The sequence below is a fragment of the Pseudomonas sp. JAI120 genome, assembly GCF_014207255.1.
In the GTDB taxonomy this organism is placed as follows: domain Bacteria; phylum Pseudomonadota; class Gammaproteobacteria; order Pseudomonadales; family Pseudomonadaceae; genus Aquipseudomonas.
Genome location: NZ_JACHCZ010000002.1, coordinates 57,672 through 112,833, shown reverse-complemented (window position 1 = coordinate 112,833; position 55,162 = coordinate 57,672). Strand labels below are relative to the sequence as shown.

The window sequence follows — 55,162 nt, the reverse complement described above, 5'->3', positions numbered from 1 at the left end:
GATCGGGCAGCGGCGGAAGTCCACATCGAAGCGTTCCCGGAAGCGTGCCTTGAAGCGCGTGACTGCGTCCTTTTGCAGCGGGAATTCCCGCGCCGGCAACAGTTTGATCGACTCGACCTTGTCGATGGACCGCTGGTTTTCCGGATCGAAGGTGCGCAGGGTCTCGATTTCGTCATCGAACAGGTCGATGCGGTACGGCAACTTGCTGCCCATCGGGAACAGGTCGATCAATGCACCACGCACGGCGAATTCACCGTGCTCATACACCGTGTCGACGCAGCGGTAGCCGCTGGCTTCCAGGCGCGTGCGCATCTGTTCCACGTCGAGCTTCTGGCCGATATCCAGCACCAGGCTGCTGCCCAGCAGGAACTTGGTCGGCGCCAGGCGGTGCAGGGCGGTGGTGATCGGCACCACCAACACGCCGTGGGCCAGTTCCGGCAGGCGGTACAGGCTGGCGATACGCTGGGAGATGATGTCCTGGTGCGGCGAGAACAGGTCGTAGGGCAGGGTTTCCCAGTCGGGAAAATGCAGCACCGGCAAATCGGGGGCGAAGAAGCTCAGCTCCTGCTCCAACCGTTCGGCGCTTTGGCTGTCGGCGGTGAGCAGCAGGGTAAAGCGCTTGGCTGCGCTGGCAGCCTCGGCAATGGCCAGGCTCAGGGCTGCACCGGGCAGGTTGCCCCAGTGCTGTTTACCTGCCGCGGCAGGGAGAAGCGGTAGACGCAGAACGGGCACGGAAGGTTGAGCTCCAAGCGTTGCGACAAAGTCGGTAATTGTAACGGCCCGAGGTGCCGCCTGTCAGTTGCTGACTGAGCCTATTACGGTTTGTAGGAAATGTAGTGGCTAAGACAAACAAAGGGGGCTTTTGACTCATTATGTAGTGCCGTTTTGCACGGATGTTTCGGAGAGTTACGGACAAGTTGGCGGCGCTGTGCCATTGGTGGCCTTCTGAAACCCGCGTGTTTCCTGGCCTCTAGCGGGGTGGTATTTTTTTGCAAGGGCTTTTTGTTGGGGTTGGCGCATTGCTCAACGGGCGGTCGGACGACATAATGTAGCCCCTTTTTTCAGCCCCTACATGTGGAAGGTTCCCGTGACTCAGAAGCCCGACCAGTGTCTTGGTGAATGGATCGACCGTGAAGCACTCGCAGAAGCGATGATCCCGCTTATCGGTCAGCTGTACCGCAATAACAATGTGGTGAGCTCGATCTATGGCCGCAGCCTGATCAACCAATCAGTCATCGCGATTCTCAAGGCGCATCGCTTTGCTCGCCATCGTTCTGCCGACGACAGCGAACTCTCCGTCCACGAAACATTCCCCCTGCTCAAGGCCATGAGCGAGCTCAAGCTCGGCGCGGCTTCGGTAGACCTGGGCAAGCTGGCCTACAAATTCCGCAAGGAAGGTGCCGGCCGTACCGCCGAGCAGTTCGTGCGTGAAGAAATGGCCGATGTGGTTGGCCAGCAAAACGCCGCTGCCCGCAAAGGCACCGACGTTGTCCTGTACGGCTTCGGTCGTATCGGCCGCCTGCTGGCGCGCATCCTGATCGAAAAAACCGGTGGCGGCGACGGCCTGCGCCTGCGTGCCATCGTGGTGCGCAAAGGCGCCGAGAACGACCTGACCAAACGCGCCAGCCTGCTGCGCCGCGATTCGGTACACGGTTCGTTCAACGGCACCATCACCATCGACGAAGAAAACAACACCATCACCGCCAACGGTAACCTGATCCAGGTGATCTACGCGAAGAACCCGACCGAGGTGGATTACACCCAGTACGGCATCAAGGACGCCCTGCTGGTGGACAACACCGGTGTATGGCGTGATGCCGAAGGCCTGGGCCAGCACCTGACGTGCCCGGGTATCGATCGCGTCGTGCTGACCGCGCCTGGCAAAGGCAAGCTCAAGAACATCGTGCACGGCATCAACCACGGCGAAATTACCGCTGACGACAAGATCGTGTCCGCCGCTTCCTGCACCACCAACGCCATCGTGCCGGTGCTCAAGGCTGTGAATGACAAGTTCGGCATCGTTAACGGCCACGTTGAAACCGTTCACTCGTACACCAACGACCAGAACCTGATCGACAACTTCCACAAGGGCGATCGCCGTGGCCGCAGCGCCGCGCTGAACATGGTCATCACCGAGACCGGTGCTGCCACCGCCGCTGCCAAGGCCCTGCCTGAGCTGGCCGGCAAGCTGACCGGTAACGCGATCCGTGTGCCGACGCCGAACGTGTCGATGGCCATTCTCAACCTGAACCTTGAGAAAGCCGCTACCCGTGAAGAGATGAACGAGTACCTGCGCTACATGGCGCTGCACTCCGATCTGCATAAGCAAATCGACTTCGTCAATTCCCAGGAAGTGGTGTCCACCGACTTCGTTGGCTCGCGCCACGCCGGTGTGGTGGACGCGGAAGCGACCATTACCCAGGACAACCGCGTTGTACTGTACGTCTGGTACGACAACGAGTTCGGCTATAGCTGCCAGGTGGTTCGCGTGATGGAAGACATGGCTGGGGTTAACCCGCCAGCGTTTCCGCGCTAAGCATCTGCGTTGAATGAAAAAGCCCCGACTGGTTCGGGGCTTTTTTATGGCTGCAGGTTTTGTGTTGTCGATCAGGGCCTCATCGGGAGCAAGCTCCCTCCCACATTTGAATGTATTCACACGTCGAAAGGTGGGAGGGGCCTGTCCCCGATAGCGGTCGTTCAGTGGATGCATGCCTCACTGGTGGGCCATTTTCATTTCAGCAGTTTGCCGCGCAACTCATCAGACAAACCCTTGGGCGCCAGCCAGATGCCCAGGTAGGCCCTTGCCAGCGCGTCATTGCTGCTGCTGAACACCACCTGCCCATTGATCTCCAAATTCAGGCCACGACCTGGCCGAAAATCCAGGGCATAACGATCCCCGTTACGGATATTGCGAAAGCGCGCATGCAGCTGATCCAGCTCGGGCTTCAATCGAGCACTGGTTTGCTGGCGCTCCAACGTCGCCGTGGCAGCCTTGATCACATCCTTGCGGTCGATGTTGCGAAAGTAATACAGCACCAGGCGCAGATCCTTTTGTTGTGCCCAGGCCTGTCTGGCGCTCACATCCGCAGAGGCATACAGTCCGGCGGCGTAAACATCCGCCCAGAGATAGTTGAACACCGCCTGGTTTTTCAGCGTCAGTCCCTCAACCTGCGCCGGGAAGCCCGCTTGCTTGAGTCGCTCCGCTTCATTGGCGTGCGCTGTGATCGACACCATCAGCATCAAACAAAAAAATAGTTGTCGCATAATGGCTCATCCTGAAATCGGCGCTGATTTGCGTCATGTAGTATGGCAAAACTGGCCTACGACGCGACCAAGGGTTAATGTGCGCGGCGTTGAGCCTTATATAGACTGTGCCCCGGCTCACACACTTGAGCCAAATTGTCCTTCATGACCGCTGGCCGCGGCATGATTTAGCCAGGCGCCCAACCGTGCGCCTGGCCTGTTCTGAGGAGTACGCATGGCTGTCTACAACTACGACGTGGTGGTACTGGGTTCCGGCCCGGCTGGAGAAGGTGCGGCGATGAACGCCGCGAAGGCAGGGCGCAAGGTGGCGATGGTCGATAGCCGTCGCCAGGTCGGCGGTAACTGCACCCACCTGGGTACCATCCCGTCCAAGGCTTTGCGTCACTCGGTGCGCCAGATCATGCAGTTCAACACCAACCCGATGTTCCGGGCGATTGGTGAGCCGCGCTGGTTCTCGTTCCCGGACGTGCTGAAAAGCGCCGAGAAGGTCATCTCCAAGCAAGTCGCTTCGCGTACCGGGTACTACGCCCGTAACCGTGTCGACCTGTTCTTCGGCACCGGCAGCTTCGCCGACGAGCAAACCGTCGAAGTGGTGTGCGCCAACGGCGTGGTCGAGACGCTGGTGGCCAAGCACATCATCATCGCCACCGGTTCGCGCCCATATCGCCCGGCGGATATCGATTTCCACCACCCGCGTATCTACGATAGCGACACCATCCTCAGCCTGGGTCATACCCCGCGCAAACTGATCATCTACGGCGCCGGTGTGATCGGCTGTGAATACGCCTCGATCTTCAGCGGCCTGGGTGTACTGGTGGAACTGGTGGACAACCGCGACCAGTTGCTGAGCTTCCTCGACTCGGAAATTTCCCAGGCGTTGAGTTACCACTTCAGCAACAACAACATCACCGTGCGTCACAACGAAGAGTACGAGCGGGTTGAAGGCCTGGACAACGGCGTGATCCTGCACCTCAAGTCCGGCAAGAAGATCAAGGCTGACGCCTTGTTGTGGTGCAACGGCCGTACCGGCAACACCGACAAGCTGGGCATGGAAAACATCGGGGTCAAGGTCAACAACCGTGGCCAGATCGAAGTCGACGAGAACTACCGCACCTGCGTGACCAACATCTACGGTGCCGGTGACGTGATCGGCTGGCCAAGCCTGGCCAGTGCGGCGCATGACCAGGGCCGTTCGGCGGCCGGCAGCATCGTCGACAACGGCAGCTGGCGTTATGTGAACGACGTGCCCACCGGGATCTACACGATTCCCGAGATCAGCTCGATCGGCAAGAACGAGCACGAACTGACCAAGGCCAAGGTGCCTTACGAAGTGGGTAAGGCGTTCTTCAAGAGCATGGCGCGTGCGCAGATCGCCGGTGAGCCGCAAGGCATGCTCAAGATCCTGTTCCACCGCGAAACCCTGGAAGTCCTCGGCGTGCATTGCTTCGGCTACCAGGCCTCTGAGATCGTGCACATCGGCCAGGCGATCATGAACCAGCCGGGTGAGCAAAATACCCTCAAGTATTTTGTGAACACCACGTTCAACTACCCGACCATGGCGGAAGCCTATCGGGTAGCGGCCTACGACGGCCTCAACCGGCTTTTTTGAGCGGCTCCGGCCGGTGGCCTGAGCCGGCCGGGGAGACCGATTTCAGTAATTCTCGAGGGTGGCAGTGGCCAAACCGGGAAAGTCTGTAATCAGGCTATCTACGCCGAAGTCGGCGAGCCTGCGCATCAGCGCAGGTTCGTTGACCGTCCACACGGACACGTGCAGGCCCTGGCGCTGGGCTTTTTCCAGACGCTCGGGGGTGCACAACGTCCAGTTCAATGCCAGAAACTCACAGCCGTAGTTTTGCGCGACCTTCAACGGGTCGAGCCAGGCATATTCGGCGACCAGTCCGCGTGACAGGTCGGGGGTGAGTTCAACCGCTGCTTTCAACACTTCCCGCGAGCTTGAGGTCACGGTGACCTTGTCCATCAGGCCGAAACGCACGGCCATCTCACGGATGGCCAGCACGGTGGTCGCGGCGCGGGTGCGCGAGGCGCTTTTGACTTCCAGTTGCCAGTGATCGAAGTCGCACTGTTCGAACAGCTCTTCCAGGCGCGGAATCGGGCAAGGCTTGACCCAGCCTGGGCCGCCTTTGCGCGCGTCCATCTTGACCAGGTCTGCTGCCGAATACTCGACGACTTTGCCGCGTCGGTCGGCGGTGCGCTTGAGGGTCGGGTCGTGGATGACCATCAGCTCGCCGTCCATGGACAGGTGCAAATCCAGTTCGCAGCGGCGTACACCGTGCTTGAGGCACTCCTGAAAGCTGGTCAGAGTGTTTTCCGGTGCTTCGCCTTTGGCACCGCGGTGGCCGTAGATCAGGGTCACAGTTGCTCCTTTACGCCAGGTTGTCTGGCGGGGTAAATACGAATTCAGGTGTCCTGGGCGTCGCTCTGTTCCCGCGCCAGGCGCCGTTCCTGCGCCTGTTTCTGCAGGATGTAGCGTGCCAGCAGCTGGCGTTGGGCATCGGTCATGGCTGCGAATTCCGTGCCGATGTCAAAGCCTGTGCCCTTGGGATCGCAATGGGTGACCCGCGCGCGCAGCAGCAGGCCGAGCGCCTGGGGCATCAGCACCAGCTTGACCGCCAGGTTCGCACCCACCGTCAGGGGGGAGGGGTGTTGGAAATCGATGCCGCCCTCGGAAATGATCACTGGCTGCGGGGCGCCGACCTCATCCAGCAGGCCGCGGGCCATGATTTGGCTGAGCAAATCCAAGCGTTTGTTCTGCACGCGGAGAAAGGCGACGAGGGTGCGATCCTTCTCGCTGAGCTGGCGCAGCAGGTGCTGGGCTTCAAATTCGCTCAGGTGCAGTTCACTGAGCAGATTGAACAGCGGTGAATCATCCAGCAACACTTCCTTGCTCGCCGCTTCGGGGGCAGACAGGCTTTTGATTTGGAGTGCGATCATGTCGTCGATACGGTAGTATTCGCGGCGCTCTTCTTCATCTAATGTCGACATGGCGAACCCCAGGTAACGGTAATGGTCTGAGTGTAAAGCTGCTTACCAGACCCCGCCACCGGGACGTCTTCTTTTCCTCCGAACAAGCCCCGACATGTTCAGACCTCTCTTCGTATTTATTGGCACGCGTTATACCCGTGCAAAGCGTCGCAATCATTTTGTGTCGTTCATTTCCTTGACCTCGATGATCGGTCTCGCCCTTGGCGTGGTCGTGATGATCGTAGTGCTGTCGGTGATGAACGGCTTCGATCATGAGATGCGCACCCGCGTGCTGGGCATGGTGCCCCACGCGACCATCGAGGGCGATGCGCCCATCAGCGACTGGCAAAGCCTGGCCGCCAAGGTCAAGCAGAACCCCAAGGTAGTGGCCGTCGCGCCGTTTACCCAGATGCAGGGGCTGCTGACCAATGACGGCAAGGTGCAGAAAATCCTGCTCAATGCCATCGACCCGGCCCAGGAACGCAACGTCTCGATCATCGATAAGTTCATGTTGCAGGGCAAACTCGACGATCTGGCCCCCGGCAGTTTTGGCATTGTCATCGGTGACAAGGCAGCGGCCAAACTCGGCGTGGGCATCGGCGACAAGCTGACCTTCGTCGCCCCGGAAGTCACCGTGACGCCGGCCGGCATGTTCCCGCGCATGAAGCGCTTTACCGTGGTCGGTACCTTTCACGTTGGCGCCGGCGAGATCGACGGCTACCTCGGCCTGACCAACCTCACCGACCTGGCCCGCCTGCATCGCTGGCAGCCGGACCAGGTGCAGGGCCTGCGCCTGAAGTTCAACGACCTGTTCGATGCCCCGCGCGGCGCCTGGGAAATCGCCCAGCACCTGGGTGAAAGCCAGTACTACGCCCGCGACTGGACCCGCACCCACGGCAACCTGTACCAAGCCATCCGCATGGAAAAAGCCATGATCGGCCTGCTGTTGCTGCTGATCGTCGCCGTTGCCGCCTTCAACATCATCTCCACGCTGGTGATGGTGGTGAATGACAAGAAGGGCGACATTGCCATCCTGCGCACCCTGGGCGCCACGCCGGGGCAGATCATGGCGATCTTCATGGTGCAGGGCACCGTGATTGGCGTGGTCGGCACCTTGATCGGTACCGCGGTAGGCATTTTGGCCGCGCTGAACGTCAGTGCCGCCATCGCCTTGCTTGAAAAGGTGATCGGCCACAAGTTCCTCAACGCCGACGTCTACTTCATCGATTACCTGCCGTCCCAGGTGCAAGCCCAGGACGTGCTGATGGTGGGCGGCGCCGCGTTGGTCCTGAGTTTCCTTGCCACCCTGTATCCAGCCTGGCGCGCGGCACGTACCCAGCCAGCACAGGCCTTACGTTATGAGTGAATCGGGCATGAGTGAAAAAGCAATCCTGAGCTGCCGCAACCTGGGCAAATCCTACGAGGAAGGCCCGGAGTCGGTTGTGGTGCTGTCCAACCTGCAACTGGAACTTCATCCCGGCGAGCGCGTGGCGATCGTCGGCAGTTCCGGTTCCGGCAAAAGTACCTTGCTCAACCTGTTGGGCGGCCTTGATACGCCGTCCCAGGGCAGTGTATGGCTGGCCGGTGAAGAACTGTCGGCCTTGAATGAAAAGGCCCGTGGCCAGTTGCGCAACCGCTCGTTGGGCTTTGTGTACCAGTTCCACCACCTGTTGCCGGAATTCACCGCCCTGGAAAACGTGTGCATGCCGCTGTTGATCGGCAAGACCGCGATCCCGGAAGCGCGTCAGCGTGCCAAGGCGTTGCTCGAGCGCGTCGGCCTCGGCCATCGCCTGGAGCACAAACCGGCCGAACTGTCCGGCGGTGAGCGCCAGCGTGTGGCGATTGCCCGTGCCCTGGTGAACAACCCGGGGCTGGTGATGCTCGACGAGCCCACCGGCAACCTCGACTCTCACACCGCCCAGGGCATCAAGGACTTGATGCTGGAACTGAGCACCCAGATGCGCACCGCGTTCCTGGTGGTGACCCATGACATGAGCATGGCCCGCCAGATGGACCGCGTACTGCATCTGCAGGAAGGTCATCTGGTCGCCATCTGACCTGTTTCAAGCCCGGTGCCTGACGCCGGGTTTTCTATTTTTCCAACGGTGCCCGCGAATGTTCAGACCGTTATCGATTTTCATCGGCACGCGCTATACCCGCGCCAAGCGCCGCAACCGTTTTGTTTCGTTTATCTCGATGACCTCGATGATCGGCCTCGCCCTGGGCGTGCTGGCGATGATCGTGGTGCTGTCGGTGATGAACGGCTTCCAGCGCGAAATGAGCTCGCGCATCCTTGGCATGGTGCCCCACGCCACCATCGTCGGGGTGAACCCGATCGATGATTGGCAGCCGGTGGCCGCTGCGGCGATGAAGAATCCGCAAGTGACTGCCGCCGTACCGTTCACGCAGATGGACGGCATGTTTTCCTACAAGGGCGCGATGCAGCCGATCGAGATCAGCGGCGTCGACCCGGCCCAGGAAGGCAAGGTGTCGATCGTGGCCCAGCATATCGTGCAGGGCAAACTGGAAGACCTGAAGCCTGGCGAGTTCGGCGTGGTGGTCGGCGAAATCACTGCCCGGCGTTTTCGCCTGAATGTGGGTGACAAACTGACCCTGATCGTCCCGGAAATCAGCAGCGCGCCGGGGGGGATCACCCCGCGCATGCAGCGTCTGAACGTAGTGGGTATCTTCAAGGTCGGCGCCGAGCTGGATGGCTCCATGGCCCTGATCCACATGGCTGACGCCGCCGAGATACAGCATTGGCAGCCGAACCAGGTGCAGAGCGTGCGCCTGGCGTTGAAAGACCTGTACGCAGCGCCCAAGGTCTCGGCAGATATCGCCGCCAGCCTGGGCAGCGGCTACAAGCCCGATGACTGGACTCACACCCAGGGCAGCCTGTTCAGCGCGATGAAGATGGAAAAGACCATGATCGGCCTGTTGTTGCTGATGATCGTCGCCGTCGCGGCGTTCAACATCATCGCCACGCTGATCATGGTGGTGAACGACAAGGGCGCGGACATCGCGATCCTGCGTACCATCGGCGCCACGCCACGGCAGATCATGGCGATCTTCATGGTCCAGGGCACGGTGATCGGCATTGTCGGCACCCTGATCGGCGGCGTGCTGGGCGTGATTGCCGCGCTGAACGTGAGTGAACTGGTGGGCTGGCTGGAGCGGGTGAGCGGGCAGCATATCTTCAGTTCGGACGTGTACTTCGTCAGCAACCTGCCTTCGGAATTGCAAGGTGGAGATGTGGTGCTGATTTGTACGGCCGGGTTTGTGTTGAGCTTCCTGGCGACGATTTACCCGGCGTATCGGGCGGCGAAGATTGAGCCGGCGCATGCCCTTAGGTATTCGTAGTCTTTAAGTTCGCTATCGGGGGCAAGCCCCTCCCACATTTGAATGTATTCACAGATCACAGTGTGGGAGGGGGCTTGCCCCCGATAGGGCCGGCCCGGCTTGCATCAATTTACCTTCGGCAACTCAATCACAAACCTTGTCCACCCCGCCCCGGATTCACAAAAAATCCTCCCACCATGGGCCTGCACAATCGACTGGGTAATCGCCAACCCCAGTCCTGCATGCTCGCTGCTGCCTTCATGGCGCGCCGGGTCGGCGCGGTAGAATCGGTCGAACAACCTCGGTAGCACGTCCGCTGGAATACCTTCCCCGCTGTTCTCTACCGTCACTGTCACGCCCCTTACGCCTTCAACCATCCGCACGCGCACTTGGCCGCCGGCCGGGGTAAACCTGAGGGCGTTATCCAGCAGGTTCGACAGGGCTCGGCGCAGCATGCCGCGATCGCCGGCTGTTTGCGCGCTGCCTTCGCGTACCAGCGAGACCTGTGCGTCTTCTGCCAGCAACGCGAAAAACTCCAGCAACGTCTCCACTTCATTCGCCAGCGCCAACGGCTCGCACTTGGGTATCAGCAAGCCGTGGTCCGCCTTGGCCAGGTACAGCATGTCATTCACCAACTGCGCCATCCATTGCAGCTCTTCCAAGTTGCTGTGCAGCGCTTCGCGGTAATCCTCCAAGGGGCGCGGTTGGGTCAGGATGACTTGGGTCTGGGTCAGGAGGTTCGACAGAGGCGTGCGCAGTTCATGGGCAATGTCGGCGGAGAAGGCCGACAGGCGTTGGAATGCATCGTCCAAACGCCCCAGCATGGCATTGAAGGCCTGGGCCAGTTCGGCCAATTCCGCCGGCATTTGCTGTTGAGGCAGACGCTGGGTCAAGGAGTGGGCCGAAACACCGGCAGCCACTTCGCCCATGCGCCGCAACGGGCGCAAGCCACTGCGTGCAGCCCAGGCACCGAGCACGGCGGTGGCGAGGGCGGAGAGACCGACGGTGAGCCAGATCAAATGCTGCATGCGTTGCAGGAAGTGCTGGTGGTGGGTGATGTCGAGCACCAGGCTGAGTTGCGGCGAGTCGGGTTGGCCCGCCATCAGCGGCACGTTGTAGACGCGGTAGTCGGTCCCGGCGTTTTGCAGGCTATGCAGTCCAGGGCCCTCGGGCAGTGTGACGCCGGGCGCATCATCAAGCCAACGCTGGCCGCCTGCGGTTATACGCAGGGCGAGTTCGGGCTGGCGATTGAGCTCCACGCGCAACTGTTGCTCGCGCTGGGCAAACAACGCAGGCGAGTTGACCCCCTGCAAGGTACTGCGCAGCGCTACCAACTGGCTGTCGAGTTGCTGCTGGTCCAATTCAATGAAGTGCGCCTCGCTGGCACGGTTAAAGAGTACGCCCGCAAGCAACGAGACCACCGCAGTGCACGCTGCAAACAGCAGGGCCAGGCGGCTGGCCAGGGACAGACGCTGGATCAATGGCTCCGCTCCTCCAGTACATAACCCATGCCGCGCACGGTATGGATCAGTTGGGTGGGGAAGGGATCGTCGACTTTCAGGCGCAGACGCCGGATCGCGACTTCGATGATGTTGGTGTCACTGTCGAAATTCATGTCCCACACCTGGGAGGCAATCAGCGACTTGGGCAGTACTTCGCCCTGGCGGCGCAGCAGCAGTTCCAGCAGGGAGAACTCCTTGGCGGTGAGGTCGATGCGCTGGCCCTCCCGTTCGACGCGGCGGCGGATCAGGTCCAGGCGCAGGTCGGCCAGTTGCAGGGCGGTTTCCTGCGGCGTACTGCTGCCACGGCGCAACAGGCTGCGTATACGCGCCAGCAGTTCGGAGAAGGCGAAGGGCTTGACCAGGTAATCGTCGGCGCCCAGTTCCAGGCCATGCACACGGTCTTCCACGGCATCCCGGGCGGTCAGAAACAGCACCGGGATCTCCAGGCCGGCACTGCGCACCGCTTGCAGGATTTGCCAACCGTCGCGACCGGGCAGCATCACATCCAGGATCAACAGGTCATAATCGCCGGTCAGCGCCAGGTGCTGGCCGCTGGTGCCGTCGGCCACAAGTTCGGTGGTGAAACCAGCCTCGGCCAGGCCTTGGCGCAGATAGTGGCCGGTTTTCGGTTGGTCTTCGACGATCAGCAATTTCATGGGCGGCTCTTGGCAACAGTTAACGAGGGGGCTTTATACCTTGGGGGCCAGGGGAAGGGCGCAACCTGACAAAGTTGTAATCTAGCAGTCAGCTGGCTGGCAGCGGCGCACTCTTAGAGTGCTGTCCAAGCAGATTGCACACTTTTTGGAGAATCGAGATGGCATTGCGTACACCCCTGTTGTTGGCGGGCTGCCTGTTGGCGTTGAGTTTCGATGCCATGGCGGATGCGGCCCATACCTACGCGTTCGGCCAGCCGGCACCGACTGAAAAGGCCACGCGTACTGTGGAAGTGACGCTGCAGGATATTTCCTTTTCGCCCAAGTCCCTGGACGTCAAGGCCGGTGAGACGGTGCGCTTTGTACTGATCAACAAAGGTCAGTTGTTGCATGAATTCAACCTCGGTGACGCGGCGATGCACGCCGAACACCAGAAGGAAATGTTGCAGATGCAGGCCAGCGGCATGCTCACCTCCACGGGGATGGGCAAGATGGATCACAGTGCCATGGGCCACGGTGAAATGGGCGGCATGAAGCACGACGATCCCAACAGCGTATTGGTGGAGCCCGGCAAGACCGCTGAGCTGACCTGGACGTTCACCAAGGCCACCGGCCTGGAGTTTGCCTGCAACCTCCCCGGTCATTACCAGGCGGGCATGGTCGGCAAGCTGACCGTTGAGTAAGGCGTTTCTTAAGGGCGGTGGCAAAGGCTGGTAGACTGGCGCGGTTTATTTAGCCAGGTTTCCGCCATGCATCCCGCAGCCGAACATTCGCCGCTGGGCAAGTCCAGTGAATACATCTCCACCTACACCCCTTCGTTGCTGTTCCCGATTCCACGCGCCGCCAAATGGACCGAGCTGGGCCTGAGCGCCGAGACCCTGCCGTACAAGGGCGTGGACTTCTGGAACTGCTTCGAGTTGTCCTGGTTGCTGCCGTCGGGCAAGCCGGTGGTGGCCATCGGTGAGTTCAGCATCCCGGCCGACTCGCCGAACATCATCGAGTCCAAGTCGTTCAAGCTGTATCTCAACTCGCTCAACCAGACCGCGTTTGCCGATGTGCAAAGCCTGGAAGCGACCCTGCGTACCGACCTCAGTGCCGCCGCCGGCAAGCCTGTTACCGTGCGTATCCGCAGCTTGGCCGACATTGAGGCCGAAGGCGTGATGGCGTTGCCGGGCGTGTGCATTGATGATCTGGATATCAGTGTCAGCAACTACGAACACCCACGCCCGGAGCTGCTGCGTTGCGATGACTCGCGCATTGTCGAGGAGAGCGTGCACAGCCACCTGCTCAAGTCCAACTGCCCGGTCACCAGCCAGCCCGACTGGGGCAGCGTTGTGGTGGAGTACCGCGGTGCGGCGTTGGATCACGGGAGTTTGCTGGAATACCTGGTGAGCTTTCGCCAGCACTCGGATTTCCATGAACAGTGCGTGGAGCGCATTTTCCTCGACCTGCAGCGTTTGCTGAAGCCGGAGAAGTTGACGGTGTATGCGCGCTATGTGCGGCGGGGTGGGTTGGATATCAATCCTTACCGCAGTACTGAGGATGTGGCGTTCCAGAACGTGCGCCTGGCCCGTCAGTAAGCAAAGGTGGGAGGGGGCAGGCCCTCTCCTACCTTTTGGTTCTGCGCCAGGCTTGGGTTCGGGTCAGATCCCCATGTTGCCCAAGGTGATCATGATATTGCGCAGTGTCCCGGAAATCACCGGGTGCTCAGCGTCGAACTCTATGGCAGCTTGACTCACATCGTCGGAAATACTCGGCGTCTGAGTGGCCGGTTCAAGTTCAAGTTGCAATTCAAACTTGGCAATCAAGGCTTGCAGCGCTTCACGTTTTTCTTCCGACAGCGGGGGTTCCTGTTCCAGCTGCCCGCGCAGGATCTCGACCTGTTCTTCCAGTTTTTTGCGATCAGGCATGACGTTCTTCCTTTTATCGATAGGCACTGGCATAGACCACGGCACGCCGTGAAAGGTCTACGGGGTGACCTGTAGATTAATCCACGGGCGCCGACTGTGCATGATCTTGATCAGGGCTTCTCGCCTTTGAGCTGGCGCAGGCTGATGTCGGCCAGGCAGGTGCCGAGTTCCCCGAGGTGATCGATCACCGAGTGTACCCCCAGCCCATAGAGCTCAACGGTGGCTTTGCCGCGCTTGTGCTCGCGTTCCTTGTCGCTCAGCGCCTGCCACTGCTCAGGCGCCAGGCCGCACAGCGAACCACAGGACGCCAGGCCAATGGTCCACAAACCGGCATTCAACCCCGATTGCAGCAAGCGTGGTTCGCCGCTGACCAGTACGCAACCTTCCAGGCGTTCAATGTTGAGTTCCATCAAGGCTTGCCAGCACGCATGAGGGGCGGGCCAGCGGATCGATGAGGGGGATGCGGCCTTGAGCCAGCCGGGCAGTACGGCGGCCAGTGGTGTGGTCACCGAAGGCGGCAGTTCATCCAGCCAGGCACAGGGGATGCCTTGTTCCTTGAGGCTGCGCAGGATTTTCAGGGCGCCGGGTGTGGCTTGGGAGTGCAGGGAGGGTGAATCGGTGCGCGCCTGGGAACCAAAGTCCACCAGGCAACCACTCAGGCCAAACAGAACGGCAGTCAAGGCGGGCGCGTTGGCGATGGCTATCTCGGCGTGAGGCATGTCGACATCCCTGAAATAGCTGTGACGCTATCGGGGCAGGATGACAAGTAGATGACAGGCGGGTTAATTGTAGGAAAATTGTCCATTTGTGTTAGGACGATTCCTAGAAGCTGCCTAATTGGACACTTCCGTCATATACTGACGGCCTTATTCAGGGCATAGCGCCCATGACAGACCATTCAAGGAGCAAAAGCTATGCGCTGGAGCCACTACTTCGCTCAGCTGTCGGTGTGTGCCACTGTCCTGCTGGCGCCTTTCGCTGCACAGGCTGCATCGGAAGATGATCCATGGGAAAGCGTCAACCGCCCGATCTTCACCTTCAACGACACCGTTGATACCTACGCCCTCAAGCCATTGGCCCAAGGCTATCAGTGGATCACCCCGCAATTTGTCGAAGATGGTATCCATAACTTCTTCCGCAATATCGGTGACGTCGGCAACCTGGCCAACAACGTGCTGCAGCTCAAACCCCACAATGCCGGGGTCGACACTGCGCGCTTGCTGGTTAACACCACCTTCGGCGTGCTGGGCTTTATCGACGTAGGCACCAAAATGGGGCTGCAACGCAGTGATGAAGACTTCGGCCAGACCCTGGGTTACTGGGGCGTGGGCAGCGGTCCCTACGTGATGATCCCGCTGCTGGGCCCGAGCACCTTGCGTGACGCGCCGTCCAAATACGTGGACAGCTACACCCAACCGTACCGCTATATGAACGATATCGGCTGGCGCAACAGCACCATGGGCCTGAACATCGTTGACACCCGTGCCAGCCTGCTCGACAGCGAGAAGCTGATCACCGGCGACAAGTACACCTTTATCCGCAATGCTTACCTGCAGAACCGCGAGTTCAAGGTCAAGGACGGCAAGGTCGTCGACGACTTTTAAGCTGTGATGTTTTGAAATGAAAAAAAGGCGACTTGGCGGTCGCCTTTTTTGTGCGCGGGTTTCAGCGCATTTTCAGGATCTTAAGCCCCAGTTGTTGCCCGTCGCTCGCCGTTTTGGTCCAGACCACTTCCGTGTCAGCCTCCAGACCCTTGAGCGCCGCGTGCTCTGAATCAATGCGCACGGTGAGCAGGTCCCCCACGGTGAACTGGCGCGGTGCCTGCACCTGCATCCCGGAGCTGGAAAGGTCCACACAAACCCCGGCAAACTCCTGGCCTTCGTGGAGCAACGATACTTCGGCATCCACCCGCATGCGGATGAAATCGCGTTTTTCGGCGTAGTCGCGCTCGTGTTCACCCATCGGTTCCATCCTTACTTTGTGTTGTGGTCTTGGCTGTTCTTATAACTCCCGGTGATTTGCGATGTAAAGACGCCCGGCGACCATCGGCATGAGCTTGAAACCCCTGGCGGATGGGAGTACCGTCTGCGCCTTAGAAGGGCACCTCTGCTTTACGGTTGTGCATGGGAAAAATCCCATTGCGTTGTAGGACAGAGAGGCTAGAAAGCGAATCCAGTACGTGAGTCCGGCCATTGCCGAGCCGCCTACGCCAACCTAATTCTGGCGCCGTTTGCCCACATGCAAAAAACCAGTGCCACGCTGCTGATAATCGATGACGACGAAGTAGTGCGCGCGAGCCTTGCGGCCTACTTGGAAGACAGTGGCTTCAGCGTCCTGCAGGCCAGTAATGGCCAACAGGGTCTCCAGGTATTCGAGCGCGACCAGCCCGACCTCGTGATCTGCGACCTGCGCATGCCCCAGATGGGCGGCCTGGAGCTGATTCGCCAGGTGACTGAGCTTGCCCCGCAGACGCCGGTGATTGTCGTGTCCGGTGCGGGCGTCATGAACGATGCCGTCGAGGCGTTGCGTCTGGGCGCTGCCGACTACCTGATCAAGCCCCTCGAAGACCTGGCGGTACTGGAGCACTCTGTGCGCCGCGCCTTGGATCGTGCGCGCCTGCTGGTAGAGAACCAGCGCTACCGCGAAAAGCTCGAAACCGCCAACCGCGAACTCGAAGCCAGCCTTAACCTGCTCCAGGAAGACCAGAACGCCGGTCGCCAGGTGCAGATGAACATGCTGCCGGTCAGCCCCTGGAGCATCGACGAATTCCAGTTTGCTCACCAGATCATCCCGTCGTTGTATCTGTCGGGCGATTTTGTCGATTATTTCCGTGTAGACGAGCGTCGTGTCGCGTTCTACCTGGCCGATGTCTCCGGCCATGGAGCTTCCTCTGCTTTTGTCACCGTGTTGTTGAAGTTCATGACCACACGGTTGTTATTCGAATCCAAGCGCAATGGCACCTTGCCGGAGTTCACCCCCTCCGAGGTGCTGGGCCACATCAACCGAGGCCTGATCAGCTGCAAGCTGGGCAAGCACGTGACGATGGTGGGCGGCGTGATTGATGAAGAAACCGGTCTTTTGACCTACAGCATCGGCGGTCACCTGCCGATGCCTGTTTTATACACTCCCGACAGTGTGCGTTACTTGGAAGGGCGTGGTCTGCCCGTAGGCTTGTTCAATGAAGCCACCTATGAAGACCACATCCTGGAGCTGCCGCCGACGTTCAGCCTGACGCTGATGTCCGATGGCATCCTGGACCTTCTTCCAGAGCCTACACTCAAAGAGAAAGAAGCCGCCTTGCCCCAAAAGGTCAAGTCGGCGGGCGGCAGCCTGGATGGCCTGCGGCAGGTTTTTGGATTGGCCACGCTAGGGGAGATGCCGGATGATATCGCCCTATTGGTGTTGAGCAGGAATCTTTGATGAGTACCGGAAGAATCCAATTCGCCGAGCAAGACGGGACCTTCGTCCTGAAGTTTGTCGGTGAAGTGCGCCTGACCTTGTGTTCGGCGCTGGATGCGACGATTGAGCGGATTTTCACGGCGTTGAATTTCTCGGCGATCGTGATCGATCTGACCGAAACCCGCAGCATCGATAGCACCACCCTTGGGCTGTTGGCCAAGTTGTCCATTCTGTCTCGGCAGAAGGTTGGCCTGCTGCCGACCGTCGTCACCACCCACGAAGACATCACCCGTCTGTTGCAGTCCATGGGCTTCGACCAAGTGTTCAACATCGTTGATCGCCCGATTCCGTGCCCGGAGTGCCTCACCGACCTGCCGTCCCAGGACCAGTCCGAGGAAGTCGTACGGGTCAAGGTGTTGGAAGCGCACAAGATCCTGATGGGCCTCAACGAGTCCAACCGCGAAGCTTTCCACGACCTCGTCAACGCCCTCGAGCGTCACTGATCCGTCTGTCGAACACATGCCAATTGTGGGAGGGGGCTTGCCCCCGATAGCGCCGTGTCAGTCAGCACATTCATAACGGACTCACCGCTATCGGGAGCAAGCCCCCTCCCACAGTTGAACTGAGATCGGCTTGAGACAAAAAAAGGGCGGCATCCTCACAGATACCGCCCTTTTTGCCGCCTCCGCCGTTTACAGCTTGGCGGACAACAGTGCCTCAAGCTTCTCCTGGTCCCGAGCAAACTGACGAATCCCCTCCGCCAGCTTCTCAGTCGCCATCGCATCCTCGTTGGACTCCCAACGGAACTGCGCTTCAGTCAGATGCACCCGCGCTTCCCCGGCATGCCCTGGCGACAACTTGCGCTCCAGCTTGCCTTCATCCGCCGCCAGCTTCTCCAGCAGGTCCGGGCTGATGGTCAGGCGATCACAGCCGGCCAGCTCTTCAATCTGGCTCAGGTTACGGAAACTCGCACCCATCACCACGGTCTTGTAGCCATTAGCCTTGTAGTAGTTGTAGATGCGCGTCACCGACTGCACGCCCGGATCATCAGCGCCGGTGTAGTCGTTGCCATTGGCTTTCTTGTACCAGTCGTAGATACGGCCTACGAACGGTGAAATCAGGAACACGCCGGCTTCTGCGCACGCCACAGCCTGGGCAAACGAGAACAGCAGGGTCAGGTTGGTCTGGATGCCTTCTTTTTCCAGCTTCTCCGCCGCGCGGATGCCTTCCCAGGTGGACGCGATCTTGATCAGCACGCGGTCACGGCTAACCCCAGCTTTGTCGTACAGGTCGATCAGACGGTGCGCACGCTTGAGTACGGCGTCAGTGTCGAACGACAGACGGGCGTCCACCTCGGTGGAGATGCGCCCCGGTACTACTTTAAGGATCTCTTGACCCACGGCCACCGCGAAACGGTCGCTGGCCAGGCCGACATCGCCGTTGCAGTCCTGCACACACTCATCCAGCAGCTTGGCATAGCCCGGAATCGACGCGGCCTTGAGCAGCAGGGAAGGGTTGGTAGTGGCATCTTGGGGCTTGAGCTTGGCGAGGGTAGAAAAATCGCCGGTATCAGCTACGACAGTAGTGAATTGCTTGAGTTGTTCCAGCTTGGAAGTCATGGGCGTGCTCTGTCCTATGGGTCTGATGACATTACCCGAGCGCCGACAGGCGCTCAAGGGCGCAAATGCGTTCGATCGTTTGCGAGGGCAACAACCTGAAAACAGCCGTTTGAATGCCCGGCCGTACTGCTGAATAGGAGGCCAGAACGGCCGACAGGTTCAACCCAACTGCCCGATGTAGGATATCGCCTTCATGCCAACTGAGGCCCTCCCTGGCACACACCGCACCAAATGTGGGAGGGAGCTTGCTCCCGACGGCAGTATGTCAGCTCATCCAATAACCAACTGACCCCCTGCAAGCTATCCCATCAACGCCCTTCCAACAAAGCTCCAGCCTGATCCAGCAATGCCAACGGATCCGCAGCCTTATGAATATCCACCGACAACAACTGCCTGAATCTGCGCGCCCCAGGAAAACCGGTGCCCAACCCCAACACATGCCGCGTAATGTGATGCATCGTCCCGCCGGTCTCCAAATGCTCAGCAATATAAGGCCGCAACTGCGCCAACGCCTCAGCTCGGCTGATCACCGGCGCTTCACTGCCAAACAACTGCTGATCCACCTCCGCCAGCAGATACGGATTGTGATAAGCCTCCCGGCCCAGCATCACCCCGTCAAACGTCTGCAAATGCTCCTGGCACTGCTCCAGCGTCTTGATCCCGCCGTTGAGAACAATTTCCAGCTCGGGGAAGTCCCGCTTCAACTGTGCCGCTACGTCATAACGCAACGGCGGAATGTCGCGGTTTTCCTTCGGTGACAAGCCCTCAAGAATCGCAATCCGCGCATGCACGGTAAAACTGGTGCAGCCGGCGTCCTTCACCGTCCCGACGAAATCACACAGCTCGGCGTAACTATCCCGACCATTGATCCCGATACGGTGCTTCACCGTCACCGGAATCGACACTGCATCACGCATCGCCTTCACGCAATCGGCCACCAGGGCCGGGTGAGCCATCAGGATCGCGCCGATCATGTTGTTCTGCACCCGGTCGCTCGGGCAGCCGACGTTCAGGTTCACCTCGTCGTAACCGGCGGCTTCGGCCATACGGGCACAGGCGGCCAGGTCGGCGGGGACACTGCCGCCCAGCTGGAGCGCCAGAGGGTGCTCGGCTTCGTTATGGCGCAGGAAGCGATCGTGGTCACCGTGGAGGATCGCGCCAGTGGTGACCATCTCGGTGTAGAGCAGGGCGTGCTTGGAGAGCAGGCGCAGGAAGAACCGGCAGTGGCGGTCGGTCCAATCCATCATCGGTGCGACGGAAAAGCGGCGGGAGAGGGGAGCGGTTTGTGGGGGCATTGGGAATCTGAGTCAACGAGGCGAATGGTGGGCAGTTTATCAGGGATGCATCGTGGGTGTAGGGGAGGCGTGGTATGCGCCCGAAGTGTATGCGGGTAATTGTGGCATGTGAAATTCGTCTCTGAGGATCTGAAGGTGGTCATTGCGCGGTATATCGTAGTCGGTGTCGATTACGCGCTGCGCCCTTTTTCCAGGCGGAAGCGTAGGCGCTTCACCTCAATGATTCTGAAATGAGACGCGGCGCTTCTGTTCTCGTCTGCTTGGGCGGCATCCCAGCGCTCCATCGCTTTGGGCATTCAGCAACTGATCGAGTTGAGCTCTCTGCTTGTCGACCGAGCTCAAGAGCAAGTCGAAGCGACGTCCAGCACGGCCACAGCCTGACACCCGACCCTGCCGCCTTACCCCAAGAAGGCGGCAACCTGACCCCCCTTTTGGCTCAGCAGTTAGCAGGCTTACTGCGTCGGCAGCGCTCAGAGCAATAACGAACCTCCTCCCAGCAGCGCGTCCATTTCTTCCTCCAAGTGAAGGGAAGGCCGCAGGTAAGGCAGGTTTTTACTGGAAGCTCACTCTTTTTCAAAATTGTTCACCTTCAACTGCCTTGCGGGTACCCACGTGGCGATCTAATGACCGTTGGCTTTGCGACCTCCCTCATTAGCTCCTACTGCCATAGCCGCGCAAAAATGCTCTAAGTAAATCGCGAGGCCACTGCAGAACATACGCATCATGATGATAGCTATACGCTATCATGGCGGTGCGTATTGCTAACTGGATGACCTTTCTGCGTCGACGTATCGTCAAGGCATCAAGCGTAATGGGCTGGTAGTACCGTTCGCTTCTTCCAAATCAACAAAGGCCTGTACAGGTCATATTTTCGAGCTAGCCATGAAGAAAACGCTGTCGTTGGCCACACGCATAGGGCTTAGTTTCGCAGCCATCCTGGCGCTGCTCATGTTGATAACCGCCATCGGCATTCACCGCGTTGCGTTCATTGACTCCACCTTGGAAGACGTCAGCGAAAATGCCGCCAAGGTGCAGCGCTATGCAATCAATTTTCGAGGCAGTGTCCATAACCGAGCCATCGCTATTCGGGATGCTGTGCTGGTGACGACTGATACGGATTTGGCAAAACACTTATCGGAGGTCACAGCCTTGGAAAAGGCCTACTCCGACTCGGCGGCTCCAATGGATCAGTTGTTCAAGGGCGCAAGCGTAACAGGCGAGGAGGTTCGATTACTGAGCGCTATCAAGGACATCGAACAACAAACCCTTAACTCCACCAGGGCGGTAATCTCCCTGCGCCAAGCGGGTGACATACCTGGAGCTCAGGCGCTGCTGATGCGTCAAACGTCTTTGGATTACAGTGAGTGGCTGAAACGCGTCAATGCACTGATCGACTACGAGGAAGCATCAATCAAGGCAAAGCTGGGCGCAGTGCAGGCAACCGCCAGTCAGTTCAGTACGCTGATGCTTATAGCGACAGGTATTGCTTTGCTGCTGAGCATCACGTTGTCGGCTGTAATTATTCACTTCGTTAAATCCACGCTGGGTGCTGAGCCCACAGACGTTGCATTGGCCATCGAGCGACTGGCAGCTGGTGATCTGAATCAGACGATTTCCACAGATTATCCCGGCAGTGTGATGGGCGTCCTGAAAAACGCGCTAGGCCATCTCGGAGAGACTATTCAGCAAGTACGTAAGGCGGCCCAAGAGGTCAATCACTCCTCCACCCAGTTGTCTGCCGCATCATCGGCTAACAATGAGCAGACCAGCTTACAAACCCGCGAAGCCGAGCAGGTGGCCGCAGCCATAATGCAAATGGCGGCGACGGTTAATGAAGTATCTGGATATGCCGCGCAGGCAGCTGACGCCTCCCGGTTGGCTGATACTGAAGTGGGAAGTGGGAACAAGCTGGTTGCAAGTACCACGCTTGCCATTGAACAGTTGGCAGTAACGCTTGAGCAAACCACTGCTACCGTGAACCAGGTGTCCAAACACAGTGAAAATATCGCGTCGGTGATCGACGTCATCAACGCTATCGCCTCGCAAACCAATTTGCTTGCCTTGAACGCTGCCATTGAGGCAGCGAGAGCTGGGGAGCACGGGCGTGGGTTTGCGGTGGTAGCTGACGAAGTACGTTCTTTGGCCAATCGTACACAGCAGTCGACCGAGGAAATTCGGGAGATGATCAGTACGCTGCAATTGGGTACCGAAACGGCATCCCAAACTATGCGCGATAGTTGCGAGCTAGCGAGCCAAACGGTCACACAAACCCGCAGTGCGCAGCATGCATTGGCAAGGATCAGCGAGCAGGTTGCCGCAATCAGTCATATGAACGCCCAGATCGCGAGCGCCTCCGTGCAGCAGAGTAGCGTGACCGATGAGGTCGCTGAAAATATCAACCGCATTCATGGTTCGACTGTTGAGTCTGCCAACGGCGCGCGCCAAGTGGCGGCAGCTAGCATCGAGCTATCAGGTTTGGCGGATCGTCTTACCGCTAAAGTGGCGTTCTTCTCTGCGGCTTAGTGGATTCAGGACAGCTTTTCACTGCTGCACTGACGTCTATGCGCGACTGCTGGGCTACTCAGAAGTTTAACTGGCCACGCAGGATTCTCGGTCGAAGTAAGACAGAACATGCCAACTTATCTTAATGGGGCTGCTACATGGAGTCTTGCTGAGGGCGTCTGCATGCCGTCAGCGGGGGCTGTTTCCTTCAAGTTTTCGAGTTAATGATAGCTGGCCACCAGTGAGCCTCATCAACTTTGAACTAATCATTACCAGAGTCTCCCTAATGCCGTGAAGGTTGCCTCAAGCCCAGGTTTATTCTGGGTTACTCAATCACACACGAAGGTTTGGTGAATCATGAAGAGCGAACAGGTAGAAGGTGTTGTTGAAAAGGTTGCCGGCAAAGCGCAGAGCGCAGTTGGGAAACTGTTTGGTGATTCGAAGCTGGAAGCTGAAGGTGCTGGTCGGCAAGCAGCTGGACAGCTGACACAAACCTATGGCGACGCACTGGACAGCGTATCTACATTCGTTAAAGAAAAACCAGTTGCGGCAATCGCGATTGGTGCAGTTGCCCTGTTGGTTCTAGACCGTCTTTTTCGTCGCTGAGTGAGGAAGAAGGGACGTTCCGACAGGGGCGCTCCCTTTTGCGTTTATTCACCCCCGCCCCCTAGATTTTTCCATCAGCGGGCTTCTGGGGCGCGGGCAGGTATGCACGACTCAATTCCATCCGCGCACCGCGTCTGAATTACTACGAGGCTATTGGACCACTTAGCTCGTGGAAATGGACACTGGAGGGGCTGTCCCCCAGCATAGAGTCATAATCCCTTAGGGAAATATTTGCTCACGTTCAAGTAACTACTGCGAGCTGACGCCGAGAGCGTCATGCAATGAATGCATGCTCACATGCGCAACCTCTCCACTTTCCATCTCTATCAAACTCAACGCGCCGTCCGAAAAAGAACAACCTGTATCGATATAAACGACATTGCCCAATGCGTGCACATGAGGGACTGTCGAGTGGCCCACATATAACCTATCCAAACCTGTGATCGGTGCTAGGTTTTGCTGCTCTATTTTTTCCCTGGCATAGAGTGCGGTTTTCAACGCTAGTTGTTGCGTGGTTTTCCCTCGCACTCCACTGATAGCGTCTTTGGCGTCTTGCCAACTATGGGTAGCACATGAAAGAAACGCTTCAGCATGGACGATGCCGACTTTTCGACCATCCGCTAAGCCGATCTCAATCATTACTGGGAGCGTTTGCAGTGCGTTGTAAATCTCGCTCTGGACACTGGGTGACAGCGCGTAAAGCCACGCTCCGCCGTTTCGTGTGTGCCTGTTGATGTCGCCACGACCGCAGAGGCAATCAAGAAGCATCTGTTCGTGGTTACCGCGTACGCCGTAAAACCAGGGTTCGCTGAGCCACTTCAATACGTCTATAGAGTCAGGGCCTCTATCAATAAGGTCGCCCACACAAAACAAGCGATCCTGTAGTGTGTTGAAGTTTACTTTTTTCATGAGTGACGCGAGTAGCTTGAAATGCCCGTGAATATCACCCACCACGAAGTCGCGGCCCTTTGGGTTGGATTCAAATACTTCGATGGTGTACATGTTCAGGGCTTCGATGGGGTGGACATTGACGGACTATATCATTGCCAACGCCTCCGAAAACCTGGCATCCCCGCCAAGGCGGCAACCTGAACCCTCCCTGACAGCCAGCAAAGTTTCATAATTCCCTACACCGTTGAGGTCTACGATCTTGCTCAAGAGAGGCCCCCCGCGCCTCCAGCTCCTAGGGAACTGAAAAATGATCTCGAACCTCGTCAAAGTCGCGATGATTGCTGGCACGTTGCTGTTGGGTGCTTGCTCATCGGGTTCGTCCGGCGCGAGCAGTGACCCTTGCTTTTCAGGCGGATGCCAGGCGTTTGGGGACCACAGCCCCAGCAAGGCCGCAAAGATGAATTTTGGCGGCAGTGGGCTGGGGAGTAGTTATGGGGAGTATGGGTCGGGGCTGTTGCATGATGATTGATGGCGCATCGCATATAGCCCGGCGGGGCAAGCGCCCTTGTCGCTGGGGGAGGTGAGTCAGCCCGTTACCACAACCCCTTTATGGAAAATCTCGCGCCTGGCGCGGCGGCTGATGTTTTCATGTTTGCTTGACGTGTAGATTTCGTCAAAGCGAGCGCGATCAACGCCGTCGTAGTTGCCAAGTTCTTGCAGCACCCTCCGGTCGTAATCCTCTTCGATCATGAACCGGAAAATCTCCCGCCTATAATAGAACCCAAATTGAAACGCCAGCACCTCGGACAAGTAATCCGTTGGCGAGAGAAAGCAGTTTTCCAGGTCGATGGCCTTGGCGTGCGTCGGCTGCTCCAGGTTGATCATCACATTGTTTGCCCAGAAGTCCATGTGCACTACGCCTTTGCTATGCAGGCAGCGCAACAGTTTGAACGACGCGGTGATCAGGCTCTGAATGTCACGCTCCTGCTTGAGCCATTCCAGGCCATTAAGGTAACCCTCCAGCATCTCGGTAAAGATGAAGAATTCCTGGATCAGGCCAAGCGCTGACTTTCGGTAACCGAACCCATACAAGCCAGCAATCGGTGCACCGCGTTTCTGGGCGCCGAGGGTGTTGATGACCTCTTCGACCGGCCAGTCAAACGCACCGTCTCGCTTGGCGCGCCCGAAAGTCACTCGCAATTTGGGTCTGAGGCTGTCCAGCGGCTGGGATTTGGCGAACAGGGTGGCTTCCTTCCCTTTGAGCGGTGCGCTGATGCGGTCTGTCAGTTGGTGTCGCGTGTCGATCAGGTCCTGAATCGCCTGCTGCGTTCTGTGGTCGGTGGGAGCGATGGTGAAGATTGTCGCGTTGCGATGAGTGAGTGTCATCGGAAAACTCTGCAATACACCTGTGTCAGGAAAGCTCACAGCACGTCCTTGTCATTTGGAATAAACATGACGGACATGTTACAGCTTGTGCTTATTGGATCCAACCTGAACCTTGGCTGAACGGAAGTAAAACAGCCTCCATTACACCGATTGTTCGCTGTTCCTGACGATTGAAGTGTGCTTACAGGCCCGGGGCGCTTAATGCCCTCCCTGCATTCGCCGTGCTATCAAGTAGATGCCGAGCCCAACCAGCGCCGTGGCTGCGCCTATGTAGCCGGTGCTGGTCCAGCCGTATCCAGCTGTAATCGCCATCCCGCCAAACCACGGCCCCAGTGCGTTCGCCAGATTGAACGCCGCGTGGTTCGATGCCGCTGCGAGGCTTGGCGCTTCGTGGGCGATGTCCATCAGACGGATCTGCAACGGCGCGGCCAACGACACCATGGTGCCCACCAGACCCATGCTCAGCAGCACGCCCCATAGCGAGGACGCCGCGAGGGGGAAGAACAGCAACACGGCCATCGACCACACCAGAATCCAACCCACCGCGCGAAACTGCATGCGATCAAACAGCTTGCCGCCGGCGATGTTGCCGATAATCCCGCCCACGCCAAACGCTGCCAGACCAAATGGAATCCACTGCGGCGACACTTTGGTCACTTCCAGCATGGTCGGCGCCAGGTAGCTGAACACGCAGAACATGCCGGCAAAACCGATGGCACCAATCGACAGGGCCATCCACACCTGGGGTTTGGTGAAGGCGCGCAGTTCCTTGCGTGGGTCGCTGCGTTGTTCGTCGTGGCGATGGGGCACGAATTGCCAGACCAGGGCGATGGTGCACAGGGCGATCACGCTCACCAGTGCAAACGCCGAGCGCCAGCCCAAGTGCTGGCCGAGGAAGGTGGCGATTGGGTTGCCGAGCAGCATTGCGAGGGTCAGGCCCATCATCACCCGCGCTACGGCGCCGGCGCGTTTGTCGTTGGGCACCATGCTCGAGGCGACCACCGCGGCAATGCCGAAGTAGGCGCCGTGGGGCAGGCCGCTGATAAAGCGGAACGCCACCAGTGAGCCGAAGGTCGGGGTGAAGGCGGTGGCGAGGTTGCCCAGGGCATACAGGCCCATCAGCAACAGCAGCATATGTTTGCGCAGCAGCTTGGCGCCGAGGATGGCCAGCAGTGGGGCGCCGACCATCACGCCCAATGCATAGGCGCTGATGGCGTGGCCGACTTGGGGTTCGCTTAAACCCAGGTTCTGGGCGATGTCGGGCATCAAACCCATGATTGCGAATTCGCCGGTACCGATAGCGAAAGCGCCCACGGCCATGGCAGCTTCCATTTTTGCGGCGCTGCGCGCGGGCAGCACATGCCCGGGAGTTTGGTGGATAGACATGGATCGCTCTGTGTTGAAGGGTGATACGGGGGAAAGCCGCCGATGCTACGCAAGCAGCGACGAAGGTGTCTAGAACAGCCTTTTTTGGCAGAGTTCAGTTTCATTAAACACCCTGTGACCCCACGTCACGCTTGCCACGCTTGACATCCGCGCGTTAAAACCCGCGATTTAGAACTGTCAATTGGCCAAACGACGCATAAACGCCGTTTAGCGTGATATTCTGCGCGCCGTCTTGGTCTAGTCTTTCCTCGGTACGTACATCCGTATACGTCCCGGCGGTTGGCTGTCGCCCAGGTAGCTGAAGCCAATAATGATAAGAAGTCAGCGCAGAAGGGACATAAAAGTGAGGTCGATACGTCGGCCTTGTGTGCCCACCCTGCGGTCCCCGAGTGACTGTGCAAACCCCGCGGTGCGTTGCCTGGCGCAGCGTGATTGAGGGTTGCCCATGATCAGGGGCGGTGGGGCGGATGGCGTTTTATCATAGGTGCTACTGATGTTTAAAAAAGTAAACACTGCCCTGCTGGGGCTGGCTTTGTCGATGGGGATCACGTCCGTTCACGCGGAAGAGGCAAAGAAAGTCGATGTGCTGCTGATCGGCGGCGGCATCATGAGTGCAACCCTGGGTGTCTGGCTTAACGAACTGGAGCCGGGCTGGTCGATGGAAATGGTCGAGCGTCTCGACGGCGTCGCCGAAGAAAGCTCCAACGGCTGGAACAACGCCGGTACCGGTCACTCGGCCCTGGCTGAGTTGAACTACACCCCGGAAGACAAGAACGGCAACGTTGAGATCCCGAAAGCGGTCGAGATCAACGAAGCGTTCCAGATCTCCCGTCAGTTCTGGTCCTGGCAGGTCCAGCAGGGTGTGCTGAAGAACCCGCGTTCGTTCATCAACGCCACACCGCACATGAGTTTTGTGTGGGGCGATGACAACATCAAGTTCCTCAAGAAGCGCTACGAAGCCCTGCAAGCGAGCCCGCTGTTTGCCGGCATGCAGTACTCCGAAGACCCGGCGCAGATCGCCAAATGGGTTCCGCTGATGATGGAAGGGCGTGACCCGAACCAGAAAATCGCGGCTACCTGGAGCCCGCTGGGTACCGACATGAACTTCGGCGAGATTACCCGCCAGTTCGTCGCTCACCTGCAAACCACGCCTAAGTTCGACCTGAAACTGTCGAGCGAAGTGCAGGACATCACCAAGAACGCCGACGGCTCGTGGCGTGTCAGCTACAAAAACCTGAAAGACGGCACCAAGACTGAAACCGACGCCAAGTTCGTGTTCATCGGCGCCGGCGGCGGTGCACTGCACCTGCTGCAAAAGTCGGGCATTCCTGAGGCCAAGGAATACGCAGGCTTCCCGGTCGGCGGCTCGTTCCTGGTGACCGATAACCCAACCGTCGCCGAGCAGCACCTGGCCAAGGCCTACGGCAAGGCTTCGGTTGGCGCGCCACCGATGTCGGTTCCGCACCTGGACACCCGCGTGCTGGATGGCAAGCGCGTGATTCTGTTTGGCCCATTCGCCACCTTCTCGACCAAGTTCCTGAAAGAAGGCTCGTACCTGGACCTGCTGACCAGCACCACCACCCACAACATCTGGCCAATGACCAAAGTCGGTATTCGTGAATACCCACTGGTCGAGTACCTCGCCGGCCAACTGATGCTGTCGGATGACGACCGCTTCAAGGCGCTGCAAGAGTACTTCCCGAACGCCAAGCAATCCGACTGGCGCCTGTGGCAAGCCGGTCAGCGCGTGCAGATCATCAAGCGTGACGAAGAACAGGGCGGCGTCCTGAAACTCGGTACCGAAGTGGTCAGCTCCGCCGACAACACCATTGCAGGCCTGTTGGGTGCATCGCCAGGCGCGTCCACCGCGGCTCCGATCATGCTGACCGTGCTGCAGAAAGTGTTCAAGGACAAGGTCGCGACCCCTGAGTGGCAGGCAAAACTGCACCAGATCGTACCGAGCTACGGCACCAAGCTGAACGACAGTCCTGAGGCTGTTGCCAAGGAATGGGCCTACACCGCCAATATCCTGCAACTGCCTGCACCGCCCGCGATTCCGCAACAGGCTGCTCCTAAGGCCACCGAGGCCGCCAAGCCTGCGGCTGAGCCGAGCAAGCCGGCGTCTGACCTGGCGCTGTAAGCTGCTGGCGAGGCCCTGAGTCAGGACCTTACCGCTAACAAAAAGCCCGCTGAACCGGTAACGGTCAGCGGGCTTTTTTATGGGGTCAAGTGCGAGAGCGCTCGACAGGCGGCAGTTCAACCGTACGCTCGGCGGCGGCCAGCGCTGCCTTCAAGCCAGCCTGGTCCAGCGCGACGCAATAGGCAGGCTTGCCGCGTTCCAACCGCCAGCTCTCATCCAGGCTACCGGCATCCACGGCGTCGAAACCCAATTCGTCGAGTAGCGTGATGACGCGTGCCTTCGCTGCGTCGTCATCCGCTGCCACCGGCAACGCTCGGCGGTCGGGTGCACCGTGGGGGCGGGCGTCCTGCGTCAGGTCGGGAGCGAAGATCGCGTTGAACACTTTCACCACATGTGAATGGGGCAAATGCTCGGCGAGCAACCGGCTGGTAGTGGTTTCAAAGCGATCCAGTACCGGGATATGGCCGTCGCGGTTCGGGTAATAATTATTGGCGTCCATCACGGTCTTGCCCTCCAGCCATTGCGCCGGGACGCTGCGGTAATGCTCCAGGGGGATCGCCACGAGCACCACATCGCCGAATTTGGCGGCGTCGTCGGCACTGCCCACCTGCACGCCGAGTATGCCGCTCACTACGCTGCTCATGGTGTGGGGGCCACGGGAGTTGCTCAACATCACTTCGTGCCCGGCCGCCAGCGCCAGTTGGGCCACGGCGCGCCCGATAAAGCCTGCTCCAATAACACCAATCTTCATGGTCTTGCTCCAATGAATGGGGGAGCGGTTATGATGATTGGCAACCAATCGGCGATAAATAGTCGTTTTGGTGTGGATGTTGTTACTGGGAGTAGGGAATGATGGATCGCCTGTCGAGCATGAATGCCTTTGTGATGGCTGCAGAGTTGGGCTCGTACGCGCGGGCTGCCGAGCGCTTGAGCATATCGCCGCAGATGGTGGCCAAGCATGTCACCGCGCTGGAGCAGCGCCTGGGCGCTCGCTTACTTAACCGCACCACACGAAGGCAAAGCCTGACGGAACTGGGGAGCGCGTACTACGAGCGTTGCAAACATATCCTGGTAGAAGCCGAGGCTGCCGATTCACTGGCGCAGATCATGAACGACACACCGCGCGGCAAGCTGAAAATCACCGCTCCCGTCACCTTCGGTTCCTACAGCCTGATGCCGTTGATTACCGGGTTCCTGCGCGACAACCCGGATGTGGAAATTGACTTGCACCTGACCGACCGTTTCGTGGACCTGGTGGAGGAGGGCTATGAAGCCGCTTTTCGTATCGGCCCCCTGGCGACCACGGGTCTGACAGCCAGGCCACTGGCACCTTACCGTCTGGTGGTCTGTGCTTCGCCGGAATACCTGGCGGCACGTGGTACCCCGAAGGCCCCGGCGGATCTTGAGCATCACGAATGCCTCGGCTACGCCTTCTGGTCGCGGCCGGTAGACCGCGAGTGGGTACTTTACGACGGGGCGACCCCACACAAGGTTCAGGTCGCCAGCCGTTTGCAGATCAACGAAAGCCGCGCCTTGATGTCGGCTGCGCTGGATGGTTTTGGCATCGTGCTCGGTTCGGAGGACTTCTTGCGCGAGGCGTTGGCCAGAGGCGAATTGGTGAGAGTGCTGCCGGACTTTGAAGCGCCGAGCCGGCCGATGCACCTTGTCTACACGGCGAACCGCCAGCGTACGGCCAAGCTGAGACGTTTTGTCGAAGCGGTGTTGAGAAGCTTCGGTCACCCTTGATGCGTGCTGCTTCAGCAATCCGACAGACACAACCTGTTAAAAAAGTACCCAGGCCTGAGCAGGAGCACGGCTGAAACACGGGGGCATTTTTACCGGTGCAGGTGTTGGGCGATAACGCCCGAGGGGGTTGTATGTTGTTACGTTACGCGGCATTAGCGGCAGTTGTGGTCGCGGCGTCCGGGTGTGTGCAGGAGCGCGTGGTGCATGAGCGACGGCCTGTACAGCGTGAATATGTCGAGGTGGTTGCGCCACAACCGCCGCCGGCCCAGATCATCGAAGTCGAGCCTGCCGTACGTGAAGGTTACATATGGTCACGTGGTTACTGGCGCTGGGAAGGCGGGCGCTACGTTGCTGTACACGGCCATTGGGAGCCGGTGCGCGAAGGCTATCGTTATGTGCATCCGCATTGGGTGCAGCGCAATGATGGTTACCACTGGCAGGTGGGTGGCTGGGTTCGTTGAACCCCGACTAGGAGGGCTTCTTTGTACCCAGGAGCCGTACTTCCCGCAGCAGCGCGGCACCGAGTTGATCGGTGCCCAGTTCCTTGTATCCCACGGCCTTGACCTCTCCATTCTCTTCGGCCTGGATGATGATCACCGGTGTCTCTTTGCCGCTGGCTTCGTCGATGTGAAAAGCGTATTGGGGAATATCCACCTTGATCGGCGTACCCGCCGCTTTGCCTTTCACATTGATCAGGAACGCTGCGCAGCCGGTGTCGACATCCACACTGGTGGCAGAGCGCCCGCTGACGAAGCAACTCTTCGGCAGGTCGGGCCAGATGATCTCGGCCAGGGCGAGGGACGGCGTCAGGGCCAGGGCAGCAAGAAGAAGCGTGCGCACGTGGGGCTTTCTCTCGAACAGGGATTAGCGCGACTTTTACCAAAGCCTGCCCGTCGCCGCAATGTTCCGGCTCAGCCCAGACGCTTCATGCCCGCTGCCTTGGCCGCATTGAGGTCAAAGGTGGCGGTGTATTCGCACCCGGCGGCGTGGGCGCAGCGCTCTATCAGGCAGTCGGCGAAATCGGCGTTGTTGGCCGTGAACCGTCGAAGCGCCTGCCAGATGACTTCGGCATGTTCGATGGTCAATTCACGGGTGCGCAGCAGGGTTTCCAGAACGACGACGATGTCATTTTTGGCGGATTGGTAGCAGCTCTGTAATACCCACACCAGCTCCACCACGGAGACCAGGCTGACAAACCCTGGCGAAAGTGTGGTGAGGGACTCGATCAACTCGGATGCCTTGGGGGATTGAACGGGATCATCCTGGGTGACGTAGCGCACCAGTACATTGGTATCCAGTCCGATCATCCAGCCTTCGCTCCCTGCGCTGCGATGGCGCGGTTCATGTCGTCAATGGACACAGCCCTGGCAGGCTTCTGGATCAACCCCTTGAGATCATGGACAGTCTTGCTCGCTGCAATGATGGAAAACTTGCCATCTTCCGTTTCGACGAACTCGACGCGGTCGCCTGTTTCCAGGCCAAGTGCGGTCCTGACTTGGACGGGGATGGTGATTTGCCCTTTTGAGGTAAGTGTGGCGGTCGCCATAGTAAAGATCTCCAACATGATGCTCCTTACCTTAGGGTAAGGAATGGTGGAGGGCAATATCCGTTGGTCCATAGGTCGCTCTTCAGGTGGGGTGAGTCGGCCTATAAAAACTAGTCCGAACTCAGTCCTGCCGCACGCTTACCCACGCCGCAAAGCAATACAAACTATGACCGACCGCCAGTTGAAGCCTGGCGGCTGTCATCAAGCGCGCGGCAGTGCCGGGCTAGCTCACTGCACCACGCGATAGCACGGTACATACGCCGCGCCGCCCGGCAACTTCATGCGGTGCTGGGCGACAAACGCCTGCAACAGCTCATCCAGTGGCTTCATGATGGCCGGGTCGCCGTTGATCTCGTACGGGCCGTGTTGTTCGATCAGGCGAATGCCCTTGTCCTTGACGTTACCGGCCACGATCCCGGAGAACGCCCGGCGCAGGTTGGCCGCCAGCTCATGGGGCGGCAGTGCGTGGCTCAGTTGCAGGCTGGCCATGTTTTCGTGGGTCGGGTCGAACGGGCGCTGGAAGCCTTCGTCGATCTTCAGCAGCCAGTTGAAGTGGAACGCGTCGTTGCGCTCACGGCGGAACTGCTTCACCGCCTTGAGGCCGGCAGTCATCTGGCGGGCCACTTCGGCCGGGTCGTCGATGATGATCTGGTAGTGCGCCTGCGCGGCTTCACCGAGGGTGGCGCCGACGAAGGCGTGCAGTTGTTGCAGGTACGGCGCGGCTTGTTTCGGCCCGGTGAGAATGACCGGGAAGGGCACGTCGCGGTTGTCCGGGTGCATCAGGATGCCCAGCAGGTACAGAAACTCTTCAGCCGTGCCGGCGCCGCCGGGGAAGATAATGATGCCGTGGCCAACGCGCACGAAGGCTTCCAGGCGCTTTTCGATGTCCGGCAGGATCACCAGTTCGTTAACGATGGGGTTCGGCGCTTCGGCAGCAATGATGCCCGGCTCGGTCAGGCCCAGGTAACGCCCGCCGGTGATGCGTTGCTTGGCGTGGGAAATGGTCGCACCCTTCATCGGGCCTTTCATCACGCCAGGGCCGCAACCGGTGCACACGTCGAGGCTGCGCAGGCCGAGTTCGTGGCCGACTTTCTTGGTGTATTTGTATTCTTCGGTATTGATCGAGTGCCCGCCCCAGCACACCACGATCTTCGGCTCCACGCCCGGGCGTAGCGTGCGAGCGTTGCGCAGCAGGTGGAATACGTAGTCGGTGATGCCCTGGGAGTTGCTCAGGTCGATGCGCTGGCTGTCCAGTTCGTTCTCGGTGTAGACGATGTCGCGCAGGGCGCTGAACAGCATTTCGCGAGTGCTGGCGATCATTTCGCCATCGACGAAGGCGTCGGCGGGGGCGTTCAACAACTCCAGGCGCACGCCACGGTCCTGCTGGTGGATGCGCACTTCAAAGTCTTTGTAGGCGTCGAGGATGGTCTTGGCGTTATCGATATGCGCGCCGGTGTTGAGGATCGCCAGGGCGCACTGGCGAAACAGAGTGTAGATGCTGCCGGTACCGGCTTCGCTCAGTTGCTGGACTTCACGTTGGGACAGGGTTTCGAGGCTGCCCTTGGGGCTGACGGAGGCATTGATGACTTGGCGTTGGGGCATTCTGATTCCTTGAAAACGCAGCCACCGCACCTGTCGAGGTGCGATGACGTGAGAATGGTGGGCGCAGGTTAGAGCGCACGAGCCGGATATTTACCTCAGGCGCAGGGCCGAGCGCAAATACCGTCCAATACCATCATGCCGCAGAACTTACTCAATCAGCTTCCAGTTTTTGTAGAAAACTCGCCGCAGGGTAAAGACCATCCCGGCAAACCCCGCGATCACGGCGTTAAGCACCGACGGCAGTGGCGTAGGCCGTACGATGTCGATAAACAGGCAGTAACGCTTGGCGTCGTTCTTGTTGAAGGACGCATGCATCAGCGTGTCATCAAAAATAAACAGCGGGTCGTCATGCCAGTAGTGCTTGTGCTTTCCGACCTGGATGTACACGCCGTCGTGATGGGGTGCCGGTGCCATGTTGTAGAGCACGCGGAACATCATGCGCAGCGGGCCGAAGTGAAAAGACGTCGAGCGGTTTTCGTTGAACACCGACACGCCGATGGTTTTCACGAACGGCAGTTTTTTGCGCAGTTCAGGAATATCCAGGGTGGTTTCGATCGGCCGCCCGTACCACTGGAAAAACAACATGCCGCGTTTCTTCTCGGCCATGCGCTCGTCCAGGTAACCGATGATTTCATCCTTGTGGACCATGGCGTCATCGAGCACCTGTTGCAGGTCTGCACGCCAGGCGGGCGGCAGGTCGCGCATCGTATAAAGGTGACGGTTGCGCGAGCTCAGCAGGTCGAACAGGGTGTTGAACGGTGCCAGCAGCCAAGTATTGCGGCCACTGCCGATAAAGTATTTTTTGAAGGTGGGCTTGTCATACAGGCCGTTACGCAGGAAGTCGTAAACGCCGCACACCAGTACCAGGCAGAGGAACACCAGCGTGGTTTCGGGGAACACATCGATAATCAGCAACACGCCGAGTACCCAGGCGACCGATACCGCTTTCTTACGCAAAGCAGACTTGTTCATGCAACTCAGCTCCAGAAGGACGCCATTCGACAGGTCCGGATCCGTGGCTGCGAGTGGTGGGGTTTTGAAACATAATGAAACATCTTCGTCATGATAAGGCGTTCAGCAGCGGATTGGCGTTTTAAATAGTGCGAAATTGTGAAGGCTCGACACAGTCTTTAACCCTGGTGGGCTCGTGTGGATTGGATTTTGTAAACAGAAGATTTGCGACTATCGTGACGCTTCGGTTTTTCGGACGTCATAGACCGGTACGATTGAAGTTGAATGGCCACCATTGGCCTTCGGCACCTTGGAAGAGGCAGAAATTTTATGATCATCAAACCGCGGGTTCGTGGCTTTATCTGTGTGACCGCTCACCCTGTTGGCTGTGAGGCGAACGTCAAGGAACAGATCGACTACGTAACTGAGCACGGCGCCATCAACGATGGCCCGAAGAAGGTGCTGGTCCTCGGCGCTTCCACCGGCTACGGCCTGGCCGCGCGCATCAGTGCTGCGTTTGGCTGCGGCGCCGACACCCTGGGCGTGTTTTTTGAGAAAGAAGGCGAAGAAGGCAAGCTGAGTTCCGCCGGCTGGTACAACAGCGCTGCGTTCGAGAAGTTTGCCGTCGAAAAAGGCCTGTACGCCAAGAGCATCAATGGCGACGCGTTTTCCGACGAGATCAAGCGCCTGACCATCGAAACCATCAAGAAAGACCTGGGCAAGATCGACCTGGTCGTCTACAGCCTGGCCGCGCCACGCCGCACCGATCCCAAGACCGGTGAAGTCTACAACTCCACCCTCAAGCCAATCGGCAAGGCTGTGACCCTGCGCGGTATCAATACCGACAAAGGCGTCGTGGTCGACACCACCCTCGAGCCTGCGACCCAGGAAGAAATCGACGGCACCGTGAAAGTCATGGGCGGCGAAGACTGGCAGCTGTGGATCGACGCCCTGCGTGACACCGACGTACTGGCCGAAGGCGCCAAGACTACCGCGTTCACCTACCTCGGTGAGAAGTTGACCCAGGACATCTACTGGAATGGCTCCATCGGCGAAGCCAAGAAAGACCTGGACAAGAAAGTCCTGACCCTGCGCGACAACCTCGCTGCACTGAAGGGCGACGCCCGCGTGTCGGTACTCAAGGCGGTGGTCACCCAGGCCAGTTCCGCAATTCCGATCATGCCGCTGTACTTGTCGTTGCTGTTCAAAGTAATGAAAGAGCAGGGCACCCACGAAGGCTGCATCGAGCAGGTCTACGGCCTGTTCAAGGACAGCCTGTACGGCAGCGAACCGAAGCTTGACGCCGATGGTCGCTTGCGTGCCGACCTGGCTGAACTGGAACCGAAGGTTCAGGACGCCGTGGCGGCACTGTGGAACCAGGTCACCGACGAGAACGTCAACGAGATCAGTGATTTTGCCGGCTACAAGGCTGAGTTCCTGCGCTTGTTCGGCTTTGAAGTCGAGGGTGTGGATTACGAGGCTGACGTCAATCCGACCGTGAAGATCAACGGCTTGATCCAAGCGTAAATGATGTGACTGATAGCGGCCTGATCATCGGGTTATCAGGCCGCTGTCTTCCCGTCATGATTCAGGCAAGGCTATTTTTTGCCTGGGTGAAGGCGGACCGCCTCACGTTGGTTACTTCTTTCTCCCACAGGGGATTCAGCGGTACGTGATAACCGCTGTCCTTGGCGGTCTTGATCAGTTCTGCCATTTCCCTGCTGTCGTGGATGATGCTGATTTCATCGAATCGACCCAGTTTTGCCGGTAGGAAAAACGTCGTCGGGTAATTGGCAGCCACTTCCGTGGCCGGGCTGCCCGAGTCCGCGTTGTGATGAACCACTCTCTCTCCCTCGCCGACCAATTTTTGATTGATCAGTCCTATCATCTGCTCTATCCGTGGTGTTGCGTTGCCAAGGTGGGGATCTTCTTTCCGGTAGAAATGGGCGGGGCTTTCGAAGTCTGCGCGTAGCGCCTCAGGAGCTTGCTTATAGCGTTCAACTCGACCCTTGAAGACACTGTGGGCCACGTCCGGTATGGGGAGTTTGTCCTGGGGGCCGAAGTCGTTGATATGGGGCGCGATCAGGTGCAGGTCGTAATCGGCGGTCAACGGTTTACCTTCTGCATGCTTGGCCAGCACTTCAAGGAGCTTGCCTTGATGGGTGATGAAGTAGCTGTCGCTTGAAGGTGACGTGCGATGGGCTTCGAATGTATAGGTTTGCTGACTGGGCCCGTGGGCGCTTAATTGCAATGTGCCGTCAGCGCCTTGAACGGCCAGTTGGGTTATGTGGCCGAGCTTGACCAATACATCAAGGCGCTGGCTCGACAGCTGCAGGGGCGTTGCAACTGCATGGCCTTCTTGGATACACGCTTGGATTTGCTCATTGGCCTTGGCTACTTTGGCTGGTGTTTTTTCAGCAACTTGTTCAAGTTTGCTGAAGGCCTGGTCTGTACAGATCAGACCTGCCTGAGGGCCCCAGTTGGCGCTCTTGCCTTTGATATGGAAGTCCTTGGTGGGGTGCCCGGCTTCTATCAGGCCTGTTGCGACGGTTTCGACCGGGCGTATGCCTATGATGGAGTTGGTGGTCATTGCGATGTCTTGCAAGGGGGCAAGATGGCTTGGCACGATGCCTGTTTCGTCTTTGACCTGATCGATCAGCACTGCTGTGGGAGTATTTGCGCCTTGGGCAAGACAGTTTTGCAGCGCGGCAAGGCTGTATGCGGAAGGGGCGGTCACTGAAGAGGTTATGCTTGTCATTGAAGTTTCTCCGAGTCATATCTACAGCGAAGTTCGATGATTCCCTCCAGACGCTAGCTCCTTGAGTTGGACGCCCGAGATTAAAGTGAGGGCGCCTTCAAACAGGAAGAACAAGTGTGACTATCTATGTGAGATAGAACCCGCGCATTAAAGCTAAAGGCCTTTATTAACACGGGACGCTGCGGGTTCCCCGCGCACGCCTTGTTTGAATCTCAGAACAATCCTACTCGTGCTTACTTGCTGCCAGGGGCCGGGTACATGCCAAACTGTCCTGACTCTGGCGTTGCACAAAAGGGAGGAACCCATGACGATCCGCGCAGTAGTGTTTGACTTTGGCGGTGTACTGTTCGACTGGAACCCGCAGCACCTGTACCGCAAACTGATTGCCGACGATCAAGAGCGGCAGTGGTTCCTCGATAACATCTGTACCCAGGCCTGGAACACCGAGCAGGATGCGGGGCGGCCGCTGGCCGAAGCCACGCAAAGCCTGATCGATCAATACCCCCACCATGAACCCTTGATCGCGGCCTACTACGACCGCTGGCACGAAATGCTGCGTGGCCCGTTGCCCGAAGGCGTGGCGATTCTCAACGCGCTGCATCAGGCCAACATGCCATTGTTCGGGCTCACAAACTGGTCGGCGGAGACCTTTCCCTATGCGCTTGCCAATTACCCCTTCCTTCGGAAATTCCGCAACATCGTGGTGTCCGGCGAGTTGAAGTTGATCAAGCCCGACGCGGCGATCTACCACGCCAGTCTCAGCCAGGTACGGGTGTACCTGCCGGATATCCAGCCGGGGGAAGTGGTGTTTATCGATGATGTCGCCGGCAATATCGAAGCGGCCGTCGCCCTCGGCTGGCAAGGCATTCACCATGTGTCTGCCGAGCAGACGGCGGCGCGATTGCGCGAGTTGGGCGTGGGCTTCTAGCGCGCCCACTTTTCCATGGCGAAATCCACAAAGGCGCGCAGCTTCGGCAAGCGATAACGATCCTGGCCGTACAGCAAATGCATGGGCCGGCTGGGCAGTTGATAGGTGGTCAGCAAGGCCACCAGCTTGCCGGTTTGCAGGTCGGGCTGCACCAGGGCATCCGGCAGCATGACGATCCCCATGCCTTGCACGGCTGCCTGGCGCAAGGCCTGGGAGCTATTGACGGTCAGCGAGCCGGACACCGGGATTTCCACTTCGCCTTCTGCGCCGGTCATGCGCCACAGCTTGTCGGCGTTGCGCCAGTCATCGGTGGAAGGGTAGGCGAACGCCAGGCAGTCGTGCTGTTGCAGGTCCTCGGGCGTCTGTGGTGTACCACGTCGGGCCAGGTAGTCCGGTGAGGCGCACAGGGTGATGGTGTAGTCCTGCATCGGTCGGGCGATCAGGCTTGAGGCTTCCAGTTCGCCAAGGCGGATGGCCACGTCAAAGCCGCTGTCGACCATGTCCACGCGCTGGTTGCTGAGCACCACGTACAGCTTGATCAGCGGGTAGCGTTGGGAAAACTCGCTCAAGGCCGGCGCCAAGCGTTCGGTGCCGAAGGCGGGCGGGGCGGTGATGCGCAGAGTGCCTTTGGGAATGTCACTGTGGGCCTGTTCGGCCAGTTGCTCGGAGTCGGACACCAGTCCCAGTACTTCCAGGCAACGCTGGTAATACTGGCCGCCGAATTCCGTCAGGCTCTGTTTGCGGGTGGTGCGCTTGAGCAGGCTGACGCCCAGGCGTTGTTCGAGGGCGCGCAAGTGGTTGCCGACCATCGTGGTCGACATCCCGCAGGCCTGGGCGGCGGCGGTCATGCTGCCGCTCTCCACCACTTTTACGTATACCGACATCGCCTGGAATAGATCCATTGTAAAGTCCTGGTTTAAAGTCATTGCAGGAAAGTGCAGTTTATCCAGCTCTGGTGGCTAACGATACTTCAACCCATCACAACGATGCACTGGAGCCTGCCACCATGACCGCCGCCTGCCTGATGACCACGTATCAACCCTTAGCCCTGAGTTTTACCCGTGGCCTCGGCACGCGCCTGTGGGACCAGCAGGGGCGTGAATACCTGGACGCGGTGGCGGGCGTTGCGGTGACCAACGTCGGGCATTCGCATCCGAAACTGGTGGCGGCCATCAGTGAGCAGGCCGGCCTGTTGTTGCACACCTCCAACCTCTACAGCATCGATTGGCAGCAACGCCTCGCCCAGCGCCTGACCCAGCTGTCCGGCCTTGACCGTGCCTTCTTCAACAATTCCGGCGCCGAAGCCAACGAGACGGCGCTGAAACTGGCGCGGTTGCATGGCTGGAAAAAAGGCATCGAAGAGCCGTTGGTGGTAGTGATGGAGAATGCTTTCCATGGCCGTACGCTGGGCACCATGGCTGCCAGTGATGGGCCGTCGGTGCGCCTGGGCTTTCAGCGTTTGCCGGGGGATTTTCTCAAGGTCGGTTTCGGTGATCTTGTGGCACTGGAGGCCATCACCAAGACGTTTGGCGCGCGTATCGCGGCGGTCCTGCTCGAGCCGATCCAAGGCGAAAGTGGCGTACAGCCGGCACCGGCCGGTTATCTGCAAGCCCTGCGCGATCACTGTACACGCCACGGCTGGCTGATGATGCTCGATGAAATCCAGACCGGCATCGGCCGCACCGGCGCCTGGTTTGCCTTCCAGCATGAAGGCATTGTCCCGGATGTGATGACCCTGGCCAAAGGCCTCGGCAATGGTGTACCCATCGGTGCCTGCCTGGCCAGGGCTGCGGTAGCCGAGCTGTTCACGCCCGGCAGTCACGGCAGCACCTTTGGCGGCAATCCGCTGGCGTGCCGGGTGGGCTGCACGGTGTTGGACATTATCGAAGAGCAAGGTTTGTTGCAGAACGCTGCGCAACAGGGCGAACGCTTGCTGGCGCGTTTACGCATGGAATTGGAAGACCACCCACAGGTGCTGGCGATTCGCGGACGGGGCCTGATGGTCGGTATTGAGTTGGCCAGCCCCTGTCGCGACCTGGCCCAGCGTGCCGCCCAGGAGCATGGGCTGCTGATCAACGTGACGCGGGGTAAGGTCATTCGCCTGCTGCCGCCGTTGACCCTGGAGGCCAAGGAGGTCGAGATGATCGTGCGGGCCATCGCTCGGCTATTGAGCTAGGTCCCTGCCGTTGAGCCACTCCTGGTTCAGGGTGTCGGTATCCCCCAGGTACTCCAGCAACCATTCCATGGCCGGGGACAGTTTGCTCTGTGCCCAGGCCACGCACGATGGGCTGGCCGGGAAGGGGCGCGTCAGTTGCAGCGCCACCAATTCACCGCGTTCGATCCACGGCAATACCTGATGCGCCGGTGCCATGCCGACGCACAGGCCATCGCGCAGGCAATCGATGGCGGAGGCCCAGTTCGGCACCACCAGCCGCCGCTGGTTATCCAGGGTCCAAGTGTCGCGCTTGGGCAGGTTGCGCGAGGTGTCAGTCATGCACAGTGAGGCGAAGGGGCGCAGTTGGTCGTCATTGAGCAACCCTTCCACGGCCGCCAACGGGTGCCGGGCGCTGACCACGCACAGCCAATTCAATAAGCCCATATCGCGAAAGGTGAAGTGACTGGCCACCGGCACGGCGCTGGTGGCGCCGATGACAATATCGGTGCGCTCATCCGCCAAGGCATCCCACACGCCGTTGTACACCTCGTATTCCAGCAGCAACTCCACCTCGGGAAACTGCCGATAGAAATCCAGCACCAACTGCCGGCAGCGCTGGGGTTTGACGATGGAATCCACCGCCACCTTCAACTGGCCACTCCAGCCATTGGCCACCTGCTGGCACAGGCGCCGTGTGCCGAGCATTTTTTTCATCACGCCGCGGGCTTCGTCGATAAACAGGCGGCCGGCGGGTGTCAGCTCCACATCACGATGCCGGCGCACAAACAGCGGCACCGCGAGCCACTCTTCAAGTTGACGTACGGTATAACTGATGGCTGACGGCACGCGGTGCAATTCCTGGGCGGCGGCGCTGAAGCTGCCATGGCGCGCTACCGCATCGACGACATCCAGGGAGTATTCGGACCACATTAGGGTTGCCTTCAAAATTATTGATAAGAACCGCCAATTATTATCGCTTCACACAAAATCTCTCAGCTTCATAATGGGCGGCAGTCAGCAAATAGTTTGATGGCAAGACTAACAAGGCTTCAATGAAAAATTCTTTTGGTTTCACCTGGTATCTGGCGGGGCTGAGCATGCTCGGTTATCTCGCCATGGACATGTATTTGCCGGCGTTCGGCGCCATGGGCGAGCAGTTGCATATTGGTGCGGGTGCGGTGGGCGCCAGCTTGAGTATTTTCCTCGCGGGCTTTGCGGTGGGGCAGTTGCTGTGGGGGCCCTTGTCCGACCGCCTGGGGCGCAAGCCGATCTTGCTCGCAGGCTTGAGCCTGTTTGTCGTGGGTTGCGCGGGGATGTTTTGGGTCGAGACCGCGCCGCAGTTGCTGGCCTTGCGCTTTATGCAGGCGATTGGCGTGTGTTCTGCGGCTGTGAGCTGGCAGGCGCTGGTGATCGACCGCTACCCGGCCGACAAGGCCCACCGCGTGTTCGCCAGCATCATGCCGTTGATGTCGTTGTCGCCAGCGCTGGCGCCGCTGTTGGGCGCAATGGTGCTGAACCACTTCGGTTGGCAGGCCATCTTCGGCGTATTGCTGGGGGTGTCGCTGCTGTTGCTGCTGCCGACGTTGTTCCTGCGCTCCGTGCCGAAACCTCAGACGCGGGAAGGCGAATCTTCGCGCCTTGGCTATTGGCAGTTGCTCACCTCCCGGGTGTTTACTGGCAATGTGATGATCTTCGCCGCCTGCTCGGCCAGCTTCTTCGCCTGGCTGACCGCTTCGCCTTTCATCCTGGGCGACATGGGCTACAGCCCGAATGACATCGGCCTGAGCTACGTGCTCCCAACCTTGGCGTTTCTGGTGGGTGGCTACAGTTGCCGCAGCGCCTTGCAGCGCTTCCAGGGCAAGACGTTGCTGCCGTGGTTGCTGCTCGCCTATTGCGTCAGCATGGTGGCGTTGTACCTGGTCGCCACCTTGACCGTGCCGACGCTCACCACCTTGCTGATTCCGTTCTGCCTGATGGCGCTGGTCAACGGCGCCAGCTACCCGATCGTGGTGGCGAATGCGCTGATGCCGTTTGCAGAAAATTCCGGTAAGGCTGCCGCTCTGCAGAATACCCTGCAACTGGGCCTGTGCTTTCTCAGCAGCCTGTTGGTGTCGTCGATGATCGAGCAGCCGTTGCTGATCACGGCGATCGTGATGCTGGCGACCGCGCCTTTGGCCGTGTTGGGCTATTGGCTGGCGCGGCGCAACGCAGACGATTCGGAACTGGCGGCCGCCTAGAACGTCACTTCCATGTTCACCGTCGGCGTTGACGTACGGCTGCCCCGGCCGCCGTCCACGCCGAACTTGTTATGCCAGTATTCGTAACCCACCCCGAGGTACAGGTTCGGCTTCACGCCCTTGCCCGGTCGTACTGCGACCATCAGCGCGCTGCGCATCAGGGCTTCCGGTGCCGTGTCGCGGCCATGGTAGTCCGCGCCTTTTTCCCCGACGTAATTGATAAACCCCTGGAATTTCGCCGCATGGTTGGCGATCTCGAAAGGGCGCATCCACGTCAGGTTGAGCATGTAGGTGTCGTCGAACGTGTGGTCTGACTCCTGCGCGCCGGGGATGCCGGTGTGGTTGCGCTCCTTGTAGTACAGGAGGCTCAGGTCCAGCACGCCCACGGTGTTGAACTTCAAGGTAGGGCCGATCACCAGCGCACGTTTTTTCGCCGAAGCGACGTTGTTGTTGCGGTTGGCATCAAAGCCCAGGGTCAGCGCGTAATCCTTGATCAGCCCGGTGCCCAGCGGCACATCCAGCACCCGTGACGCATACAGCTGATGCCGGTACACCGCGTACACCTCACTGCCGCCGTGGTCGGTGCCCTTGCGCGGGTCGTGGCTGTCGGACAGGAACACATCCAGGTTCAGGAAGTTGCTGCCATACCGGTAGCCGCTGGCGTGGGTAAAGCTGTAGATGCGCTTGCTGAAATCGTCGGGGTTATTCGGATTGGTGAACTGCTGGCCGTAGCGAAAACCGACGCTGTTGTTCATCCATTCCACCGCGACAGCCTCCCCGCCGCCGAGGAGGGTGAGTGCAACGGTGGCGCCCTGTAATGCCTTTTTCATTGTTTTAGTGTCCTTTGGCGTTCTGGCTCATCACGGCCCAATGGTTTTTGTAACGCCGCTGGAGGGTATCTTGTTCGATTGATTGTATACAGCTCTATGGACATCTAGTCTTAAGATTGAATACAGTGTCCGCACAACAAAAACAGAGATCCCCTCACCATGACTATCCCGAAGGCGTCACCGCAGCGGCCGGAAGATGAGAATCTAGGCGTCGCCGCTAACATGGCTTACGGCCTGCAGCATGTGCTCACCATGTACGGCGGCATCGTCGCGGTACCCTTGATCGTCGGCCAGGCGGCCGGGCTGTCGCCGGCGGATATTGGTCTCTTGATCGCCGCATCGTTGTTTGCCGGTGGCCTCGCCACCTTGTTGCAAACCCTTGGCCTGCCGTTCTTTGGCTGTCAGTTGCCGTTGGTGCAGGGCGTGTCGTTTGCCGGTGTGGCGACCATGGTGGCGATTGTCGGCAGCGATGGCGCCGGCGGAGTGCCGGCGATTCTCGGCGCGGTGATGGCCGCGTCGTTTATCGGGCTGTTGATCACCCCGGTGTTCTCGCGGATCACCCAGTTTTTCCCGCCGTTGGTGACCGGTATCGTGATTACCACCATCGGCCTCACCCTGATGCCCGTGGCGGCGCGCTGGGCCATGGGCGGTAACAGCCGCGCGGCGGATTTCGGCAGCATGCCCAATATCGGCCTGGCGGCGTTGACCCTGGTGCTGGTGCTGCTATTGAGCAAGATCGGCAGCGCAACCATCTCGCGCCTGTCGATCCTGCTGGCGATGGTGATCGGTACGGTGATAGCGGTGTTCCTCGGCATGGCGGATTTTTCCGGCGTCACCCAGGGGCCAATGTTCGGTTTCCCTACGCCATTCCATTTCGGCATGCCGACCTTTCACATCGCGGCGATCATTTCCATGTGCATCGTGGTGATGGTGACCCTGGTGGAAACCTCGGCCGACATCCTGGCGGTGGGCGAAATCATCGACACCAAGGTCGACTCCAAACGCCTGGGCAACGGCCTGCGCGCCGATATGCTGTCGAGCATGTTCGCGCCGATCTTCGGTTCGTTCACCCAGAGTGCCTTCGCCCAGAACGTAGGCCTGGTGGCGGTGACCGGGGTGAAGAGTCGCTTTGTGGTCGCAACGGGTGGGCTATTCCTGGTGATCCTCGGTTTGCTGCCATTCATGGGGCGAGTAATCGCCGCGGTGCCGACCTCGGTATTGGGCGGTGCCGGGATTGTGCTGTTTGGCACCGTGGCGGCCAGTGGTATTCGCACTTTGTCCAAGGTGGACTACCGCAACAACATGAACCTGATCATCGTTGCCACCTCCATCGGTTTCGGCATGATCCCGATTGCTGCGCCGAGTTTCTACGACCAATTCCCCGGCTGGTTCGCGACCATTTTCCACTCGGGTATCAGTTCGTCGGCGATCATGGCGATCCTGTTGAACCTGGCGTTCAACCATTTCACTGCGGGTAATTCAGACCAGCAGTCGGTGTTTGTCGCGGGGACTGAGCGCAGTTTGTGCTTCCACGACGTATCGGCATTGCGCGAGGGGGATTACTTCAGTGGCGGCAAGTTGTTCGATGCCGAGGGCAAGGAGATTCCATTGGTGGCGGAGGTGCCAAGGAAAGCTGCACAAGCTGAAACCACAGAGGTCTAAAAATGTGGGAGGGGCGGTGCGACGATTCGACTTGCACCGCCCCTCCCACATTTGGAACTCAACCAGCCTTGCGGACTGTGTGCGGAACAGAACACGCCTCATCCAGAAACTTCACCACGGTGCCCATGCACGCCTGGCGTTCTTCCACGTGGGGCATGTGGCTGGAGTCTTCGAACAGCGCCCAGCGCACATCCGCGATCTCATCCAGGAACGGCTTGACCACCAGTGGCGTGGCCTCATCATGCCGGCCGGAGATCACCAGGGTCGGCACCTTAATTGCCGACAGGCGGCCAATGGATTTCCAGTCCTTCAGGCTGCCGATTACGTGGAACTCGGTCGGGCCGCTCATGGCGTGGTACACCGTGGGGTCTGAGTCGACCTGGGCGAAGGTGCGCGCCACTTCTTCCGGCCACGGGTTAACGCGGCACACATGCTGGTCATAGAACACCCGTGAGGCGGCGAGGTATTCCGGGTCGTTATACGTGCCGGCGGCTTCATGCTTGAGCAGGGTTTCATGCACGCCTTGGGGCAGCAGTTTGCGCAGGCGGTTGGCCTCGCTGACCCAGGTGCGCATGCAGGTTGGCGAGTTGGCCGGGATAAACGCACGCAGGCCCTTGGGTTGCAGGATTGCGTGCTCGCTGCCGAGCATGCCGCCCCAGGACTGGCCGAGGATCGCGTAGTTATCGCTGATTTGCAGGTGGTCCAGCAGGTTATCCAGTTCTTTAAGAAACAGATCGACGGTCCAGAAGGACGGGTCTTTCTCAGGCAAGTGCGTGGAGCGGCCATTGCCGAGTTGGTCGTAGTGGATGACCGCATGACCGCTGGCTGCGACGTCCTTGAAGGCGTCGACATAATCATGGGTGCAGCCGGGGCCACCGTGGATGACCACCAGCGGTGTACGGCCGCTGGCCAGATCACCCGTGACGCGGTACCAGGTCTGGTAGGCGCCAAACGTGGCATACCCTTCGCGGATTTTTTCGATGAATTCCATTTCGTACCCTGCTCTGAAAATAAAGGATCAGGGACACGATAAGCCTTGGGCAACATTCAGGTAACTAGCAAAACAGCTAGGTTTTGCCAAAAAGTCAGTCTTCGAGCAGGCGGTAATGGGTCGCGCGCACCACGGCCTGTACACGGTTCTTGGCCCCCAGTTTGTGCATCGCCGAGGCAAGGTGCAGGGTGATCACCGCCAGTGAACGGCTCAATTGCGTGGCGATTTCGGCGGCGGTCAGGCCTTCGGCGGCCCATTTCAGGCATTCGCGCTCGCGTTTGGTCAGGTGAATGTGCGGGTAGGTGCGCAGCTCCTTGCCGAACAGCGGGTAGGCCGCTTCCTGCAAAGCGTGGGAAATCAGGCTGAAGTCCGACAAGGTCTGCTGCGCGTCCTGCAGCACGGTTGGCGTGTTGCCGGTGCGCAAGCCGGTCAGTGAAGCGAAGCCGCCACGGGGCAGATGCATCGGAACGCTGACGCCGCAGGTCAGTTGCTGGTCGTGCAGGTAGGACGAAACGGGGGCGTGACAGGGGTCGATGATGGTTTGCAGGGCCGTGTCAGCCTTGGCTTCGTAGGACCACACGAACGGTGACACCGTGCGCAGGGCCAGGTGTTGCACCGGATCGATCTGGTAGAACCCTTTGCTGCACCACAACCCATGCCAATCGGTCGGCGTGTTGCGCAGCTCCAGCACCGATGGGGTGATCAATGCACCATCCTGGTCTATTGGCACCGGGGTGTAGTCGTACACCAGTGCATCGAAGCCCATCTGCTGGGCGAGGATGAACGTGTTGTCCATCTGCTCATCCAGGCTCCTGCCCGGCATCAGACGATTGTTGAAGGCAGTTAGCTTGGCCAGCATCCGTTCTGCTCCCGAATTCATTTGAATCTCGACTTCCTGCAAGTAGAATGCCACGCCCCGGCGAAGGACTGCCAGGCCAAACCTATAAGAAATACTAGGTTATGGACGCGCGGCATCCTCGGTAGTGTTGGCCTGATAAACGGCCGCTACCCGCCAGGCCGATACAACACAAGGAATGTATGCATGTGGCGTGAAATTGCCCCCGACCAGCAGTACAACGTGCAAGTCGATGGCCACAACCTCGTGGTCTACAGCTTCGGCGAAGGCGATGAGGTGCTCTTGTGTCTCAACGGTGGGCCGGGCCTGCCGTGTGACTACTTGCGCGACGCCCATGGCTGGCTCAAGGACCATAACCTGCGAGTGGTTGCATTCGACCAGCTTGGCACAGGCGCATCAGCCAGACCGACCGATGTTTCCCTGTGGGAAATCCGCCGTTATGTCGAAGAAGTCGAAACCGTGCGCCAAGCCCTGGACCTCGGCCGCGTGCACCTGCTCGGGCATTCCTGGGGCGGCTGGCTGGGCATCGAATACGCCATCCATTACCCCGACACGCTGAAAAGCCTGATCCTCGAAAACACCGTCGGCGACATTCCGCATCTTTCTCAAGAACTCGAACGCCTACGCGGCGCGCTGGGCAGTGAGACCGTGGCGATGATGCAGCGCCACGAAGCCATGGGTACCCTGGATCACCCGCAGTACCAGGCTGCAATCACCTTGCTCAACTATCGCCACGTCTGCCGCTTGGACGAATGGCCCGAACCGGTCAAGCGCTCCCTCGGCGACTGGAACATGGGCCCCTACGAAACCATGCAGGGCCCCAATGAATTCCTCTACGTCGGCAACCTCAAGGACTGGAACCGCATCCCCGAGATGGCCGCTTTCAGCATGCCGATCCTGATCACCACCGGCCAGCACGACGAACTCACCCCGGCCTGCGCCATGCGCATGAAGATGGCGGCCAGACACGCCGAACTGCATGTATTTCCCAACAGCAGCCATATGCCGTTCTATGAGGAGCCACACGCTTATTTTCCGGTACTGTTGGACTTTCTCGCTCGCCACCGAGGCTGACAGATGAACCTGGCGCGCTACCGTTTTGTACTGTCCCGGCCGCTGCAATTGCTGCCGGTACTGTTTGGCATCAGCCTGATCACGTTTGTGCTGGTGCGCTTGATCCCGGGCGACCCGGCACGCGCCTTGCTCGGCTCGCGCAGCACGCCGGACGCTTTGCTGAAAATCCGCGCCCAGTACGGCCTCGACCAGCCTTTGTGGCAGCAGTATTTCTACTTCCTGAAGAACCTGCTCAAGGGCGACCTCGGCCAATCACTGCTGTACAAAGTCGACGCCTTGAAGCTGATCGTCACCCGTATCGAACCCACCCTGGTGCTGGTGCTCGGCAGCGTGGTGCTGGCGCTGCTGATTGCGGTGCCGCTGGCGACGTTGGCCGCACGCAATAAAGGCGGGTGGGCGGATAACCTGATCCGTGTGTTCACCACCGTGGGCCTGGGCATGCCGGCGTTCTGGCTGGGCCTGATGCTGATCCTGCTGCTCAGTGTGCAATGGGGCCTGTTCCCGGTGTCCGGCTACGGCCGCACCTGGCTGGACAAGGCGCACCATATGGTCTTGCCGTGCCTGACCATCGCCCTGGCGCTGTCGGCGGTGCTGGTCCGCAACCTGCGGGCGAGCATGTTGATGGAGCTGCAGGCCGACCACGTCACTGCCGCGCGGGCCCGCGGGTTGTCGGAAGCTGCGGTGTTCCGTCGCCATGTGCTGCCCAATTCCCTGGTGCCGGCGGTCAACCTGCTGGCGGTGAATATTGGCTGGCTGATCAGCGGCACCGTCGTGATCGAAAGCCTGTTCGCCATTCCCGGTATCGGCCAATTGCTGGTGCGCGGCATTTTTACCCGCGACTACATGGTGGTGCAGGGCGTAGCGATGGTGCTGGCCTGCGCGACGGTGGTGGTCAACTTCCTCGCCGATGTGGTCACGGTGGCCCTCGACCCACGGGTGAAGATGCAATGAGCAGTCGCCCGTTGATTGCCCCGTGGCGCCTGCGCCTGCGTTTTGGTTTTCGCAATGGCCGACTGACGGCCGCGTGGGGGCTGTTGATTCTGTCTGTGTGGCTGGCCCTGGCCGTGTTTGCGCCGTGGATCGCCCCCTATGACCCCATTGCGCAAAACACGGAAATGGCATTGCTCGGCCCTGGCCTGGCCCATCCATTTGGCACTGATAATTACGGTCGAGACATCCTTTCGAGGGTTATCTGGGGCGCGCGCGTCGACCTGCAGCTTGCCATCATCGGGGTGATATTCCCGTTCATGATCGGCACGTTTGTCGGTGCCGTTTCTGGCTATATCGGCGGGCGCTTCGACAGCTTCTGCATGCGTGTGATCGATGTGATCCTGGCGTTTCCGTTCCTGGTGTTGATGCTGGCGATCATGGCCATCCTCGGTCCGGGCCTGAAGAGCTTTTATATCGCCATGGCGCTGGTCGGCTGGGTCTCGTACGCGCGGCTGATCCGCTCACAGATCCTGGTGCTCAAGGAGAGCGACTTTGCCCTGGCGGCCAAGAGCCTGGGTTTTGGCCATGGGCGCATCCTGTTCCGGCATTTGCTGCCGAATGCGATGTTTGGCTCGATTGTGTTTTCCATGTCTGACGCGGTTCTGGTGCTGCTCAACGGTGCGGCCGTGAGCTACCTGGGCCTGGGCGTGCAACCGCCGACGGCGGAGTGGGGGACGATGATTGCCGAAGGGCAGGCGTTTATCACCACGGCCTGGTGGATCTGCACCTTTCCGGGGTTGGCCATCGTGACCCTGGCCATGGGCTTCAGCTTGCTGGCCGATGGCGTGGCGCAAGTGTTGGGGGATCGCTCATGAGTCTGCTTCAAGTGCGGGATCTTAGTGTGATCGCCAATAACAGCGGGCGCGATGTGACCCTGGTCGACCGCGTGTCCTTCGACCTGGCCGAAGGCGAGATCCTCGGCCTGGTGGGTGAAAGCGGCTCGGGCAAGACCATGGCCTGCCGTGGCTTGATGCGCTTGTTGCCGTCGCCCAACCTGCGCGTCCAGGGCGGTGCGGTACGCCTGGCGGGCCAGGACCTGCTGCAACTGGATGACACCGGCATGCGCGCAGTGCGTGGCGGGCAGTTGGGCATGATCTTCCAGAACCCCAGCAGCCACCTTGACCCGTTGATGCGCATCGGCGATCAGATCGCCGAAGGCATTCGCCTGCATCAGGGTGCGTCGAAAAAAGACGCGCGCCGACAAGCTATCGAGGTGCTGCGCCAGGTGGGCATTCCCGATCCCCAGGCACGGATCGACAACTATCCCCATGAGTTTTCCGGTGGCATGCGCCAACGCGCGATGATCGCCGTGGCCCTGGGCTGCAACCCGAACGTATTGATTGCCGACGAACCGACCACGGCTTTGGACGTGACCGTGCAGGCACAGATCCTGCGCCTGTTGCTGGACCTGCGTGACCAGCGCGGCCTGTCGCTCATCATGATCACCCACGACCTCGGCGTGGTCGCGCAAACCTGCGATTCCATCGCCGTGATGTACGCCGGGCGCCTGTGTGAACACGGCAGCAAGTACGACGTGCTCGCCCATCCGCAACACCCCTACACCGCAGGCCTGATTGATTGCCAGCCGGCCCACAGCAGTGGCCACGCGTTGCTGCGCACCATCCCCGGCCAGCCGCCCTTGCTCGATGCGTTACCCGACGGCTGCCGTTTCAACCCGCGTTGCCCGCAGGTCGGCGCGTTGTGCACCGAACTGTTGCCCGAAGGCGCGCGCGTGGCGTGTCACTACCCGTTGGGAGCACGCCCATGAGCCTGTTGCAGATCAAGGACCTGGAGGTGCGGTTCGCCGCGTCCGGCACGGGTGTGTTCGGCCTGAACAAGCAGTGGGTGAGGGCGGTGAACGGTGTGTCGCTGAACCTGGCTGCCGGTGAAACCCTGGGGTTGGTGGGGGAGTCCGGCAGCGGCAAAAGCACCTTGGGCCGCGCGATCCTGCACCTCAACCCGATCAGTGCCGGGCAGGTGCTGTTCGATGGCATCGACATGGCCCATGGCAGCGCGGTCGACATCGCGCGCCTGCGCCATGAAACGGCGATGATCTTCCAGGATCCCTACGCCGCGTTGAACCCGCGCCACACCATCGGCGAAACCATCGCCGAGGTGCTGCGGGTGCAGCGCAAAGTCCCGGCAGCGCGCATCCCGGCTCGCGTCAACGAGTTGCTTGACCTGGTCGGCCTGCGCCCCGAACTGGCCAGTCGCAAACCCGGCTCCCTCAGTGGCGGCCAATGCCAGCGTGTCGGTATTGCCCGGGCGCTGGCGGTGGAGCCACGCTTGATCATTGCCGACGAATGCGTGGCAGCGCTGGATGTATCGATCCAGGGCCAGATCATCAACCTGCTGTTGGAACTGCAACAGCGCATGAACCTGGCGATCCTGTTTATCGCCCACGATTTGGCCATCGTGCGGCGCCTGTGCGACCGCGTGGCGGTGATGTACCTGGGCAAGATCGTCGAGGAAGGGCCGGTGGAAGCGGTCTTCACCTCGCCGCGCCATCCGTATACAGCCGCGTTGATCGAGGCGATTCCGGAGATCGATCCGCACCGGCCTTTGCCGACGCAGCCGTTGCCTGGCGAGCCGCCGAGCCCCCTGAATTTGCCTGCGGGTTGTGCCTTCCACCCGCGTTGCCGGTACGCCCGGACGATGTGTTCCGTGGTATTGCCGCCTACCCATTCCCTGCACGAGCATCGGTACAGTTGCGTGCTTGAAGAACCGTTGACCCTTCCTGCCCATCATGAACAAGGAGTTATGACATGCAATCCCGCCACTTGAAGTTGCTTGCCGCTGCCACGTTGACAGCTTGGTCGCTGACCGCCGGCCTGGCCCAGGCCGCCGGCGTCCTCACCATCGGCTGCCGTGAAGACAGCACCACGTTCGACCCGATCAAAAGCGCGCAAAACCGCGATACCTGGGTATTCGCCAACGTCTACGACACCCTGGTACGCGTGGATAACCTGGGCACCAAGATGGAGCCGGGCCTGGCTGAAAGCTGGGACATCTCCAAGGACGGCCTGACCTACACGTTCAAACTGCGAGATGCGAAGTTCTCCGATGGCTCGCCAATCACTGCCGAGGACGCGGCGTTCAGCCTGCTGCGTATCCGCGACAACAAGGCCTCGTTGTGGGCTGATCCGTTCAACCTGATCAACACGGCCAAGGCATCAGACCCGCACACCCTGGTCGTCACGCTGAAGACTCCGGCGGTAGCTTTCCTGTCGCAACTGGCCTCGCCGACGGTTTCGATCCTGTCGGAAAAAGCCATGACCAAAATGGGGGAAGACGCCTACTCCGAAAATCCGGTGACCTCCGGCGCGTTTACCGTGGACGAATGGCGCAAGGGCGACCGGGTCATCCTGAAGAAGAACCCGAATTTCTGGCAGGCCAAGAAGGTCAGCCTGGACGGCGTGGAGTGGGTCTCCGTGACCGACGACAACACGCGGATGCGCATGGTGCAGAACAACGAGTTGGACACGGCGATCTTCGTACCGTTTTCCCGGGTTGAGGAACTGAAGAAAGACAAGAACGTGGTGATCCACTCCGACCCGTCCACCCGTGAAGATCACCTGCTGATCAACCACGCCCACGGCCTGCTGGCCAAGCAGGAAGTGCGCGAGGCGCTGGACATGGCGATCGACAAACAGTCGCTGGTGAAAACCGCCACTTACGGTCAAGGCACGGTGGCCTATTCCTACATCCCGAAAGGCTCGTTGTTCCACTACGCCAACAACCTGCAACGCCCGTATGACCCGACCGCCGCCAAGCAGCTGTTGGAAAAGGCTGGCGCGAAGGACTTGAAGCTCAACTATGTGGTCAACGCCGGCAACGAAGCCGACGAGCAGATCGCTGTGATCATCAAGGACCAGTTGGCCAAGGTCGGTGTGACCGCCAACCTGCAGAAAGTCGACCCGACCCAAAGCTGGCAGATGCTGGTGGACGGTGAGTACGATATTTCGGTGATGTACTGGACCAACGACATCCTCGACCCGGACCAGAAGACCACCTTCGTGCTTGGCCACGACACCAACCAGAACTACATGACCCGCTACAAGAATGACAAGGTCAAGGACTTGGTCGCAGCGGCGCGCATTGAGGCCGACCCGGTCAAGCGTGAGCAGATGTATGTGGAGTTGCAGAAACTGGCGAAACAGGATGTGAACTGGATCGACCTGTACTACAGCCCGTACATCAACATCTCACGCAAGAATGTGAGCAACTTCCTGCAAAACCCGCTGGGGCGCTTCACCCTTGAGGAAGTGGTGAAGAACTAAGAGCCAGAGAACACCGCAATACAAATGTGGGAGGGGGCAAGTCGAATCGTCGCACCGCCCCTCCCACATTTAGTTCCGGTTGTGTCAGTTGTTACTGCGCGTCAAACGCCTGCCCATTGATGCCGGTACTGTCCGGCCCCATCAGGTACAGGTACACCGGCATGATCTCTTCCGGTGCCGGCCTTTCCATCGGGTTCTCCCCTGGATACGCCTGGGCCCGCATGCTGGTGCGCGTGCCGCCCGGGTTGATGCTGTTGGCCCTTACCGCAGCCACGTCTTCGAGCTCATCCGCCAGGGTTTGCATCAAGCCTTCAGTGGCAAATTTCGACACACCATAAGCCCCCCAATACGCCCGGCCCTTACGCCCGACGCTGCTGGAGGTGAACACCACCGACGCATCCTGGGACAGCTTGAGCAGCGGCAGCAACGTGCTGGTGAGCATGAACATCGCATTGACGTTGATGTGCATCACCCGCATGAAGTTCTCGCCGGACAACTGCTCGATCGGCGTACGTGGGCCAATGATCGATGCGTTGTGCAGCAGGCCATCGAGGTGGCCGAATTCTTTTTCGATCATCGCTGCCAGCTCATCGTATTGATGGGGCAGGGCGGTCTCCAGGTTGAAGGGGATCACCACTGGCTGCGCGTGGCCGGCCGCTTCGATCTCGTCATACACCTGGGCCAGGTTGGCTTCGGTCTTGCCCAGCAACAGTACGGTGGCGCCATGGGCAGCGTAGGTTTTCGCCGCCGCCGCACCAATCCCGCGACCGGCGCCGGTCACCAGGATGACCCGGCCTTTGAGCAGTTCTGGACGTGCAGAGTAATCAAACATAAAAAGCCTCGACAGAATTCAGCAGGTTACAAACACCAATCTGGAAAACGCTGAAGATCCTCTGTGGGAGGGGGCAAGCCCCTCCCACATTTGGATCTTCATCAATCAGTAAGGCCGGTGAGCCATCAGCAACTGCACAATGCGTTATCCAGCACCTTGCGCAGTTCCAGCGGGTGATCCACCACCACATCCGCGCCCCAGTGGCGTGGGTTGTCATCCGGGTGGATATAGCCATAAGTCACCGCCGCCGTGCGGGTGCCGGCGTCGCGGCCGGACTCGATGTCGCGCAGGTCATCGCCCACGAACAACACGCTGGCCGGGTCCAGGTCGAGCATCTTGCACGCCAGGATCATCGGCTCCGGGTCCGGCTTGCTGTTTTTCACGTGGTCCGGGCAGATCAGCAGGGCCGAACGCTCGGCGAGGCCCAACTGCTGCATGATCGGCTCGGCAAAGCGCAGTGGCTTGTTGGTGACGACGCCCCAGATCAGCTTGGCCTTCTCGATGTCTTCCAGAAGCTCGGCCATGCCGTCGAACAATTTGCTGTGGACGGCGCAACCTTTCAGGTAACGCTCGAGGAATTCCAGACGCAGTTCTTCAAAGCCAGGCGTTTCCGGGTCCATCGAGAAGGTCACGGCGACCATCGCCCGCGCACCGCCGGAGATTTCATCGCGGATGTGCTGGTCGTTGATCGGTGGCAGGCCACGGTCGGCACGCATGGCCTGGCAGATGGCGATAAAGTCCGGCGCGGTGTCCAGGAGGGTACCGTCCATGTCGAAGAGAACCGCTCGCAACTTCACAGGCTTATTCCTCGCGCAGGGTCTGGATCATGTAGTTGACGTCAACGTCGCTT

At 59.5% G+C, this 55,162-nt stretch carries 56 protein-coding genes and 3 pseudogenes (2 of these 59 only partly in view); 29 read left to right on the top strand and 30 right to left on the bottom strand.

From position 1 onward, the window contains the following. Positions 1-732 carry the start of a transcription-repair coupling factor gene (mfd, locus tag HDC32_RS12395; protein WP_145334841.1) on the bottom strand. It extends 2,718 nt beyond the left edge of the window, so the window shows 732 of its 3,450 coding nt (coding positions 1-732); the start codon lies at positions 730-732; its stop codon lies off the left edge, out of view. A gap of 340 nt (positions 733-1,072) precedes the next feature. On the opposite strand from mfd, the gene HDC32_RS12390 reads away from it, so the two are divergent. After that, a complete protein-coding gene (locus tag HDC32_RS12390; RefSeq protein WP_131698946.1) occupies positions 1,073-2,536 on the top strand; it encodes a glyceraldehyde-3-phosphate dehydrogenase in 1,464 nt (487 codons plus the stop codon). 194 nt (positions 2,537-2,730) lie between these two features. Here the strand turns inward: HDC32_RS12390 and HDC32_RS12385 are convergent, their stop codons facing one another. Then, on the bottom strand, positions 2,731-3,264 hold the full coding sequence (locus tag HDC32_RS12385; protein ID WP_167656115.1) for a chalcone isomerase family protein: 534 nt from the start codon (positions 3,262-3,264) through the stop codon (positions 2,731-2,733). 214 nt (positions 3,265-3,478) lie between these two features. On the opposite strand from HDC32_RS12385, the gene sthA reads away from it, so the two are divergent. After that, positions 3,479-4,873, top strand: coding sequence for a Si-specific NAD(P)(+) transhydrogenase (sthA, locus tag HDC32_RS12380; protein ID WP_090407744.1), 1,395 nt, complete (start codon positions 3,479-3,481; stop codon positions 4,871-4,873). A 42-nt stretch (positions 4,874-4,915) separates the two neighbouring features. Here sthA and HDC32_RS12375 read toward each other — a convergent pair whose 3' ends face one another. Both HDC32_RS12375 and HDC32_RS12370 read right to left on the bottom strand, forming a co-directional pair. Further along, positions 4,916-5,638 (bottom strand): glycerophosphodiester phosphodiesterase, encoded by a 723-nt coding sequence (locus HDC32_RS12375; protein ID WP_053136538.1) that lies wholly within the window; start codon positions 5,636-5,638, stop codon positions 4,916-4,918. Positions 5,639-5,682: 44 nt separating this feature from the next. Then, positions 5,683-6,267 carry a PilZ domain-containing protein gene (locus HDC32_RS12370; protein ID WP_131698949.1) on the bottom strand — a complete coding sequence of 195 codons (585 nt, stop codon included), beginning with the start codon at positions 6,265-6,267 and terminating at the stop codon, positions 5,683-5,685. A 94-nt stretch (positions 6,268-6,361) separates the two neighbouring features. Here HDC32_RS12370 and HDC32_RS12365 point away from each other — a divergent pair, with 94 nt between their 5' ends. From HDC32_RS12365 to HDC32_RS12355, 3 genes are read left to right on the top strand one after another with little or no spacing between them, the layout of a single operon-like run. Beyond that, entirely contained in the window at positions 6,362-7,612 is a 1,251-nt protein-coding gene (locus HDC32_RS12365) for a lipoprotein-releasing ABC transporter permease subunit (protein WP_027604228.1), read from the top strand. A gap of 7 nt (positions 7,613-7,619) precedes the next feature. Then, the gene (gene lolD / locus HDC32_RS12360) at positions 7,620-8,303 is read left to right on the top strand and encodes a lipoprotein-releasing ABC transporter ATP-binding protein LolD (RefSeq protein ID WP_024074097.1); all 684 of its coding nucleotides are present in this window, start codon (positions 7,620-7,622) and stop codon (positions 8,301-8,303) included. A gap of 58 nt (positions 8,304-8,361) precedes the next feature. Continuing rightward, positions 8,362-9,606, top strand: a complete 1,245-nt coding sequence (locus tag HDC32_RS12355; RefSeq protein WP_184744240.1) for a lipoprotein-releasing ABC transporter permease subunit — start codon at positions 8,362-8,364, stop codon at positions 9,604-9,606. A gap of 104 nt (positions 9,607-9,710) precedes the next feature. Here the strand turns inward: HDC32_RS12355 and HDC32_RS12350 are convergent, their stop codons facing one another. Continuing rightward, on the bottom strand, positions 9,711-11,066 hold the full coding sequence (locus tag HDC32_RS12350) for a heavy metal sensor histidine kinase (RefSeq protein WP_184744238.1): 1,356 nt from the start codon (positions 11,064-11,066) through the stop codon (positions 9,711-9,713). Beyond that, positions 11,063-11,743: a heavy metal response regulator transcription factor gene (locus HDC32_RS12345; RefSeq protein WP_184744236.1), complete on the bottom strand. Its 681-nt coding sequence runs from the start codon at positions 11,741-11,743 to the stop codon at positions 11,063-11,065. Before HDC32_RS12345 ends, HDC32_RS12350 begins: the two co-directional genes overlap by 4 nt. A 158-nt stretch (positions 11,744-11,901) precedes the next feature. On the opposite strand from HDC32_RS12345, the gene HDC32_RS12340 reads away from it, so the two are divergent. Together HDC32_RS12340 and queF are read left to right on the top strand one after the other, a co-directional pair. Continuing rightward, the gene (locus HDC32_RS12340) at positions 11,902-12,423 is read left to right on the top strand and encodes a plastocyanin/azurin family copper-binding protein (protein WP_131698953.1); all 522 of its coding nucleotides are present in this window, start codon (positions 11,902-11,904) and stop codon (positions 12,421-12,423) included. A 66-nt stretch (positions 12,424-12,489) separates the two neighbouring features. Further along, positions 12,490-13,320: an NADPH-dependent 7-cyano-7-deazaguanine reductase QueF gene (queF, locus tag HDC32_RS12335; RefSeq protein WP_131698954.1), complete on the top strand. Its 831-nt coding sequence runs from the start codon at positions 12,490-12,492 to the stop codon at positions 13,318-13,320. Between the two features lie 63 nt (positions 13,321-13,383). Here the strand turns inward: queF and HDC32_RS12330 are convergent, their stop codons facing one another. Beyond that, complete coding sequence (locus HDC32_RS12330; RefSeq protein ID WP_065928147.1) at positions 13,384-13,650, bottom strand: DUF4404 family protein; 267 nt, start codon at positions 13,648-13,650, stop codon at positions 13,384-13,386. Between the two features lie 110 nt (positions 13,651-13,760). Then, positions 13,761-14,369 (bottom strand): HAD family phosphatase, encoded by a 609-nt coding sequence (locus HDC32_RS12325; protein ID WP_131698955.1) that lies wholly within the window; start codon positions 14,367-14,369, stop codon positions 13,761-13,763. A 195-nt stretch (positions 14,370-14,564) separates the two neighbouring features. On the opposite strand from HDC32_RS12325, the gene HDC32_RS12320 reads away from it, so the two are divergent. Beyond that, on the top strand, positions 14,565-15,254 hold the full coding sequence (locus HDC32_RS12320; protein ID WP_027604219.1) for a VacJ family lipoprotein: 690 nt from the start codon (positions 14,565-14,567) through the stop codon (positions 15,252-15,254). Positions 15,255-15,315: 61 nt separating this feature from the next. Here the strand turns inward: HDC32_RS12320 and HDC32_RS12315 are convergent, their stop codons facing one another. After that, complete coding sequence (locus HDC32_RS12315; protein ID WP_184744235.1) at positions 15,316-15,612, bottom strand: PilZ domain-containing protein; 297 nt, start codon at positions 15,610-15,612, stop codon at positions 15,316-15,318. Positions 15,613-15,888: 276 nt separating this feature from the next. Between HDC32_RS12315 and rssB the strand changes: the two genes are divergently transcribed. Both rssB and rssC read left to right on the top strand, forming a co-directional pair. Further along, on the top strand, positions 15,889-17,070 hold the full coding sequence (gene rssB / locus HDC32_RS12310) for a two-component system response regulator RssB (protein WP_131698958.1): 1,182 nt from the start codon (positions 15,889-15,891) through the stop codon (positions 17,068-17,070). Beyond that, positions 17,070-17,552: an anti-sigma factor antagonist RssC gene (gene rssC, locus HDC32_RS12305; RefSeq protein WP_003172602.1), complete on the top strand. Its 483-nt coding sequence runs from the start codon at positions 17,070-17,072 to the stop codon at positions 17,550-17,552. The genes rssB and rssC overlap by 1 nt, the downstream gene beginning before the upstream one ends. Positions 17,553-17,741: 189 nt before the next feature. Here rssC and tal read toward each other — a convergent pair whose 3' ends face one another. Both tal and dusA read right to left on the bottom strand, forming a co-directional pair. Next, complete coding sequence (gene tal / locus HDC32_RS12300; protein ID WP_053136503.1) at positions 17,742-18,668, bottom strand: transaldolase; 927 nt, start codon at positions 18,666-18,668, stop codon at positions 17,742-17,744. A 308-nt stretch (positions 18,669-18,976) separates the two neighbouring features. Next, positions 18,977-19,963, bottom strand: coding sequence for a tRNA dihydrouridine(20/20a) synthase DusA (gene dusA / locus HDC32_RS12295; RefSeq protein WP_184744233.1), 987 nt, complete (start codon positions 19,961-19,963; stop codon positions 18,977-18,979). A 270-nt stretch (positions 19,964-20,233) separates the two neighbouring features. Between dusA and HDC32_RS32460 the strand changes: the two are divergent. Beyond that, positions 20,234-20,344, top strand: a pseudogene (locus HDC32_RS32460) (DUF6124 family protein); the annotation flags it as partial. 55 nt (positions 20,345-20,399) lie between these two features. Here HDC32_RS32460 and HDC32_RS12290 read toward each other — a convergent pair. Further along, positions 20,400-20,540 carry a DUF2256 domain-containing protein gene (locus tag HDC32_RS12290; RefSeq protein WP_131698960.1) on the bottom strand — a complete coding sequence of 47 codons (141 nt, stop codon included), beginning with the start codon at positions 20,538-20,540 and terminating at the stop codon, positions 20,400-20,402. A 305-nt stretch (positions 20,541-20,845) separates the two neighbouring features. On the opposite strand from HDC32_RS12290, the pseudogene HDC32_RS32455 reads away from it, so the two are divergent. The 3 genes and pseudogenes from HDC32_RS32455 to HDC32_RS12280 all read left to right on the top strand — a co-directional run. Beyond that, a pseudogene (locus HDC32_RS32455) lies at positions 20,846-21,355 on the top strand (MCP four helix bundle domain-containing protein); the annotation flags it as partial. Positions 21,356-21,964: 609 nt separating this feature from the next. Beyond that, a pseudogene (locus HDC32_RS32450) lies at positions 21,965-22,486 on the top strand (methyl-accepting chemotaxis protein); the annotation flags it as partial. Positions 22,487-22,822: 336 nt separating this feature from the next. Continuing rightward, positions 22,823-23,071 carry a CsbD family protein gene (locus tag HDC32_RS12280; RefSeq protein WP_082340961.1) on the top strand — a complete coding sequence of 83 codons (249 nt, stop codon included), beginning with the start codon at positions 22,823-22,825 and terminating at the stop codon, positions 23,069-23,071. 249 nt (positions 23,072-23,320) lie between these two features. Here the strand turns inward: HDC32_RS12280 and HDC32_RS12275 are convergent, their stop codons facing one another. Continuing rightward, the gene (locus HDC32_RS12275) at positions 23,321-24,073 is read right to left on the bottom strand and encodes a metallophosphoesterase (RefSeq protein ID WP_131698962.1); all 753 of its coding nucleotides are present in this window, start codon (positions 24,071-24,073) and stop codon (positions 23,321-23,323) included. Positions 24,074-24,269: 196 nt separating this feature from the next. Here HDC32_RS12275 and HDC32_RS32070 point away from each other — a divergent pair, with 196 nt between their 5' ends. Continuing rightward, positions 24,270-24,491 (top strand): hypothetical protein, encoded by a 222-nt coding sequence (locus HDC32_RS32070; RefSeq protein ID WP_145334831.1) that lies wholly within the window; start codon positions 24,270-24,272, stop codon positions 24,489-24,491. Positions 24,492-24,547: 56 nt separating this feature from the next. On the opposite strand, the gene HDC32_RS12270 is transcribed toward HDC32_RS32070, so the two are convergent. After that, positions 24,548-25,387, bottom strand: coding sequence for a lipopolysaccharide kinase InaA family protein (locus HDC32_RS12270; RefSeq protein ID WP_131698964.1), 840 nt, complete (start codon positions 25,385-25,387; stop codon positions 24,548-24,550). Positions 25,388-25,546: 159 nt separating this feature from the next. Continuing rightward, positions 25,547-26,734, bottom strand: a complete 1,188-nt coding sequence (locus tag HDC32_RS12265; RefSeq protein ID WP_184744231.1) for an MFS transporter — start codon at positions 26,732-26,734, stop codon at positions 25,547-25,549. 493 nt (positions 26,735-27,227) lie between these two features. Here HDC32_RS12265 and mqo point away from each other — a divergent pair, with 493 nt between their 5' ends. Then, positions 27,228-28,874: a malate dehydrogenase (quinone) gene (mqo, locus tag HDC32_RS12260; RefSeq protein ID WP_131698966.1), complete on the top strand. Its 1,647-nt coding sequence runs from the start codon at positions 27,228-27,230 to the stop codon at positions 28,872-28,874. Between the two features lie 85 nt (positions 28,875-28,959). On the opposite strand, the gene HDC32_RS12255 is transcribed toward mqo, so the two are convergent. Beyond that, the gene (locus HDC32_RS12255; RefSeq protein WP_205885734.1) at positions 28,960-29,673 is read right to left on the bottom strand and encodes an NADPH-dependent F420 reductase; all 714 of its coding nucleotides are present in this window, start codon (positions 29,671-29,673) and stop codon (positions 28,960-28,962) included. A gap of 50 nt (positions 29,674-29,723) precedes the next feature. On the opposite strand from HDC32_RS12255, the gene HDC32_RS12250 reads away from it, so the two are divergent. Beyond that, the gene (locus HDC32_RS12250) at positions 29,724-30,620 is read left to right on the top strand and encodes a LysR family transcriptional regulator (protein ID WP_184744229.1); all 897 of its coding nucleotides are present in this window, start codon (positions 29,724-29,726) and stop codon (positions 30,618-30,620) included. Positions 30,621-30,751: 131 nt separating this feature from the next. After that, positions 30,752-31,081 carry a YXWGXW repeat-containing protein gene (locus tag HDC32_RS12245; protein WP_131698969.1) on the top strand — a complete coding sequence of 110 codons (330 nt, stop codon included), beginning with the start codon at positions 30,752-30,754 and terminating at the stop codon, positions 31,079-31,081. A 7-nt stretch (positions 31,082-31,088) separates the two neighbouring features. Here HDC32_RS12245 and HDC32_RS12240 read toward each other — a convergent pair whose 3' ends face one another. From HDC32_RS12240 to HDC32_RS12220, 5 genes are all read right to left on the bottom strand, one after another. Then, the gene (locus tag HDC32_RS12240; RefSeq protein ID WP_184744227.1) at positions 31,089-31,460 is read right to left on the bottom strand and encodes a hypothetical protein; all 372 of its coding nucleotides are present in this window, start codon (positions 31,458-31,460) and stop codon (positions 31,089-31,091) included. Positions 31,461-31,531: 71 nt separating this feature from the next. Continuing rightward, on the bottom strand, positions 31,532-31,927 hold the full coding sequence (locus HDC32_RS12235; RefSeq protein ID WP_184744225.1) for a PIN domain-containing protein: 396 nt from the start codon (positions 31,925-31,927) through the stop codon (positions 31,532-31,534). Continuing rightward, positions 31,924-32,181, bottom strand: coding sequence for an AbrB/MazE/SpoVT family DNA-binding domain-containing protein (locus tag HDC32_RS12230; protein WP_131699039.1), 258 nt, complete (start codon positions 32,179-32,181; stop codon positions 31,924-31,926). Before HDC32_RS12230 ends, HDC32_RS12235 begins: the two co-directional genes overlap by 4 nt. A 213-nt stretch (positions 32,182-32,394) precedes the next feature. Further along, on the bottom strand, positions 32,395-33,768 hold the full coding sequence (gene ppnN / locus HDC32_RS12225) for a nucleotide 5'-monophosphate nucleosidase PpnN (RefSeq protein ID WP_131698972.1): 1,374 nt from the start codon (positions 33,766-33,768) through the stop codon (positions 32,395-32,397). 147 nt (positions 33,769-33,915) lie between these two features. Next, entirely contained in the window at positions 33,916-34,740 is an 825-nt protein-coding gene (locus HDC32_RS12220) for an aspartyl/asparaginyl beta-hydroxylase domain-containing protein (protein WP_145334823.1), read from the bottom strand. 309 nt (positions 34,741-35,049) lie between these two features. On the opposite strand from HDC32_RS12220, the gene fabV reads away from it, so the two are divergent. Then, positions 35,050-36,246 (top strand): enoyl-ACP reductase FabV, encoded by a 1,197-nt coding sequence (fabV, locus tag HDC32_RS12215; RefSeq protein WP_184744221.1) that lies wholly within the window; start codon positions 35,050-35,052, stop codon positions 36,244-36,246. 61 nt (positions 36,247-36,307) lie between these two features. Here the strand turns inward: fabV and HDC32_RS12210 are convergent, their stop codons facing one another. After that, positions 36,308-37,477, bottom strand: a complete 1,170-nt coding sequence (locus HDC32_RS12210; RefSeq protein ID WP_184744219.1) for an anthrax toxin-like adenylyl cyclase domain-containing protein — start codon at positions 37,475-37,477, stop codon at positions 36,308-36,310. Positions 37,478-37,781: 304 nt separating this feature from the next. Here HDC32_RS12210 and HDC32_RS12205 point away from each other — a divergent pair, with 304 nt between their 5' ends. Next, positions 37,782-38,405: an HAD family phosphatase gene (locus HDC32_RS12205; protein ID WP_131698976.1), complete on the top strand. Its 624-nt coding sequence runs from the start codon at positions 37,782-37,784 to the stop codon at positions 38,403-38,405. Here the strand turns inward: HDC32_RS12205 and HDC32_RS12200 are convergent. After that, a complete protein-coding gene (locus HDC32_RS12200; RefSeq protein ID WP_184744217.1) occupies positions 38,402-39,307 on the bottom strand; it encodes a LysR family transcriptional regulator in 906 nt (301 codons plus the stop codon). The two genes, HDC32_RS12205 and HDC32_RS12200, sit on opposite strands and share 4 nt — an antisense overlap. 104 nt (positions 39,308-39,411) lie before the next feature. On the opposite strand from HDC32_RS12200, the gene HDC32_RS12195 reads away from it, so the two are divergent. Then, a complete protein-coding gene (locus tag HDC32_RS12195; RefSeq protein WP_131698978.1) occupies positions 39,412-40,581 on the top strand; it encodes an aspartate aminotransferase family protein in 1,170 nt (389 codons plus the stop codon). Here the strand turns inward: HDC32_RS12195 and punR are convergent. Then, positions 40,570-41,490 (bottom strand): DNA-binding transcriptional activator PunR, encoded by a 921-nt coding sequence (gene punR / locus HDC32_RS12190; RefSeq protein ID WP_184744215.1) that lies wholly within the window; start codon positions 41,488-41,490, stop codon positions 40,570-40,572. The genes HDC32_RS12195 and punR overlap by 12 nt on opposite strands. A gap of 122 nt (positions 41,491-41,612) precedes the next feature. Here punR and punC point away from each other — a divergent pair, with 122 nt between their 5' ends. Next, the gene (gene punC, locus HDC32_RS12185) at positions 41,613-42,797 is read left to right on the top strand and encodes a purine nucleoside transporter PunC (protein WP_131698980.1); all 1,185 of its coding nucleotides are present in this window, start codon (positions 41,613-41,615) and stop codon (positions 42,795-42,797) included. Here punC and HDC32_RS12180 read toward each other — a convergent pair. Further along, the gene (locus tag HDC32_RS12180) at positions 42,794-43,627 is read right to left on the bottom strand and encodes a nucleoside-binding protein (RefSeq protein WP_184744213.1); all 834 of its coding nucleotides are present in this window, start codon (positions 43,625-43,627) and stop codon (positions 42,794-42,796) included. The genes punC and HDC32_RS12180 overlap by 4 nt on opposite strands. Positions 43,628-43,786: 159 nt before the next feature. Here HDC32_RS12180 and HDC32_RS12175 point away from each other — a divergent pair, with 159 nt between their 5' ends. Continuing rightward, the gene (locus HDC32_RS12175) at positions 43,787-45,289 is read left to right on the top strand and encodes a nucleobase:cation symporter-2 family protein (RefSeq protein ID WP_131698982.1); all 1,503 of its coding nucleotides are present in this window, start codon (positions 43,787-43,789) and stop codon (positions 45,287-45,289) included. A 58-nt stretch (positions 45,290-45,347) separates the two neighbouring features. Here the strand turns inward: HDC32_RS12175 and HDC32_RS12170 are convergent, their stop codons facing one another. Together HDC32_RS12170 and HDC32_RS12165 are read right to left on the bottom strand one after the other, a co-directional pair. Continuing rightward, a complete protein-coding gene (locus tag HDC32_RS12170) occupies positions 45,348-46,280 on the bottom strand; it encodes a proline iminopeptidase-family hydrolase (protein WP_131698983.1) in 933 nt (310 codons plus the stop codon). A 94-nt stretch (positions 46,281-46,374) separates the two neighbouring features. Further along, entirely contained in the window at positions 46,375-47,139 is a 765-nt protein-coding gene (locus HDC32_RS12165) for a LuxR family transcriptional regulator (protein ID WP_131698984.1), read from the bottom strand. Between the two features lie 183 nt (positions 47,140-47,322). On the opposite strand from HDC32_RS12165, the gene HDC32_RS12160 reads away from it, so the two are divergent. The 6 genes from HDC32_RS12160 to HDC32_RS12135 are packed head-to-tail and all read left to right on the top strand — an operon-like array spanning position 47,323 to position 53,480. Continuing rightward, positions 47,323-48,210 carry a proline iminopeptidase-family hydrolase gene (locus HDC32_RS12160; RefSeq protein WP_131698985.1) on the top strand — a complete coding sequence of 296 codons (888 nt, stop codon included), beginning with the start codon at positions 47,323-47,325 and terminating at the stop codon, positions 48,208-48,210. Between the two features lie 3 nt (positions 48,211-48,213). Then, complete coding sequence (locus tag HDC32_RS12155) at positions 48,214-49,161, top strand: ABC transporter permease (protein ID WP_184744211.1); 948 nt, start codon at positions 48,214-48,216, stop codon at positions 49,159-49,161. Next, a complete protein-coding gene (locus HDC32_RS12150; protein WP_131698987.1) occupies positions 49,158-50,015 on the top strand; it encodes an ABC transporter permease in 858 nt (285 codons plus the stop codon). The genes HDC32_RS12155 and HDC32_RS12150 overlap by 4 nt, the downstream gene beginning before the upstream one ends. Then, positions 50,012-50,968: an ABC transporter ATP-binding protein gene (locus tag HDC32_RS12145; RefSeq protein ID WP_131698988.1), complete on the top strand. Its 957-nt coding sequence runs from the start codon at positions 50,012-50,014 to the stop codon at positions 50,966-50,968. The genes HDC32_RS12150 and HDC32_RS12145 overlap by 4 nt, the downstream gene beginning before the upstream one ends. Further along, positions 50,965-51,984, top strand: coding sequence for an ABC transporter ATP-binding protein (locus HDC32_RS12140; RefSeq protein WP_167656134.1), 1,020 nt, complete (start codon positions 50,965-50,967; stop codon positions 51,982-51,984). Before HDC32_RS12145 ends, HDC32_RS12140 begins: the two co-directional genes overlap by 4 nt. Beyond that, positions 51,966-53,480 carry an ABC transporter substrate-binding protein gene (locus HDC32_RS12135; protein WP_145334809.1) on the top strand — a complete coding sequence of 505 codons (1,515 nt, stop codon included), beginning with the start codon at positions 51,966-51,968 and terminating at the stop codon, positions 53,478-53,480. Before HDC32_RS12140 ends, HDC32_RS12135 begins: the two co-directional genes overlap by 19 nt. Before the next feature lie 91 nt (positions 53,481-53,571). Here the strand turns inward: HDC32_RS12135 and HDC32_RS12130 are convergent, their stop codons facing one another. From HDC32_RS12130 to ubiG, 3 genes are all read right to left on the bottom strand, one after another. Continuing rightward, positions 53,572-54,312, bottom strand: a complete 741-nt coding sequence (locus HDC32_RS12130) for a YciK family oxidoreductase (protein WP_131698991.1) — start codon at positions 54,310-54,312, stop codon at positions 53,572-53,574. A gap of 125 nt (positions 54,313-54,437) precedes the next feature. Further along, positions 54,438-55,109, bottom strand: a complete 672-nt coding sequence (gene mupP / locus HDC32_RS12125; RefSeq protein ID WP_131698992.1) for an N-acetylmuramic acid 6-phosphate phosphatase MupP — start codon at positions 55,107-55,109, stop codon at positions 54,438-54,440. Between the two features lie 4 nt (positions 55,110-55,113). Then, positions 55,114-55,162, bottom strand: the 3' end of a protein-coding gene (gene ubiG / locus HDC32_RS12120) for a bifunctional 2-polyprenyl-6-hydroxyphenol methylase/3-demethylubiquinol 3-O-methyltransferase UbiG (RefSeq protein ID WP_184744209.1). Its footprint extends 650 nt past the window's final position; only the last 49 of its 699 coding nucleotides appear in the window; its start codon lies beyond the right edge, outside the window — the gene reads right to left on this strand; the stop codon is at positions 55,114-55,116.

Bases quoted from the DNA above. Each gene is read 5' to 3' on its own strand.
- HDC32_RS12390 (WP_131698946.1), top strand. From the start codon at position 1,073: ATGTGGAAGGTTCCCGTGACTCAGAAGCCCGACCAGTGTCTTGGTGAA.
- HDC32_RS12385 (WP_167656115.1), bottom strand. From the start codon at position 3,264: ATGCGACAACTATTTTTTTGTTTGATGCTGATGGTGTCGATCACAGCG.
- sthA (WP_090407744.1), top strand. From the start codon at position 3,479: ATGGCTGTCTACAACTACGACGTGGTGGTACTGGGTTCCGGCCCGGCT.
- HDC32_RS12370 (WP_131698949.1), bottom strand. From the start codon at position 6,267: ATGTCGACATTAGATGAAGAAGAGCGCCGCGAATACTACCGTATCGAC.
- HDC32_RS12365 (WP_027604228.1), top strand. From the start codon at position 6,362: ATGTTCAGACCTCTCTTCGTATTTATTGGCACGCGTTATACCCGTGCA.
- lolD (WP_024074097.1), top strand. From the start codon at position 7,620: ATGAGTGAAAAAGCAATCCTGAGCTGCCGCAACCTGGGCAAATCCTAC.
- HDC32_RS12355 (WP_184744240.1), top strand. From the start codon at position 8,362: ATGTTCAGACCGTTATCGATTTTCATCGGCACGCGCTATACCCGCGCC.
- HDC32_RS12345 (WP_184744236.1), bottom strand. From the start codon at position 11,743: ATGAAATTGCTGATCGTCGAAGACCAACCGAAAACCGGCCACTATCTG.
- HDC32_RS12340 (WP_131698953.1), top strand. From the start codon at position 11,902: ATGGCATTGCGTACACCCCTGTTGTTGGCGGGCTGCCTGTTGGCGTTG.
- queF (WP_131698954.1), top strand. From the start codon at position 12,490: ATGCATCCCGCAGCCGAACATTCGCCGCTGGGCAAGTCCAGTGAATAC.
- HDC32_RS12330 (WP_065928147.1), bottom strand. From the start codon at position 13,650: ATGCCTGATCGCAAAAAACTGGAAGAACAGGTCGAGATCCTGCGCGGG.
- HDC32_RS12325 (WP_131698955.1), bottom strand. From the start codon at position 14,369: ATGCCTCACGCCGAGATAGCCATCGCCAACGCGCCCGCCTTGACTGCC.
- HDC32_RS12320 (WP_027604219.1), top strand. From the start codon at position 14,565: ATGCGCTGGAGCCACTACTTCGCTCAGCTGTCGGTGTGTGCCACTGTC.
- HDC32_RS12315 (WP_184744235.1), bottom strand. From the start codon at position 15,612: ATGGGTGAACACGAGCGCGACTACGCCGAAAAACGCGATTTCATCCGC.
- rssB (WP_131698958.1), top strand. From the start codon at position 15,889: ATGCAAAAAACCAGTGCCACGCTGCTGATAATCGATGACGACGAAGTA.
- rssC (WP_003172602.1), top strand. From the start codon at position 17,070: ATGAGTACCGGAAGAATCCAATTCGCCGAGCAAGACGGGACCTTCGTC.
- tal (WP_053136503.1), bottom strand. From the start codon at position 18,668: ATGACTTCCAAGCTGGAACAACTCAAGCAATTCACTACTGTCGTAGCT.
- dusA (WP_184744233.1), bottom strand. From the start codon at position 19,963: ATGCCCCCACAAACCGCTCCCCTCTCCCGCCGCTTTTCCGTCGCACCG.
- HDC32_RS12280 (WP_082340961.1), top strand. From the start codon at position 22,823: ATGAAGAGCGAACAGGTAGAAGGTGTTGTTGAAAAGGTTGCCGGCAAA.
- HDC32_RS12275 (WP_131698962.1), bottom strand. From the start codon at position 24,073: ATGTACACCATCGAAGTATTTGAATCCAACCCAAAGGGCCGCGACTTC.
- HDC32_RS32070 (WP_145334831.1), top strand. From the start codon at position 24,270: ATGATCTCGAACCTCGTCAAAGTCGCGATGATTGCTGGCACGTTGCTG.
- HDC32_RS12265 (WP_184744231.1), bottom strand. From the start codon at position 26,734: ATGTCTATCCACCAAACTCCCGGGCATGTGCTGCCCGCGCGCAGCGCC.
- mqo (WP_131698966.1), top strand. From the start codon at position 27,228: ATGTTTAAAAAAGTAAACACTGCCCTGCTGGGGCTGGCTTTGTCGATG.
- HDC32_RS12250 (WP_184744229.1), top strand. From the start codon at position 29,724: ATGATGGATCGCCTGTCGAGCATGAATGCCTTTGTGATGGCTGCAGAG.
- HDC32_RS12245 (WP_131698969.1), top strand. From the start codon at position 30,752: ATGTTGTTACGTTACGCGGCATTAGCGGCAGTTGTGGTCGCGGCGTCC.
- HDC32_RS12235 (WP_184744225.1), bottom strand. From the start codon at position 31,927: ATGATCGGACTGGATACCAATGTACTGGTGCGCTACGTCACCCAGGAT.
- ppnN (WP_131698972.1), bottom strand. From the start codon at position 33,768: ATGCCCCAACGCCAAGTCATCAATGCCTCCGTCAGCCCCAAGGGCAGC.
- HDC32_RS12220 (WP_145334823.1), bottom strand. From the start codon at position 34,740: ATGAACAAGTCTGCTTTGCGTAAGAAAGCGGTATCGGTCGCCTGGGTA.
- fabV (WP_184744221.1), top strand. From the start codon at position 35,050: ATGATCATCAAACCGCGGGTTCGTGGCTTTATCTGTGTGACCGCTCAC.
- HDC32_RS12210 (WP_184744219.1), bottom strand. From the start codon at position 37,477: ATGACAAGCATAACCTCTTCAGTGACCGCCCCTTCCGCATACAGCCTT.
- HDC32_RS12205 (WP_131698976.1), top strand. From the start codon at position 37,782: ATGACGATCCGCGCAGTAGTGTTTGACTTTGGCGGTGTACTGTTCGAC.
- HDC32_RS12200 (WP_184744217.1), bottom strand. From the start codon at position 39,307: ATGGATCTATTCCAGGCGATGTCGGTATACGTAAAAGTGGTGGAGAGC.
- HDC32_RS12195 (WP_131698978.1), top strand. From the start codon at position 39,412: ATGACCGCCGCCTGCCTGATGACCACGTATCAACCCTTAGCCCTGAGT.
- punR (WP_184744215.1), bottom strand. From the start codon at position 41,490: ATGTGGTCCGAATACTCCCTGGATGTCGTCGATGCGGTAGCGCGCCAT.
- punC (WP_131698980.1), top strand. From the start codon at position 41,613: ATGAAAAATTCTTTTGGTTTCACCTGGTATCTGGCGGGGCTGAGCATG.
- HDC32_RS12180 (WP_184744213.1), bottom strand. From the start codon at position 43,627: ATGAAAAAGGCATTACAGGGCGCCACCGTTGCACTCACCCTCCTCGGC.
- HDC32_RS12175 (WP_131698982.1), top strand. From the start codon at position 43,787: ATGACTATCCCGAAGGCGTCACCGCAGCGGCCGGAAGATGAGAATCTA.
- HDC32_RS12170 (WP_131698983.1), bottom strand. From the start codon at position 46,280: ATGGAATTCATCGAAAAAATCCGCGAAGGGTATGCCACGTTTGGCGCC.
- HDC32_RS12165 (WP_131698984.1), bottom strand. From the start codon at position 47,139: ATGCTGGCCAAGCTAACTGCCTTCAACAATCGTCTGATGCCGGGCAGG.
- HDC32_RS12160 (WP_131698985.1), top strand. From the start codon at position 47,323: ATGTGGCGTGAAATTGCCCCCGACCAGCAGTACAACGTGCAAGTCGAT.
- HDC32_RS12155 (WP_184744211.1), top strand. From the start codon at position 48,214: ATGAACCTGGCGCGCTACCGTTTTGTACTGTCCCGGCCGCTGCAATTG.
- HDC32_RS12150 (WP_131698987.1), top strand. From the start codon at position 49,158: ATGAGCAGTCGCCCGTTGATTGCCCCGTGGCGCCTGCGCCTGCGTTTT.
- HDC32_RS12145 (WP_131698988.1), top strand. From the start codon at position 50,012: ATGAGTCTGCTTCAAGTGCGGGATCTTAGTGTGATCGCCAATAACAGC.
- HDC32_RS12140 (WP_167656134.1), top strand. From the start codon at position 50,965: ATGAGCCTGTTGCAGATCAAGGACCTGGAGGTGCGGTTCGCCGCGTCC.
- HDC32_RS12135 (WP_145334809.1), top strand. From the start codon at position 51,966: ATGCAATCCCGCCACTTGAAGTTGCTTGCCGCTGCCACGTTGACAGCT.
- HDC32_RS12130 (WP_131698991.1), bottom strand. From the start codon at position 54,312: ATGTTTGATTACTCTGCACGTCCAGAACTGCTCAAAGGCCGGGTCATC.